Source organism: Desulfocastanea catecholica (genome assembly GCF_054657295.1).
This window is the reverse complement of the sequence record NZ_BAAHYZ010000012.1, coordinates 1-56,806: the sequence shown is the minus strand read 5'-3', so window position 1 is coordinate 56,806 and position 56,806 is coordinate 1. Positions and strand designations below refer to the sequence as shown.

The following is a 56,806-nucleotide window of genomic DNA, read 5'->3' as shown; positions in this document are numbered from 1 at the left end:
TCCTGAGCAGAATCGAGGATGCACTGCATCTCGAGATAGGACTGGTCTCGGGTAAAGCGCACAAAAAGGTCGGCGGGGTTGATGCGGTCGTCGGTATCCTCAACCACATGAAAAACAATCTCGATGCGGATATTCTCGAAGAGATGGAACAGACGGACGCCGAGATGGCGGAAGAGATCCGCAAGAAAATGTTCACCTTCGAGAACCTTGTCGCCCTTGACGGCAGATCGCTGCAGATGATTCTGCGCGAAATCAACAACGACTCGTTGACCCTGGCGCTGAAGATCGCTTCCGAACAGATGCGAGAAAAAATATTTGCCAACATGTCCACCCGCGCGGCCGACATGATTCGTGATGATCTTGAGGCCATGGGCCCGGTTCGACTTTCCGAGGTGGAACTTATGCAGCAGTCGATCGTCAAGATCGCCATGAAACTCGAAGAAGAAGGCAAACTGGTGCTCGGTTCCGGAGGTGGAGATGAGCTTGTCTAAGTATTATGAAAATTCCACTTCTTTTCAACCTGAAGACCTGGTTAAACGCGAGGTGCAGACACCCTCCGGATGGCAGTCACAGCAGCTTCCAGTGGTTGCCGACAGCAAAGATCTCGCAGCACGGCATCCGCCGATAATACCACAAGTGATTCCGGCGGAGAGTACCGGCCCAGCAGATATTTCCAGCACACCGGCGCAGACGACAGTTCAGCAAGATAATCAACCGGAAGTCGCGCCCCAACTACCCCCGAGGCAGGAACTTGATGTAACCAACTACCTCGAACGCGCTGTGGCGGAGGAAAAAATCGACCAGGCATATCAAAGAGGCATCAAGGCTGAAAAGGACAAAATCGATCAGGACTTTCAGGCCGCGACAAGGGCTCTGCTCAGCACCTGTCAGCAGCTTGACACGATACGCGAGACGATTATCAGCAACAGCAGCGAAGAATTACAGCAATTTGCCCTGGCCATAGCCGAGAGAATTCTGCGTATTTCCGTTCGTGAGCAGGACAGCACGATCATCGCCACCATTGAAGAAGCATTACAACGGGCGGTAAAATCCGATGAATTCACCCTCTATATTCACCCGGATGATTACGCGACCGTTGCGGGAAACTCCACGGAAATCGTCGCCGGGCTGACCGGGCTCAGCAAAATTGTCATAAAAAAAGACAAGAGCGTCGAGCGCGGCGGGGCAAAGATTGAATCGGACAACTGCACCATTGATGCAACCATTGCCAGCCAGTTCGAGGTGATCAGGGAAGAGATAAAAAAGAACCTGTAAATTCTTCAATAGCCAGCTGGTTGTGTAAGAAAAGGGGCACCAGAGACTCCACTTAAACGGAATCATCACCGACCAATGTCATTTCATCATAGCCAGCTCAATAGCCTCAATGTCATTAAAGTATGGGGGAAAATCACCCGGATTGTCGGCCTGGTCATTGAAGGCTACTGTCCCCATGCCAGCATCGGTGCGCTCTGTGAGCTGACAACTGTCGCCGGGGATTTAAAAATTTATGCGGAAATTGTCGGTTTCCGAGATGGCAAGGCACTGCTCATGCCTCTGGGAGATTTGCGTGGCCTCGGACCGGGAAGTCTTATCAGGGTCATCCGCAACAGTGCAACCATAAAAGTCGGCAACAGTCTTCTCGGGCGGGTCATAGATGCCATGGAAGTTCCCCAGGACGGCCACCCCCGACCCTACCTCAGCGAGGAAAAGGATCTGTATTCCCTTCCCCCGGGTCCGATGGAACGGCAAAACATCACCGAGACCCTCGACCTTGGCATACGCGCCATCAACGGCCTTATAACCTGCGGTATGGGGCAGAGAATGGGCATTATGGCCGGCTCGGGTATCGGCAAAAGCGTTCTACTCGGCATGATGTCGAAATATGCCAAAGCCGATATTAATGTCATTGCCCTGATCGGCGAACGCGGCCGGGAAGTGCGGGAATTTATCGAACGCGATCTCGGCGTAGAGGGCCTTGCCAGATCGGTGATTGTGGTGGTCACCTCCGACCAGCCGCCGCTGCTGCGCATGCGCGGCGCTTTCGTGGCCACCGCCATTGCCGAATTTTTCTGCAATCAGGGAAAAAATGTCCTGTTCATGATGGACTCCGTCACCCGTTTTGCCATGGCCATGCGGGAAATCGGTCTGGCGATCGGGGAACCGCCGACAACCAAAGGATACACCCCTTCGGTTTTTGCCACGCTGCCGAAACTTCTCGAACGGGCCGGCAGATTTCAAGGCAAGGGATCGATAACCGGCTTGTATACGGTGCTCGTCGATGGTGACGATATGACCGAGCCGGTTGCCGATTCGGTCCGATCAATCCTTGACGGTCACATCGTTCTTTCCAGGGCAATGGCGGCAAGAAATCATTTTCCGGCCATAGATATCCTCAACTCGGCAAGCCGGGTGATGCGCGACGTTACCTTTCCCAGGCACCTGGAGCTGGCCGGTAAAGCTCGAGGGGTGCTCGCCAGTTACCGTGAGGCGGAAGATCTGATAAATATCGGCGCGTATGCAAAAGGTTCCAACCCGAAAATCGATTACGCTGTCAGCAAAATTGACGCACTCAACGATTTCCTGCGGCAAAATTACGATGAGACGACCACCTTAAAGGAATCTATTGAACGTCTGGGGACGGTGCTTGGCGATCGCCGGGATGAAGAACCCCTGAAAAAAAACCGCCGGCAGACCGACAGGCGTTAAGACGCCATGAATTTTCGTCCATTTTGATGCGTTAGCCCATCCAATGAAACCGTTTAGTTTACAAACAGTGCTTGATTATCGTAAACGTCTGGAAGACATTGCCCAGTATCGTCTTATGGAGGCAAAAACAATCCAGGAAACTATTCAGAAAAAATTAAATGAAGAGCTTCATGCCCTTGCCCTGTTCATCGACGAAATTGAGAAATTGCAGGCTGAAGGTATAGACATAACGGAATTGATGCGGTTCGAAGAAAGAATCACCGCCCGGAAAAGTAACATTCAGGCGATCAGGAGAAATCTCACGGAAAAATCCGCACTGGTAAAAAAAGAACAACAAAACCTTATCGACCGGAGCAGGGAAAGGCAGATAATGGACCAGCTGAAGGATACCCAGAACAAGGCCTGGAAAGTGTATCTCAATAAAAAGGAAGCGGCCATGCTCGACGAGATAGCCACCAGCCGGCATGAGCCGGATTCATTCTAATCACACCGCCATCATGATACCCTATCGCAAACATCTCCTGCTCTTTCTCTCTCTGGCGCTTCTGCCACAGACTCTTCCTGCTGCGGACACGGATCCTGCAAAAAAATACACTTCAGTGGAAGAAAGACGAATCGATGCGTCAATTTTCCAGGAACGTGAAAATATCAGAAAAGAGCGGGAAGAGCTCTCTCTGCGCAAAAAGGACCTAAAGACCCTTGAGGAGGGGGTCGATAAGAAACTCATCGAAATAGACGCAAAACTCGAAGAGCTCAGAAAATTGCAAGACAGGATTGCGGCCCTTCTCGCCGGGAAATCGGCAAAAGAAAAGAAAAAGCTGCAGGAACTGGCGAGTATTTACCAAAAAATGGCGCCGGAAAAAGCTGCCCTGGCCATAAGCGGCTTAGATCAGCAACTGGCGGCGGACCTGCTGGCCAACATGAAAGTGAAGGCCGCGGCGAAAGTTCTCGATCAGATATCTCAACAGAAAGCAACGGAACTCAGTACTACTTTTTCAACCCTGCAACTTGAGTGAAACATTATGCCACACATGGTCTCTATCCAGCCGGTCATTCCCCAGACCCCGCCTCCAGGCGCGCAGGGACCACAAGAGCAGAGTCAAAAAGAGCAAAGCCAGTTCTCACCCCATCTCGAAAACGCCATCTCAAGTAAAACATCACCGCAGCAAGGTGCCGACGACAGGCATCTTGAAAAAACGTCACGCTCAAACGACCTGAACGACTCGACAGATAAAAAGAGTCCATCCCAGGAAGCAACAGGTGCTGAAGCCATTGAGAAGGAAAAAAATCCTGCGGCCACCGGCCTTGCATATTTTCTGGAAGGAACCTCACGAACCATACCGGCAACATCCATTTTTTTTCATTCTCAACAGGTTGCATCTAGAGCAAGTCGGCTTCAGAATGCATCGGCGGTGATCGACCACAGAGCGGATAATTCCAGGACGCCGCCCGGCCTCGCGGCAATTCAGGCAGGACTGTCTTCAATGACTACGGAAGAATCAGAGGTTTTGAGTTTCATCAAACCAGGTGTGGCAAATAAACAAGATGCCCTCCTTAAACAGTTGCAGCAGATTATCGACAGCGCCAACGAAACCGGTTCAGTATCCCTAACTAAGGTAGCGGATATTTCCTCGCCCCATGGACTGAGAAACACCATCCATGGTTTGTCCACAGCGCTGTTTGTGGTTACTGCAGAACCAGTTACGGCAAGCCCGACCAGGGAGACCGATGACCTGACACTCAGTAGCTTACTCTTTGCCGACGGCATCGAGAAGACTGCCGGCAAACCGACGCAGAACTGGACGGGAACCAGGCATGATATGCAGCAGCACTATTTTAATGCCAGAAATACCGCGCAAAATCCTGCTGAAAACAAGCAAAGTTTCCAAGATAACCAGCAGGGGGAAGAATTCTCCCGGCACACGCTGAGTTCCAGCCCGCAAAGTGTCACTTTGGCGGCCACGGAGCCGGCAAACACCTTTTCTCAAGTTGCTGCAACAGTGCCGCCGGGGACTGCACCGCCTGCAAGCGAAGCGCCAAAACCGATACTCTTCCCTCCAGGGGCGATAGTTCATGAAGAAGAGGTTATCCGGCAGCTGAGTGAACGGTTTCAGATATCCAGCCGGCACATGGATTCGCGGATAAACATAAAACTCCATCCGGCGGAACTTGGCGAACTGAAAATCGATTTGACCGTTAAGGAAGGATGCATCCGAGCACATGTTGTCGCCCAGAGCCAACACACTCTGGAGATTTTGGAGAAAAATATTCAAAAATTAAAAACCATGCTCGAACAACAGGGTTTTTCCATCGAGCAGATATCGCTCGCGGCTGAGTCCGAATCGGTCGGTGACTTCGATCTTTTCGACCGGCAGCTTTTCGGCAAGAATGACTCCCCCCGAACAACCGCAAAAGGTCACCGAGAGGTCCAGGCCACTTTTCCATTAGAAGACCAAGAAATTGCTGCCACGGCGTCAAACACCGGGGTCAATGTAAAAATTTAGGAGTTCCAATGAGCAGTTATATCGAATCTATCAGCCAGGCTACCGCCGCCGCCACGGGAACGAGCACCGCAAAAAGTACCAAGGATGCGGTCATGGGGAAAGAGGATTTTTTAATGCTGCTTGTGGCCCAGCTGCAAAATCAGGATCCGCTCAGCCCTGACGACCCGACTGAATTTACCGGGCAGCTCGCTCAGTTCAGCTCTTTGGAACAGCTCTTCACCTTAAATGAGAGCATGGACAACCTTGCCGCATCGAATGCCAATTCCGACCTGTTTTCAACCCTGAACACCATCGGCAAGGAGGTCGCTTACTACGGCAGCAGTGTTACTTTTACCGGTGAGCCGGTGGAAATTGGCTACGAGCTGGATGGGCAGGCCTCGCAAGTTACTTTATCCTTGCAGCAGAACGGGGTAACCCTGGCAACATTGAAGGGAGAAGAACTTGGTGCCGGAAGTCATTATTTTACCTGGGATGGTCGGTTATCGGGCGACAAAAGGGCACCCCAGGGAGAGTATAAAATTATCATCGAAGCACAGGCCGCAGCCGGGGAGAGCGTCGGGGTCGCACCTCTCGTCAAATCAGAGGTGACCGGTGTTGATCTGCAGGGAGACTACGGCGGCATTCTTAAAACAAAAGCAGGTGAAATCGCCTTTCACTCTATCCTCGGTGTTTACGAACCCGGCAGCTCATCCGCAGGAGCAGCCGAGGAAGACGCACTGTAGACTACCAACGAAAAGACACATATCATGGTCGACGGCCTAACGGACAGTCAGCGCTGTTGAACAAAAAATCAAGATTTCACAAACAATTACACAAGTCGTGGTATTAAACGGACTTTGAGACAAAGGAGACAGAAATGGGTATTTCGAGTGCATTATACAGCGGAGTCAGCGGTCTGAACACCAACGGCCAGGCGATGACGGTTATTGGGAATAATCTTGCCAACACCAATACACTTGGTTTTAAAAGTTCCCGAACAATCTTTGCCGATCTCCTCTCCAGCTCGATAAATGGTTCGGGCGGTACATCTCAGGTTGGACGCGGTGTCGGCATGTCCAAAGTTGACCAGATTTTCAGCCAGGGCACCTTCGAAGCGACTGAGTCAAATCTCGATGTGGCCATTGAAGGCGACGGATTTTTTATCCTCAAGGAACCCGGCGATGCAACCGCCTATTACTCACGGGCAGGCTCTTTCCGGTTTGACCAGGACGGCTTTCTCATCAACCCGGAAGGTCTGCGCGTGCAAGGCCAGGAATTTGACGCAAATGGCGTATTGGCGGCAGGCGATGCGACGGATATTCGGGTGGAAAGCAGCGGTCTGATACAGGGCACCGTTACCTCGGCCCTGCAGCTGACGACCAATCTCGACTCCACGGACCCGGTGATTGATTTAACTGCGGCAACCGGCACACCTTTTGATTATAACGATCCCAACACCTATACGTACTCCTCGTCCGTGCAGGTTTTTGATACCCTGGGCAATCCACAACTGCTCAGTACGTATTTTACCAAAACCAACCCTAATACCTGGGAAGCGAACTGGAGCGCCGAAACAGACGACGGCACCGGCACGATTATGAGCGGAAGCCTGGGAACGCTTAATTTTACAGCTGACGGAATATTGGCAAATGCCGCCCTCCCGGTGCCGACAACGACAACCGGCACTATCCCGCTGTTGGACTGGGGGAACGGTACAACGCCGACCGACATTATCGTTACCTTCGATACCACCCAATTCAACAGTGAATCAGTCGTCATCTCGCAAAACCAGAATGGTTCCAGGGCCGGAAATCTCACCGGCATTGCCATAGACCCTGAAGGGATTGTCGTAGCCTCCTATTCAAATGGCGAACAGACCAAGGTTTCACAGCTGGTTTTAGGAAAATTCGTCAACGCCGGCGGACTGACCCTTGCCGGAAGCAATCTCTATACCGCCTCAACAACCTCCGGTGCCGCCCGTACCGGACTGCCCGGCCCTGAACTTGGCAATATTTTCACCAACTCTCTTGAACAGTCAAACGTCGATATGGGAGCGGAATTTGTCAGAATGATCACCGTCCAACGAGGCTTCCAAGCCAATTCAAAGATTATTACCACGGTTGACGAGCTGCTGGGCGAGCTTATCAACCTGAAAAGGTAGCCGCCATATTTTTGACACCCCCACCACCAGACCAGGACGGGCGATATGTTCGTCCTGGTTTTCCTTTTGGCTACGGTCCAGGCAACACCCGCCCAGACACTGTTTCAGTTCACCAGCAGCAATAATCTATAAATGTGGAATATTTTTTGCTAGCTTGAGTTTTAAAAATCCAGCGCCTATGCTACAGGGAACGGTGTCAAGGAAAAGGATGTAACCACCCTGATATCTCCTGCTGGAAAATACAGGGCTCCCTCCCTTTGCAATTTTTAACAACCTGAACCTGTCATGGAGGATTTGTTTGGATCTTTCAACCGTAATCGGCATAGGCGCAGCATTTGGCCTGATGCTTATGGCTATTCTGCAAGGCAGCCCTCTGACAATTTTTATCAATGTCCCTTCAATTATGATCGTTTTTGGCGGTACTCTCGGCAACACCCTGGTGCATTATCCCTTCAGTGATGTCCTTGGTGCCATGAGTGTCGCCAAGAAAACTTTCCTGCATAAGGAAATGTCCATAAACAATCTCATTGTCCAACTTATGGAATTTGCCAACAAGGCGAGAAAGGAAGGTATTCTCGCCCTGCAGGGGGCAATGGAGACGGTCGAGGACGATTTTCTCAAGAAAGCCATGCAGATGGCCGTGGACGGCCAGGAACCTGATACCCTGCGCAGCATGCTGAACACGGAAATAGAATATATCCAGATGCGGCACGGGAAAGGGGCCGATATTTTCACCTCTATTGCCGCCTACGCACCGGCAATGGGCATGGTCGGCACCCTGATCGGCCTCGTGCAGATGCTGCAGACCATGGATGACCCCTCCTCTATCGGGCCGGCAATGGCCGTGGCATTGCTGACAACCTTTTACGGCGCGGTCATTGCCAATGTTGTCTGCGCACCAATGGCCGGAAAACTGAAAAACCGCTCGGCCTCGGAGGTGTTGATCAAGACGCTTATAATTGAAGGGATGCAGTCCATCCTCTCCGGTGAGAACCCGAGAATCATGGAACAGAAACTACACGCCTTTATTGCGCCAAAACTTCGCGAGTCTTCTTTTAACAGATAACGGCACGGCTATGGCAGAAGACAAAAAACAGGCTCCGCAAAAAAAAGAACGGAAAGTTGATCGTCCTGCCGGGGCACCGGCCTGGATGGTCACCTACTCTGATCTGGTCACCTTACTTTTAACCTTTTTTGTCTTGCTCCTTTCAATGGCCAATATGGACCCGACCCGATTCACTGCGGCGTCGAGTTCCCTGAAAGATGCCTTCGGCATGCACAGGGATCCTGCCCGTGTTGATTTTGCCATTCCCGTTCTCCCTTCTCAGCCGATAAGTCAATTTTCCCCGATTCAGATTCAGACATCCGAAAAAGTGTACGAAAAAGTAAAATCACAAATCGATTCCCTGCGGCTGAACAACGACATAGGGGTAATAAATAAAGATGATGACTCGATTATTCTTCGCATCAACGACTCGGTACTTTTTGGCTCCGGTCAATCGAGACTCGCCACAAAATCCCTGCCGATTTTAAGAAATATCGCCGACATAATCCGCCCCCTGCCGATGAATGTGCGGATTGAAGGACATACCGACGATACTCCTTTACAAAAGTCGCAATTTGGTAACTGGGACCTCTCGGTGGACCGCGCTGTTTCCGTTCTGCGATTTTTCACCCACAGTGGCCTGCTTCCCCTCGACCGAATGGCGGCGGTCGGCTACGGCAAGGCCCGCCCAATCGTCGTCAACAGAGACGAGGCAAGCAGAGCAAAAAACAGACGGGTAGATTTCGTGCTGAAACTGCAAAGCAATAGATCACAGACAAACAACTCGACACCAAACGGTACAATGCCCCTTTAGCACCAAGGTAAAAAAATATGGCTGAAAAAAAAGATGCACCAGGTGGAAGTGATGGCAACAATAAGAAACTTTTCTTCATCATAGGTGCAGCGGTTCTTGTCCTGCTTCTGCTCGGTGGAGGTTTTGCAGCATGGTACCTGCTGCAGGAGAAACCTGCCGCCGAGAACGCAAAAAATCCCGCCCAACAGGTTCCGGTGCCAGCGCTCAATCAGCAGGCACAGATCGGCCCGATGGTCAATATTGACGAGTTTGTCGTCAACATCATCAGCGGGGATGTGGCGCATTATGTCAAGGCCTCCTTTACCGTCGAACTGACAAACATAGAGGTTCAAGCCGAAGTCGAGCAGAGGATGCCGCAGATGCGCGATGCAATTCTCCTGTTGATAAGCAGCAAGACCTATGAAGAATTACAGGACCTGCAGGGAAAAAAACAACTGAAGGCCGAGCTCACCGGCAAAATGAATTCCTTTCTGCAGACCGGCAAGGTAACTTCAATTTATTTTACGAACTTCGTGGTTCAGTAGCATACGCCAATATCATGGATCCTATACTAAAAAAATCAGAAATTTCCGATCTTCTGAGAGCGATCAGGGAAGGAAAAGTCCCCCTCGACCTCGATGGGAATGAACAAAATGTTTTTCTGGCATGCAGTCCCATTAATCTGTTTCAACTCGCCCGTCCGGACAGGGAACAATTCAGGATTCCAAATTTTGATATTATTCTCGATGTCTTCATCCGTTCCTATGCGACATCCCTGACCAACCAGCTGCAACGTAACCTTTCCATCACCCGGACAGCCCTTGACACCTTTGAATTTCAAAAGTTTATGGCCGACAAAAACCAGTCGGGCGGCATTGGTATTCTTGATATGACACCCTTAAAACATGGCGCGTTGATCATCATCGACCCAAAACTCTCCTTTGCGATGATTGAAATCATGCTCGGAGCCGCAAGTGATCTGGCATCGCCGCACCTCGACCGCAGGCTCACCACAATCGAGCTTACGATCTTAAAGACAGTCCTTACCGACGCCTGCCGTGATCTCAACAAAGCCTTTTCCCAGCTGCTCGAGCTGGAGAGCTCACTGATTAAACTGGAAAATAATGCCCGTCTCGTGTCAATCGTTGAGCCGGGGGCAGAAGTCATTGTCGGGACACTGCTGGTAAAAGTCGGTGAATATTCCGGAGAAATCCATCTGGTGTTCCCCTACGCAACCCTTGAGCCGCTCCGGGATCTTCTGCGAGAGCTGCTGAACATCTCGACAACCACCAGGGGAACCTGGCAGGATGTCCTGGAAGACGAAGTACAGGCAATTCCTACCGGCATTACCGCCCAGTCAGGTGTCATAACCCTGTCGATACAGCAGATACTGGACATGCAGATCGGCGACATTGTTGATCTGGACTATGACCCCAGCTCTCCACTGAAGGTTCTGGTAGAGGATAAGGCGAAGTTTTCCGCCATCCCCGGGACACATAACGGCAAAAAAGCCATCAGCCTCACCGGTATTATTAATTAAGGAAGAAACATGGATACGACCACCGTAAAAAACAGCCGCCCCGACTCGGACGAAATCAAGGAACTTCTACAGGAAACCATTAAACCAGCGTCGACATCTGCCAAGCCTTCTGCAGAAACCAAAAGCGGCAGAGGGCTCAATTTCCTCTATGATATTCCCCTGCAGATTTCCGTTGAGGTCGGCAGAAGCAAAATACTCCTGCGTGATCTGCTGAAAATGGGCGAAGGCTACGTCATAGAACTGGATAAGCTTGCCGGCGAGCCACTTGACCTCTATGTCAATTCGAAGTTGATCGCCAAAGGTGAGGCGGTGATGGTCGGCGACAAATTCGGCATTCGCCTGACCGATGTGGTGAGCACCGCCGACCGGATCGAGAACCTCGGATAAGAGCGAGACTATGCCGCCGTTTCTAAAATCTTCCTTCTTTTTTATCCTGCCTGTTCTGCTCTGCCACTATGCTGCGCCGCTTGACACTTTTGCGGCTGCGGCACCTGCTCCGACGACAAGTGATACGGCAAATTACTTTCGGGTTATCTGGGGTTTGCTGGTCGTACTCGGTATCATCCTGATACTGTATGGTCTGCTGAAAAAACGTTTTTCACTCCTGACAACAGGGGAAAATCAGGAAATCAAGATTATCGAAATCAAACCCCTGATGGGCAAAAAGATGCTCTGTCTCATTAACGTCAAGGGACAGGAGCATCTGCTCGGCATCAGCGGCGACCATATTACCCATATCGCCGCCCTCACGCCGCAGCCGGCAGCGTCCTTTGCCGAGGTGCTGCAATCGACCGGACGCACTTCATCATGATGCCCAGGGTACACTCCGCTTTGCCGAAGGTGTTGCTTCTTTCCTTACTGCTCGGCCTCTATTTTATCCCGGCCCAGGAAGCAGGGGCCATCGGCCTGCCAACCATCACCTTCGGTGTGGAAGATGCCAATACACCGGGCCAGGTCTCGAATGCCCTGCAGGTGCTCTTTGTCCTGACCATTCTCTCCGTTGCCCCGGCGATCCTGCTCATGACCACCTGCTTCACCAGGATAGTCATCGTCCTCGGCTTTGTCCGGCAGGCGATGGGCACCCAGAATATGCCGCCGACCCAGGTTATTCTCGGCCTCTCGCTGTTTCTCTCGTTCTTTGTCATGTCGCCGACCATCAACAGAATCAACGAAGAGGCCCTGCAACCGTATCTGAATGAGCAGCTCGACCAACCGGCAGCCCTGGAAAAGGCTGTTGCCCCGATGCGGGATTTCATGTTCAGCCAGGTGCGCGAAGCGGAACTGGCCTTACTCACGGAAATCACCATGGACGCGGAACCTCTCGACCCGGAAGACGTGCCGACAATGACCCTTATTCCGGCTTTTATGCTTTCCGAATTGAAGAGAGCTTTTCAGATGGGATTCATGATCTATATCCCTTTTCTGGTCATCGATATGATCGTTGCATCCGTGCTTATGTCGATGGGCATGATGATGCTGCCGCCGGTGATTATATCCATGCCCTTCAAACTGCTGCTTTTCGTTCTCGTTGACGGGTGGAGTCTTGTTGTCGGCTCGCTGATCAAGAGTTTTGGTCCATAAGAAAACAAGAAAATGACATGCCGATACTCTATCAAACAGAGGTAAGTGGAAAATGACTCCGGAAATGGCCGTTGATATCTGTCGCAGGGCGATTCAAACCATTCTGATGTGCTCTGCACCGATGCTGATTATTGCCCTGGTCGTCGGCCTGTTCGTTTCTGTTTTTCAGGCCGCGACGCAAATCAATGAGCAAACGCTGACCTTTGTGCCGAAGATCGTCGCGGTATTTCTCACCTTGCTGGTTTTCGGTTCCTGGATCATTAAGATTGTCCTTGTTTTCACCGTCGGCCTTTTTGATATCATCGCCACGCTTTGATGGCCGAGTATGGATATCCAACTTCTCCCCGTTGAGCAGTTCCAGACCTTTCTGGTCGTGACCAGCAGAGTTGCCGGGTTCATTGGCGCCGTGCCGGTAATCGCCTCCGCCCAGACCCCCGGGCGCGTCAAGACGGCCATGACTGTGGCCATCTCGCTGGCGCTTTTTCCGGTCATGGCCGACGCCGTGCCGAAGGAGGTCGGCTTTGCCCCGCTGCCCTTCCTGCTGCTGCTGATTTCCGAACTCCTGTTAGGGTTGCTGCTCGGCCTCGTCGCCCGGCTCATTTTCACGGCGGTGGAGTTCGGCGCCACGGTCATCGGCTACCAGATGGGTTTTGCCGCAGCCAACGTCTTTGACCCGCAGAGTGAGCGGCAGGTTGCCCTTATCTCCCAATTTCAAAATGTTTTTGCCATTCTGATCTTCCTGGCCATTGACGGTCACCATCTCTTTTTGCGCACGGCGGTGCTGTCCTATGAGCTTCTACCACCCGGACAAATCGATTTTTCCGGCCAGGCGGTGCCCTTTCTCATGGAGCTCGCCTCGCATATGTTTGCCATCGGCGTGCAGTTCAGTGCCCCGGTTCTCGCGGTACTGCTCCTCTCGGGCCTGATCCTTGGCGTACTCGCCCGGGTATTTCCACAGCTGAATGTCTTTCTACTCTCCTTCCCCATCAACATCGGTGCCGCTTTTATTGTCATTGCTTTGACACTCAGCATGGTATCGGTTCTAATTAGACGGGAATTTGACATCCTTGGCGAACGTTTTATCCTCCTGCTGCAATATCTCAATCCATAGCACCGGGATATATTTTCCATTTCCCCGGGAGGCTGTCCGAAATGAGCAGGCAGGTTTCCTTTCATCTTTTCAGCAGGCGATAATCGATGGCAGAGGAAAGTTCCACAGGCGGCGAAAAAACCGAAGCACCGTCGGCAAAACGACGGGAAGATTTTCGTAAAAAGGGGCAGGTCGCCCAAAGCAAAGAGGTCCAGACCGCCTCTCTCTTTACAATCATCCTCCTCTTCTGGATTTTCTATCTCCCTACCTTCTGGAATGGCCTGACGGAACTGATATTTTTTATCTTTCAAACAAGCGGCGGCTATGAAATAACCCCCGCCTCTACCATCACCCTGGCGACTTTTCTTTTACAAAAACTCGGTTTGCTCATTGCGCCGCTCTTTCTGCTTGTTTTATTTATCGGCTTTTTCTCCAGTGTCTTCCAGTTCGGCTGGCTCCTGACCGCCAAACCTCTTTTGCCTGATTTTTCAAAACTCAATCCGATCACGGGTATGTCCCGGTTTTTCTCGAAAAAATCCTTTATAGAAGTGGTCAAATCGCTGTTGAAGGTGCTCCTGGTCGGTTGGTTCGCCTTTTCCACCGTCCTCGATAATTTTGCGGAAGCCCTGATACTCGTCGATACGCCAGTGAGCTCCACCGTGAGTTATCTCGGCAGAATTTCCGCGATTATCCTGGCGAAGGTATGCGCCGTGCTCATTCTCATCGCCTTTCTCGATTTTCTTTTCGTCAAATGGGAAATGGAGGAAAAAATGAAGATGACCAAACAGGAAGTAAAGGAGGAGTTCAAGGAGAGTGAAGGCGATCCCCATATCAAGGCCCAGATCCGTTCCATCCAGCAGCAGATGGCCCGAAAACGGATGATGGCGGAAGTGCCCCATGCCGATGTCATCGTCACCAACCCCACGCACATCTCCGTGGCCATTCGCTATGATGCCAAACAAATGGCGGCTCCGGTGATCATCGCCAAAGGCGCCGACCTGGTCGCCATGAAAATCCGAGAAATAGCCAGAACCCATGACATTCCCATTATCGAGAATCCGCCAGTGGCTCGATTATTGCATAAATTGGACTTAGGCGAACACATACCAGAGGATCTCTTTAAAGTTGTCGCGGAAATTCTCGCCCACGTTTATTCACTGAAAGGCAAGACGAACTGATGGAATTGACCAACATCCAAAGCACCCTGGCCGACCTGCGCTTCAAACAGCTTTTTGGCCGCAGTGACGTTGTCGCCGCCCTGGGTCTGGTGTCGATCCTGATGATCATGATCATTCCCCTGCCGTCGATCGTCCTCGATCTGTTTCTTTCGATGAATATTACCATTGCCCTGCTTATCCTGATCATCAGTCTCTACACGGTAAAGGCCACCGATTTTTCTATTTTCCCGTCGATTCTGTTGACCACCACTCTGTTCCGGCTGGCGCTGAACGTCGCCTCTACCCGGCTTATTCTCATCCACGGCGATGAAGGCCCGGGCGCTGCCGGTTCGGTCATCCAGTCCTTTGGCCAGTTCGTCGTCGGCGGCAACTATGTGGTCGGTATCGTCATCTTTGCCATCCTGGTACTCATCAACTTCATGGTCATCACCAAAGGTGCCGGTCGTGTCGCCGAGGTCGCCGCCCGGTTCACCCTCGACGCCATGCCGGGTAAACAGATGGCCATCGACGCGGACCTTAACGCCGGCCTGATCACCGAAGATGAGGCGAGAAGCCGCCGGGAGAATATTTCCAAGGAATCCAGTTTTCACGGGGCGATGGACGGTGCGTCGAAATTCGTCAAAGGCGATGCCATCGCCGGTATCATCATCACCTTTATCAATATCGGTGCCGGCTTTGTCATCGGCGTGGCCCAGAAAGGCATGCCGATGGCCGAAGCCGCCGCCAACTACACTATTTTGACGGTCGGTGACGGCCTTGTCGGCCAGATTCCGGCGCTGATCATCTCCACCGCCGCCGGTCTTCTGGTGACCCGCACCACCGGCGACAAGGATTTCGGCAGCGACATGCAGAGTCAGTTTTCTCTGAATACCGTGGCCCTGTGGGTGGTTTCCGGCATACTCTTGGTCTTCGCCCTGATCCCCGGGCTGCCCTTCTGGCCCTTCCTCATCCTGTCCATCGCCCTGGCAGCGCTTGCCTTCCACCTCGACCAGTCAAGAAAAATCGCGGCCGAAGTCATCGCCGAACACCCGGCGGAGATACCGGTGAAGCGTGAGGAAAACTATGAAGAGATGCTCAATGTCGACCTGCTGCAGCTGGAGGTCGGCTATGGTCTCATTCCCTTTGTCGATTCGGCCCAGGACGGGGAACTGCTCAACCGCATTCAATCGATTCGCAAACAGTTTGCCATGAATAACGGCTTCATTGTTCCGCCGGTGCATATTAAAGACAACCTGCAGCTGTCGCCCAACCAATACACCTTCTCCCTGAAAGGAGTAAAGGTAGCCGGATCGGATATCCTGCCCGGGCATTTCATGGCCATGGATCCCGGCATGGTCACGGAGAGGATGCAGGGCATCGCCACCACCGAACCCGCCTTTGGTCTGCCCGCCCTGTGGATCACCTCCGATAAAAAAGACCGGGCCCAGATTGCCGGCTACACGGTTGTTGACTGCACCACCGTCATGGCGACGCATATCAGTGAGATCATCAAGCAATACTCCCATGAGCTCATCGGTCGCCAGGAGGTTCAGGGTTTGCTTGACAATCTGGCTAATAGTTATCCGAAACTTATCGAGGAGCTGATACCCGGCGTGCTGTCTCTTGGAACCATCATGCGGGTGTTACAGAATCTGTTAAAAGAGGGCGTGTCGATCCGCGACCTGCGCACCATTCTGGAAACCATGGCCGACTGGGCGGCAACAACGCAGGATACGGACATCCTCACCGAATACGTTCGCCATGCCCTGGCCAGAACGATCAGCAGCGAACTGGCCGTTGACGGCGTCATTCCGGTGATCACCCTGGCAAAACCCGCCGAGGATGCCATCAGAAATGGCATACAGCACAAGGAAACCGGCAGCTACCTGTCGATAGATCCGGTCATTGCCCAGAGAATTCTTGATGGTATCGGCAAAGCGATCCAGCTGTTTGACGGCGGCAGCCGCCCGGCCCTGCTGTCAGCGCCGCAGATTCGCCCCTACGTGCGGAATTTGACCGAGAGATACTTCCCGACACTGACCATTCTCTCCCATAATGAAATTACGCCCAATCTGAAGATCAGATCCCTTGGCACGGTGAAACTCGATGCAAGTTAGAGTCTTTGAAGCGCTAGACATGGCCTCGGGCTTGAAAATAATCAAGCAGGAACTTGGTCCGGATGCCCTTATTCTGTCAACGAGGACGGTCAGAAACGGCAAGCTCGGCATCCTCGGTAAACCGATGCTGGAAATTACCGCGGCGGTCGATACGGATTTCCCCGAACGGGAGAAAAATGACCGCAGGTCCATCTCTCAACCGATGGCCCCGGCCCCCCCCGTCGGTAAACACCGCACGGGATTTCGTCAGGTCGTCGGCGATTCGGTGGCACGCTATCTCCACGCGGAAGATCCATCCCCTGCCGCCGCACAAGCGGCCGAGCACAACGCCAGGAAAACAACTGGCGCAAAAACCGACGATCACCGCCTGCAAAATGACGTCAACGAGCTGAAAGATCTGGTAAAAAATCTCGCCGGCCAGATCGGTCTGCTGACCGAACAAGAGGCGGGGGGCAAAGTACAAAAGAGCACCAGGCAAACCGGCCTCCAGGTCAAGGATATAGACTTTGCCAATCGACTCACCGGCAATGCCATCCATGGCGATCATATCCTCTCGCTGCTGACCGGCAGAGGCATAAACGTCGAAACATCGCGGACTATTACCGGTTTTCTCAGGCAGAGTCTCACCGAACAGGAACTGTGCGATCCGGCCAATGTGACCAATACCATCATCTCCACGATCACCGATCTCATCGAAGTGCAGCCGCCGGTCTTCGCCGCAGGGCAAGTGCAGCAGCGCATTGCCCTGGTCGGGCCAACCGGCGTCGGCAAAACGACCACCCTGGCCAAAATTGCCGCCTCGTACCTGGCCAGGCATTCCAACGCCATCGCCCTGATAACCATTGACACCTACCGGATTGCCGCCGTAGAGCAGCTCAAGGTCTACGGCGAAATAATGCGCCTGCCGGTCGATGTGGTCATCAGTCCGGAGCAGCTCGAACAGGCGATAGCCAGGCACAGTGACAAGGAGCTGATCCTTATCGATACGGCGGGCAGGAGCCCGCGGGACAGCTACTGCATCGATGAGCTGGCGCAATTCCTCAGACCCGACCGGCACATCGACAAGCATCTGGTGCTCTCGGCCGGAACGCGGGAAAATGAGCTTGTCGATACCATCGAACGTTTCAATAGCCTGGGCATCAGCAACACCATATTTACCAAAACAGATGAGTGCACCAACCTCGGCATACTCCTCAATATACAGATCCAGAACGCCAACTCGCTTTCGTACATTACCAACGGCCAGAGAGTTCCCGAAGACCTACTGGAAATTTCACCGAAAATTGTTGCAGAGTTGATCATGTCTCAAAATGAAGGATCCATGCATGACTAATACACCACGCTCGGCCGGAGATCAGGCAAAGACATTGCGCGATTTAAACGCTCTCCGCCCTGATACACAGTCGGCCGGCACCGAACCGGCAACCGCCGTTTATTCGATAACCAGCGGCAAAGGCGGTGTCGGCAAAACCGCGGTATGTGCCAATCTGGCCTATAATCTCGCCTCGATGGGCAAACGGGTGCTGATCCTCGATGCCGATCTTGGCCTGGCCAATATCGATGTCGTCTTCGGTCTTTCGCCTTCCTATAACATGAACCACTTTTTTACCGGGGAACGCGAACTGCAGGACATTATGGTCGATGGCCCTCTGGGTATCAAAATTCTGCCGGCCGGTTCCGGCATCCAGAATTTCACCCGCCTCAATTCCAATCAGAAGATGCGCCTGCTCGACGGCCTCGATGCCATGCACAACCATTTCGACTTTGTACTGATCGATACCGAAGCGGGAATCTCGGAGAATGTCACCTATTTCAACACCGCCGCCCAGGAAATACTGGTCGTGACGACGCCGGAACCGACGGCGATCACCGATGCCTATGCCTTGATGAAACTGCTGTCCACGCATTATCACGAGAAAAAATTCAATCTGGTGGTCAATCAGATCCGCACCGAAGACGACGCGCTCGATGTGTATCGTAAATTAACCATGGTGGCCAACAGGTATCTCGATATCTCCATTGACTACCTTGGTTCCATTCCGGAAGATCGACAGATGATCGATTCCATCAGAAAACAGAAGGTCATCAGCGAACTCAGCCCCGGATCGAAAATCACCGCCGCCTTTCGCCAGTTGGCCGGTCGCATCTGCTCCGAACCCTCGCAGACCTCGCCGAAAGGCAACCTGCAGTTTTTCTGGAAAAAGCTGCTCAACATCGGGGGCTAGGAGGAGATGCTTTACAATCAGCTTCCGCATACGGACGACAAATCAAAAATCATCCGCGATCATCTCTACCTGGTCGATATTCTCGTCGGCCGAATGGTCACCCAGGTGCCTTCATTCATGAATAAAGATGATATGAAGAGCGCCGGGATGCTCGGTCTGCTCGATGCGGCAAACAAATACGACGCCTCGAAAAACATCCTCTTCAAGACCTTTGCCGAGTATCGCATTCGCGGCGCCATTCTCGACGAGATGCGCAAGCTCGACTGGTTCTCCAGGTCGCTGCGCGATAAGCAAAACCGCATCGGCAGAACAATTATGGCTCTGGAGCTCAAACTTGGCCGAGATCCGGAGGAACATGAAGTGGCCACCGCCATGGACCTGTCCCTGGACGACTACCGCATAATGCTCGGCGAGGTCAGTCACCTCGGCTGCGTCAGTCTCAACGAGACCCTTGATAATTCCCAGGAGGGCAGTTCTTTTCTCGATTCCCTCATGGATGAACGAGCGGATATATCCCCCGGGGCAAGAATTGAAGGCCTGCAGCTCGCCGAAAAGGTCGCCGAGGTTCTCGCGCACGTGTCCGAGAAGGAACGGCTGGTCATCTCCCTGTACTATTATGAAGAATTGACCCAGAAAGAGATTGCCGAGGTAATGGAGCTGTCGGAAGGGCGCGTCTCCCAGCTGCACAGCCAGGCCCTGATCAAGCTGAAGACCAAACTCGAAGCACGGCTGTACTAAAGTTACTGGGGGAACTATGCAACAGGCTCACATGTCACTCTTTCTCCTTGGCATCCCGGCAGTGCTCTGCGTTGTGCTGCTGATCATGGTTCTCTTCATCCAAAAAACGAACAGGCTCCTCGCCCGGCAGTTGACCGAAATAACGGTCTCACTGGAACTGACCAGAAAACAACTTGGCGAACTCCAGGCCAGACAGGCAGAGAGCAAGGTGTTCCAAAACAATCTCCAGGCGGCGGAACTGACCACCAAATTGCAAAAACCCCGTCTCGACACACAACATAATGCAGCGGCCGGCACCCCTCCAGGGAAATACAGCAACATCCAGGCGCTGACCGACCAGGGCATGTCCGTAGAAGAAATTGCCGCCATCCTCGCCGTGTCAACCTATGAGGCCCAGCAACTGGTCACCCTGTCAAGGATTGCCCGGGGAAATTTCACCGGCAATATTACCGGCTGACAGTTAAGAAAACAGCCAGCCAACCGATAAGACCAGGAGACAACCTCTCAACTCGTCTTCTGAAGGAAACTATTATGGGATCAGGAAAATACAGCGCCCTTGCCGGAGCCATTTCAAGAGAACAGGCCATCGCCAATCTCAGCAACAATCTGGCCAACATCAGCACCAGCGGCTATAAAAAATCCAATATCAGCTTCGCATCCGTTCTGCAGGAAGAGACCCAGGTCAACGCGGCCAAGGGTCAGAACTACAGCCGGATCGGTAAAAACTACACCGATTTTTCCCCCGGCGCGATTCGCACTACGGAAAACCCTTTGGATTTGGCCATTCATGGCGAAGGATTCCTCAAGGTCCAGGGGCCGACAGGTGTTTTATATACCCGACGCGGCGATCTGGCCATTAATGCCGAAGGTCTCCTCACCACGAGTAACGGCCTGCCGATACTCGATAACGGCAACGGCCAGATCACCATCCCCGACACCGACACCAGCAAGGTAGCCATCGGCGACGAGGGAACTATTTATATCCTTGGCCCGCAAGGCACGAGAAGCGAAGTTGCCCAGCTGGCCGTAGTCGACATTGCCGACAGACAACAACTCACGCGGCAATCCGACACCACTTTTTCCCTGGAACAGGGGGCGCTGGAGACCCTCAGCGAAGACTCCCGTATCGTCCAGGGGGCGCTGGAGCTGTCGAACGTCGATATGGCTGAGGGCATGGCGAAAATGATCGATAACTACCGGACATTTGAAACCTATCACAAGGTGCTGAAAAGCTACTCGACCATCAGTGAGCAGCAGGAAGAATTGGGCACTCTGGGTTAACAAAATAATGAAAATAAGGAAACAACCATGATCCGATCACTTTGGACCGGCACAACAGGCATGCACAGTCAGCAGTTGAACATTGACGTCATTGCCAATAATCTGGCAAACGTCAGCACCACCGGCTTTAAGAAAAGCAAGGCCGATTTCCAGGATCTGCTCTACCAGACCATGAAGGTTCCCGGCAGTCAGACATCGGCGGACACCGAATCCCCCACCGGCATTCTCATCGGCTTAGGAGTAAAACCGGCCGCTGTCACCAAGGTTTTTTCCCAGGGCGATCTGATCCTTACCGAGAACGAACTGGACGTTGCCATCGAAGGCGATGGTTTTCTGCAGGTCGAGCTGCCGAACGGCAACACCAGCTACACCCGGGCCGGGGCAATGAAACGCGACAGCAACGGACGCCTGACCACCTCCGACGGCTATCCGATCCTTCCCGGAATTACCATCCCTGATGGTTCAATGCAGATCTCGATCGGTGAAACCGGCATAGTCAGTGCCATCATCGGGGACGATTCGGTCAGTACCGAACTCGGCACCATCGAACTGGCAACCTTTACCAACAACGCCGGGCTGTCGGCCATCGGCAAGAACCTCTTCGAAGAAACCACCGCCTCCGGCACCGCCCAGACCGGCACGCCCGGCGAGGACGGCTTCGGCACCCTGCTGCAGACCTACCTGGAGGGATCCAATGTCAACATCGTCGAAGAGCTGGCCAATATGATCACCACTCAACGGGCCTATGAAATTAATTCGAAGACCATCCAGACCTCGGATGAAATGATGCAAACCACCAACAACCTCGTCTAACCATGGAAAAGGTACTTGTACTACTCTGCCTGCTCGTCGGATTCGGACAAACGGCGGAAGCGCTGGAGATCACCTTTCAGCCGAGCAGCTCGGTTGATGCCTCGATCATCACTCTGGGCGACATTGCCCGCTTCGATGAGCAGACGGAAATGACCAGGGCGCTGGCCACCCTTACGGTCGGCCAGGCTTCAGCACCAGGTGAAAAAACGACGCTTTCTTCCCTCGGTATCAAGGACTCCCTCACCGCCATACATTCCCTGTCCGGGGAGATCGTCTGGTCCGGTTCGCCGACCGTCACCGTTCTCCGACGTGGCGAAAGCATTGGGCCGGAGAGAATAGAGACAATTATTGCTGAATATATCACAAGGAACAAAAACAATCTGCCCGAGGCGGAAATACGCTTTGTGCCGAGTTCTCTGCCGCTGCCGTTCATGCTGCCGACCGGCAATCTGTCGCATGAGGTCATCCCTTCAAACCCGGATATTCTTGGTAGTTCACGTTTTTCGATAATTTTCAGAATTGACGGCAACGTCGTCAAAAACATGTCGGTGCGCGGCAATATCGAAGCCCTGGCCCATGTGGTTATCTCTGCCGGACCTTTGAAAAAAGGCGAAATCCTCCGTCCACAGCATCTCAGCACGGCAATGATGGATATAAGTGCATTAGACAATGCCGGAATGGCAATGGAAGATTTTGTCGGCAAGAAACTGACCAGAAGTCTGCGGGCCGGTTCGCCCATCCTTTTTTCCATGGTTGAAGCCCTGCCGGTCGTACAGCGCGGGGAACGGGTAAAGATTGTCGTCAATTCCGGGGCGCTGCATGTGACGGCGACAGGCCTGGCGCACAGTGACGGCATCATGCATCAAATGATTCGCGTGCAGAATATCAACTCGAATAAAATTATCTACTGCCGGGTGGCTGCCCCCGGTCTGGTGGAGGTAATGCTCTGAAATGATACATCTAATGAGAAATATTTTGTGCACCCTGCTGCTCATCCAGCTCACCTCCTGTGCGTCCACGCAGCAGTCGATAATCTCTATTCAGGAGCCTCTTGAAGAGATCCATGACGCTGAACCGGTTATCCACGAAGCCGGCTCGCTCTGGCAGCAGGGTGAACATTCGATGTTTTCGGATCGTAAAGCCCGAGAAGTCGGAGATATAGTTACCGTCATTATATCCGAAAAAGCCAGTGCGTCCAAACAGGCATCGACCTCAACGGACCGGTCATCAAGCATATCGGCAGCGATACCCAATTTTTTCGGGTTGGAAAACAGTGATGTCTTTTCCGGTGAGACGCCATCAGTCGATCTTAACAACCTGGTCAATGCCGAATTTTCCAACGGCTTTGATGGGGCGGGTTCGACCACCAGAAAGGAAGATTTGAGTGCCTATCTCACCACCCAGGTTGTCGAGCGTTACCCGAACGGACAGCTGAAAATTCGCGGCGGCAAGGAAGTTATGGTCAACAATGAGGTGCAGATTATTTATCTGACAGGCATTGTCAGGCCGGTTGATGTCACGGCGGCGAATACCGTCAGTTCGGCTAAAATTCTCAACGCCAGAATCAGTTACACCGGCAAAGGCTCGATCAGCGACAAACAGAAACCGGGCTGGGCTATGCGCGTTCTCGATAATGTCTGGCCGTTTTAGTACCTTACAGATTGTTTCTTGCAAAAAAACAAGAAACAATCTGTAAGGTACTTATCCCCGTGCTTTGCGGGGATTAAAAAATGGGCTATCTGCTACGTCGCAAAAATCTCTATCACACCGGTATTTACATGAAATTCCGAATTACTCTTATCATCTTTCTCGGCTTTTTCTCATTGCTGACCGGCGTTACTACCGAGGCGGCAAGGGTCAAAGACCTTGCTCAGCTGCATGGCGTACGCTCCAATCAGCTTTTGGGCTATGGCCTGGTCTCCGGCTTGAATGGCACCGGCGACGACATGAAAAAATCGGTATTTACCCTGCAGGCCATCTATAACATGATGACCAGACAGGGGATTACCATCAACCCCGACAATATCAATGACATCAAGGTCAAAAACGTCGCGGCGGTTATGGTGACGGCTTCTCTGCCGCCGTTTGCCAAATCAGGGTCGACCCTCGATATTCAGGTCTCCTCGATGGGCGACTCCAAAAGTCTGGCCGGCGGGACCCTGCTCATGACCCCGCTGGTTGGTCCGGATGGGAATGTCTATGCTGTTGCCCAGGGACCTCTTACCCTTGGGGCTTTTTCCTTTGGCGGCAAGGCGGCCCAGGTACAAAAAAATCATCCTACCGTTGGGCGCATTGCCGGCGGGGCAATTATCGAAAGATCCGTTCCGGTTACCCTCGGCGGCGATGGTCATCTGCAGTATCAAATACGCGATGCCGATTTTACCACCGCCTCGAACATGGCCGAATCAATGAATAGAACGTTCGGTCCAGGCACCGCCTTCCCGGACAGCCCGGGAACAATCGACGTGACTATCCCCAGGGCGTACAAAGACAGGCTCATCGATTTCATTGCCGCGGTGGAAGTACTCGAGGTCAATGCCGATACCACCGCCAAGGTGGTCGTCAACGAACGGACCGGCACCATTGTCATGGGCAAGGATATCCGACTGTCGACGGTGGCTGTCTCGCACGGCAACCTCAGCCTGATCATCCGCGACGACTACAATGTATCGCAGCCCAATCCGTTTGGCGAAGGGGACACCATGGTTACCCCCCAGACAGATATTTCGGTGGTTGAAGACGATGGCCAGCTGGTCCTGCTCGACATGCAGAAAGGCGTGTCCATCGGCGAGATTGCCAGTGCGCTCAACGCCATCGGCGCCACACCGCGGGATCTGATAGCTATTTTCCAGGCCATCAAGGCTTCCGGCTCGCTGTATGGTGAGCTGATTATTCTCTAAGCAAAGGTACAATTTCTATGGACTTGAAGATCGATCCACGCATCCTGACCAGCCCGTCCACCCAGCCAAATATCAACAGAAAGACCAAAGATCTCGAATCGCTGCGGGAATCGAGCCGGGAATTCGAGACGCTCTTTGTCATGGAAATGTTTAAAGCGATGCGTAAGGCCGTTCCGGAAGGCGGCCTCTTTGAAAAAAGCCAATCCACGGAGATATTCACGGAAATGCTCGATATGGAGACCGCCAAAGCCACCACCCAGGGTAAAGGATTAGGCATCGCCGAGGCGATGTATAATCAGATGGCCAAACTGGTCGATATGAAGAAATGATGGTTTATTAACACCAATAACAAGTAGTCGCATCATCTCCTTCGTATCGATCCGCTCTTTTCTGCAATTCAATTTTTCTACCCAGCGTGTTTTTTCTATCCTCATGAGGTGCTTTATCCAGTACCCTGAGACAGATTGTTTTCTTGCAAAAAAACCAAAAAATAATCTGTGTTCCACTAAAGTTTCTTCACCCTGCAGCCGATAAAAAACACAGGAAGAAAAGTAATCGTCAAAAGGATATATGAGAAAATTCGTTGATTGGGCAGGTGATGCACAGAGCCCACAATCAAACATTTAGGTGAAGTTATGAGCGTAGAATTTTTCGGAGTCGGTGGACCGGGACAGATAGGCAATCTTAAACAAACGCCAAAGGTTCAGGCCGACAAAAAAGCGGAAGGGGCGGCACAGGACAAGGTGCAGTTTTCGTCCGTCCTGCAGGATGTCAACAAGGCAAAAGCGACGACACAAAGTGGTGATGCCGAACGGACCGAACGTATCCAGCAGCTCAAGGCCCAGATCAAGGACGATTCTTATGAGCCCGATCTCAAAAAAGTTTCCGCCTCGCTGCTGCAATTTCTAGTCGAAGGGAAATAACATGGAAGCCAGAACCACGCACGAATATCTTGTTCGTCTGCGCGACATCATTTTTGAAGAAAGAGAGTGCGCCAAGGCACTCGATATGCAGGGAATGATCGTGGCCATGAATGCCAAGGAAGAGCTTGTGAAGGTGCTGGCCCATGTCAAGGTTATCGACGAGCAGGACAAACCTATCGCCGGGCAGATCCGCGAAGAAAATCGCCGCAACGCCTTCCTCTTTAAATCAACCCTCGGCTGGATCAGGCAGACCATGGAATTCTTCGGCCAAAAAAGCGTCACCTCCACCTATTCCGCATCGGCCTGCACGGTTGCCTCACAGGTAAACGGTCGGCTGCTGTCAGGGAAGATTTGATATGGCCGGTCTCTTTAACGCACTGAACGCGGCCAGGACATCTCTTGAGGTCAACCAGAAATCGATAGAGATCGTCGGCAATAATATATCCAACTTGAATACCGACGGGTATTCCCGGCAGAAAGCCATATTTGCGACCTACCCGGCGATGAATTTCGGCGATTTTTTCATCGGTCAGGGGGTGAAGATTTCCGATGTCAGCCGTGACCACGATGTCTTCATCGATCAGCAGATCAAACAAAAAGCTGTCGACTTCGGTCTGCAAGATGCCTTGACCCGGCCGCTGTCCGAACTGGAACGGATTTTCAACATCACCGAAGACAATATCTCCACCGACATCGATAACTTTTTTGACTCCCTGCAGGAACTCTCCACCGACCCCAGCGACCTGGTGCAGCGCAACAACGTCATCCTCCAGGGCGAAGTACTGGCAACCAGCTTCAACAACACCGTCAACGAGCTGAATTCCATCAAGGAAAACATCAACGATACCATCCTCTCGAAACTTGATGCGGTGAATTCGCAGATCCAGGAGATAGCCGACCTCAACGACCGGATTTACAGTATCGAGATCCATGGCCAGACGGCAAACAGCGCCCGGGATCAGCGGGACATGGTGGCAAAAAGCCTGGCCCAGACCCTCGGCGCGCAATCCTACGAGAATGCCAACGGCATGCTCTCGGTCGCCCTGCCCGGCGGCATGCCGCTGGTGCAAGGCAATATGGCCATGACCATCAGCGCCGATGTCTCCGGAGTGGACCTGAGCCTGAAACTGACCGCCGGCGGCGTTACCAGGGATCTGGAACTGCGTAATATGGGCGGTGAGTTCCAGGGCCTGCTGGATATACGCGACAATTTTCTCCCGGAACTCAACGCCGATCTGGATAAACTCGCCTATGAGCTGAGCACGCAGATCAATCTGCAGCACCAGGCCGGCGGCGCGCTCGACTCCAGTACCGGCAATCTCTTTTTCAGCATACCGCCGAACTATGTCGCCTCCCCGCCCGGACCAGCGCCAACGGCTGCGGAATATGCCGGGGCAGCACGGCAGATGAGTGTGGTCATAACCGATCCCTCGAAAATCGCCGCAGGTGGTGCCCCCGCTGCCGGCCCCCCACCCGGCGCAGTCGCTCCCGGTGATAACAGCAATGCGCTGACCCTGTCAAACATCGGCGACAATTATCTCATCGGCGGCGTTGATAATTTCAACTCACTTTACGGCAAGGTGGCCGCCAAGGTGGGTGCAGAAAGCAATCAGAACCAGCTGTCCCTGAAAGGCGCGCAGGATGCTCTAGTGCAACTGGAGAACTTCCGTGACGGCCTGGTCGGCGTTTCGCTTGAAGAAGAAATGATCAGCCTGATCCAGTTTCAGCGCGGCTTTGAGTCATCGGCCAAGTTCCTCTCGACCGTCGATGAGATGATGTCAACGATCTTGAACATCAAAAGATAACAGTGTCTAAAGCAGGTGCCCCATGAAAGTAACAGACAACTCAACCTACCGGTTAATGCAGACCAATCTCGACAGAATCACCAACGATCTGCTTGTTCTGCGCACCCAGGGCGCCACCGGCCTGAAGTTGAACAAACCTTCCGATGACCCAGGGGCAATCCAACCGGTACTCACCACCAGAACCCAGCTGCAGCAGACCGAGCGATTTCTTGAAACCATGGGACAGGTCAGTGATCAAATGGCGGCAACCGATGGCCATTTGTCCCAGGTCGAGAATATACTCGTTCGTGTCAAGGAAATTGCTCTACATTCCGTCAACAGCGCCTTAGGTCAAAGTGATCTGGCCGCTCTGGCCGATGAAGTAGCCGAATTAAAAAATGAACTGCTTGACACGGCCAACGCCGTCGTCAACGGCAAATATATCTTTGCCGGGTATCAGCAAACAACCAAACCGTTCAGCGTTAACCCCGACTACAACCCTGAGAGCTATGATCCCGGAAATGTAGCGACCTGGCCATATCATTATCACGGTGACAACAATCCTACACGGCTGGAGATTACACCCGGCGAAGGCATCGAAACAACACTGACCGGCAATGAAGTCTTTTTCGGAATCACCAACGAAATCGCCGCCACCGGGTACGCCAATCCGTACCAGGGGGAAACCATGACGTCCGGGCCTCTTGTGCCTGGGCCTTTTGCTGACGACATTACGCTTACCGATGGGCTTACCCCTCCGGTATTGAACCATACCATCCCCGGGGCCGATTTCGTAGCCCTCCCCGGTGAAACTAATTATGCCGGAAATGTGGCGGCCAGGCTTTTCAGTGCGGCAGGGACAGGCCTTACCGCTACGGCCAATGCAGCCGTTGCTGATCTCGGCCCACTGTCACTGACCGGTTTCGACAGTATCGAAGGGGACATATACCATCTTACTATCACTTCCGGCGGCACACCTGTAGCGGTGCAGCTCGATGGCTCTACAGGCTACAGTCTTGACGGATTGGCCTCCGCTCTGGCCAACAGCGTACCGACGCCGACACATCTCACGACGACAAGCGGTACCCTGGCAAACGGTGTCACCTACGATATCTCCAGTGGTTCTCTGGTGCTCACCGGCCCGGCCGACGGGTCGGAAATCATCCTGGCGGAATCAATTACCGACAATGGCATTGCAGGCACATCCGGCGGTATCAGCGGCGGTGACCAGACCGTTTACGGGACCTTTACTATCGCGCCGAACTCGCCGACGGATGTCATGATTACTGGTGCAAGCCTGGGCGATGTCGGCCTCACCGCCAACACCCTCAATGGCGCTTCAGGACGGATTGATCTTTTTACCATACTCACCCGTACGGAAGAGGCCATTCGCGCCGGGAATGTCGGCAATATCACTGGCACCGGAGGCTCAATCCAGGCCCAGATCAAAAATTTGGAAATTGCCGCCGACCAGAACCGGAGCCAGCGCGGCACCCTGGGCGCCCGGGCGCAGCGCATTGATTCAGCAATGGCACATCAGGAAGATGCCCAGATTGACCTTAAACAGATTCTTTCACGTTATCAAGATGCGGATATGGTAGAGGTTTTTAATGATATATCCCAGAAAGAAACGGCTTTCCAGGCAGCCCTCAACATAACGGCCAGGGTTTCACAGATTTCAATTCTTGATTATTTTTAGGAACCGTTACCAAACAGACAGACCATTTTATTCCATTTCGTTACCGATCCTTATGCCGTTCCGAATACTACCCTGGCCATGTTACTTTTTGACAAGGGCTTACCCACCGATTACAATCGTCTATTCGGTTTATTATGAAAAAATCCCATTCCCTGCTTGCACCATATGGCGAAAGACGCCCTTATTACGGAGCCAAACATGCTGGTCCTTACCAGAAAAATCGGTGAAGGCATTGTCATCGGTGACGATGTTACAATTACCATTGTAGAAATGAAGGGAGGCAATGTCCGAATAGGTATTGACGCTCCTCGGGATAAAAAGATCTATCGTCAGGAAATTTTTGATCGTATCGCTCTGGAAAATCGTGATGCGGCAAACTGGGATATGACCGATCTTGATAAAATTAGCGACAACCTAACCGTGGGAAAAAAGAAAAAATGAAAAAGATCAATACTCGATTCGGTGAAGTAGAATACGATCCGGAAAACCTGCTCCATTTCCCTGCCGGATTGATCGGCTTGCCGAATCTGCACCATTTCATTGTCATGCCCAACAAAAAAAAAGGCCCGCTGTTCTGGATTCAGAGTGTTGACGACCCGGACATAGCCTTTGTCCTGACTGATCCGACCAATTTCTTTCTTGATTATCAATTAACGCCGGAGGACTTTGAACGACAGAGCCTGCAGCTTGATAAAAGTGATGACTGTTTCATCCTCAGTGTCGTCACTGTCCCGTCCGATCAGAAAATTACCTTGAATCTCGCCGCCCCGATACTTTTTGCGCCGAAAACAAACAGGGCGATTCAGGTTATCGTCGAAAACAGCAACTATTCCTCAAAGACCCCCCTGCCCCAATAGTCCTGGCAATAAGGTGCCAAAGATTGACATGCGGCGTATCAGAAGTTGCCTACCCATACGCCACATGGGTAGGCAACCACCCTGCGCCGCAGTAAATCCTCTCGTTTTCCTGTTCTTTCCTTCCACTCGATTTTTTTCCTAAAGAATAGCTCTCAGCACGACGACAAGTAACTAACCTGCGAGGTACACCAGAAAGAGACATTACGTTTGTAACATGATTGACAACGACGCCGAAACACCCCTTCACGGAGGATTTAAACAATGGCACTAACAATCAATACAAACGTCGCATCACTGAACGCCCAAAGAAATCTTGGTAAATCGCAAAACGATCTTTCCCGCTCGATGGAGCGGCTGTCGTCCGGTCTCAGGATCAACTCGGCCAAGGACGACGCCGCCGGCCTGGCCATTTCCGATCGCATGACCTCGCAGATACGCGGGCTTAACCAGGCGGCGAGAAATGCCAACGACGGGATCTCCATGGCCCAGACGGCCGAAGGCGCCCTTCAAGAAACCACCAATATCCTGCAAAGGATGCGTGAGCTGGCCATCCAGTCGGCCAACGATACCAACAGCGCCTCGGATCGTGCCTCCCTCCAGGCTGAAGTCAACCAGCTGCAGCAAGAGATGAGCAGGATTGCAACCAGTACTTCTTTTAACGGCCAGAATGTCCTCGACGGCACACTGAACAATGCCCAGTTCCAGGTAGGCGCCAATGCCAACGAAACAATTTCCTTTTCTATCCCTTCTGCCAGATCCATCGAACTTGGCAACCACTTATTGACCTCAAGCAATGACACGGCAAACGGAATTGAAGGTGCAACTACGGCTGCAACAGCCGTTGCCAGTGCAACCGCCGGTAATAATGTTGGCGCTCAAATCCTGAGCATATTCGGCCCGGAAAGCACATTAGCTTCAGAGGTCACAGTAGAGGAAAACGACAGCGCCAAACAGATTGTTGATAAAATCAATATCGTTTCTACAGCCACCGGCGTAACTGCCGAAGCCATTACTACCGCCACTCTTTCCGGGATTGGTACAGCAGGAATTGTATCTTTTGACCTTGCGGGTACCAATGCATCTGCAGGTGATGAAATCCCGGTCAGCGCCCTGGTAGAGGCCGATAACCTTTCTGCTCTCGCCACAGCTATAAATGATCAAACAGGCAATACCGGTATCACTGCCAGTCTCAGTGGCGACAAAAAGGAAATTACCTTAACCCAGGCGTCCGGCTTTGATATCAAAATCAGCTCCTATACCCATAGTGTTGGTGCTGCTGTAACCATGCAGGTCGCAGGCAATGAAACAGATCCGCCAGTTCCGGTAACCTTAACAAGTGGTGACTCCACCGCGAACAACTCTACCGTCGTTGGCGGCGAGATCAATTTCTACAGTAATGGTTCCTTTAATGTAACAAGCGATGCTGCCGACACTGCCGGATCGATTTTCAACACCGCGGCTGATACCGCAAACGGCAGCGAATTGCAATCCATCGATGATATGGACATCAGCACGGTCTTGGGCGCATCCAACGCCATCAGGTCCATTGATGGGGCTCTTGGCCAGATAAATCGCATACGTGGCGATCTTGGCGCCCTGCAGAATCGATTTGAGTCAACCATCTCCAATCTCAATAACGTGTCGGAAAATCTTTCCGCCGCCCGTTCACGGATATTGGATGCCGACATTGCGCAAGAGACTTCGGCTATGACCAAGGGTAATATCCTGCAGCAGGCTGGTGTCTCCATTCTTGCCCAGGCAAATACTACCCCCCAACTGGCCTTGCAGCTTCTCCAGGGATAAAATATTGATATTAATCAAACAAAAAAGCCGGCTGTTGACGCCGGCTTTTTTGTTTTCACAATAAACGCACTCTTTATAATTTTTTCTAAACTTGTTTTTACCACCTGTCGATAGGTTGTTCAGGGAAAAAGAATGTGACAAGACCGATTTTTTCTAAAGATTTTCCCAACAGATCCGAGAAGAAAATATAAGAATAATTTTTACCAAAAGGAGCAAACGAGAAGAGCTGAAAAGCAGTATATTTTAATGTAATGCGCAGTACCCGGGCAAGGATGCCCACCTGTACCCCATACACCATATTCAAGGAGGAATATCATGGGAATGTCTATAAACACAAACGTAATGTCTCTCAACGCCCAACGTAACCTGGGCACGTCTCAATCGGCGCTGGCTAAATCCATGCAGCGTCTGTCATCGGGCCTGAGAATCAATTCAGCCAAGGATGACGCAGCCGGACTGGCCATTTCCGACCGTATGACCTCGCAGATCCGCGGTCTGAATCAGGCAGCCCGAAATGCCAATGATGGTATCTCTCTGGCGCAAACGGCCGAAGGTGCCCTGCAGGAAAGCACCAATATCCTGCAACGTATGCGTGAACTGGCTGTTCAGTCTGCCAATGGTACTAACTCTGATGCTGATCGGGACTCACTTCAGGCTGAGGTTACTCAGCTGATCAAAGAATTGGATCGTATTGCAACAGACACCAAATTCAACGGAATAACCCTGCTTGGTGGCTTGCCTGCTGCGACTTTCCAGGTTGGTGCTGATGAAGGGCAGGTCATCACTTTCTCTATTGCCGCTGCAGATGCAGCTACTCTGGGTGTCGCTGCCACTAATACTGACATCAGCACTATCGGTGGTGCCCAGACCGCGATCACTGCTGTTGACGGCGCAATTGTTAAGATAGATGCTATCCGTGGTGACCTCGGCGCAGTTCAGAACCGTTTTGAATATACCATTGCCAACCTGCAGAACGTCTCCGAAAACCTGTCCGCTGCCCGTAGCCGGATTCTCGATGCCGACATCGCTCAGGAAACCTCGGCGATGACCAAGAATAACATCCTCCAGCAGGCCGGTGTATCCATTCTTGCCCAGGCTAATCAGATTCCTCAGCTGGCCCTGTCCCTGCTTGTATAATTTACCTTCTCCATTCTAACATAAGGGCCGACTTCGGTCGGCCCCAATTTGTCTGAGTATTTTCCATTTAACCCCGAGAAAAGGGATAAGTACCTCAACGAAATTCTTTCATAAAAAACAACCAAGAGATTTCTAAGGTACTAAAGGAGACAGCCATGAGTGTCGATACAATCAGTAGTCCTGGAGGAATGACGCAACATCCGTTGAAGGCTGCTGAGATCATACATTCCGCACGTAAAAGAAAAGATTCGATGAGCGCAGAACCACAGAGTGCGGATGAAAATTCCACAATGCAACCGGAAGAGTTGCTCGATCAGATCAAATCACTCTCCCAGGACGGACTCTACAGTGTTCGCTTTGAAATAAATGATGAGATGTCTGGAATAGTGGTAAAAATATTTGACAACGAAACCCAGGAAGTTATTCGACAGCTGCCGTCGGAAGAATTGCTGAACTTTAAGGCATCCTTTGCCGAACTTATCGGCAACGTGGTCAATATCAAGGTATAATTTTTCAGGTTTCTCGCTTCAGAACCAGGGGAAGGATATGTCTATTACATTCAGCGGTCTGGCTACCGGGCTGGACACCGACTCGATTATCAAAGATCTCATGGCACTTGAGCGTGCCCCTCTTGAAAGAGTTGTGGCAAAAAAAACTGCCGCGACCAAACGGTTGGAGGCCTTTGCGCAATTCAAGTCAAGGCTTGATGGTCTGAAAACCGCTGTCAGTGCGATGACGCTCACCAGCCAGGTTCAATCAACCAAGGTATCCCTTAGTTCCGAAGAGGCTTTTACTGCCAGCACCAGCAGCGGTGGTGTTGGCAGTTATAATGTATCGGTAACCCAGCTCAGCCAGGTGCAAAAAAATATTACCTCCGGTTTTTCCTCGAACAATGCGGCCATACTTGGGACAGGAACAATCACCGTCAATGGTACGGACATACCTGTCACGGCCGATAACAATTCACTTCTCGGTCTTGCGAAAAGCATCAACGCCTTGTCTGATTGCACCGGCGTGCAGGTATCAATTATCAATGATGGCTCAGCTACACATCCCTACCATCTGGTATTTACCGGACAGGATGCCAAAACCAGTTTTGATATCACCAGCACTCTGGGGGGTGCAATCCCTGGAGACCTCGGTTTTACCACCACCCAGGTCCAGGCAGCCCAACAGGCTGTGGCAATAATTGATGGTATCACCGTGGTCAGTGACACCAATACCATAACCGATGCCATAAGTGGCGTAACCCTCAATCTCAACAGTGTCAATGCGACCATTTCCGACGATCCTCCTGTGTATGAAACAACGAGAATGGATATTCAGGCAGACACCGGTGCCCTGAAAGAAAAGGTTACCGCTTTTGTCACTGCCTATAATGAGATAATGGAATGGATTCTCTCCGGCTATAAAGAATTCGGCAGCTCAACTCGACCATCTGATAGTGCGGAAGATGCAGACAACCAAGAAGAACTGCTGGGCACGATACTAAGGGGCGACCCGACCATCAACAGTATGAAACGGCAACTGCAAGGGGTGCTCACCAATGCCATACATAACAGTGGCAGTTTCCATATCCTCTCGGAGATTGGTATTACCTCTAATCTCAATGGCACTCTGGCCCAGGACAATACAAAGCTCGACGCTGCCCTGAAAAACAACTTTGATGATATGGTCCACCTCCTGTCCGGGGATGATGCAACCGAGGGCGTAATGAAAGGTTTCAATGCCTTGCTCCTTAACATCACGAGTGGCACGAATGGCATGTACGCCGTTAAAAAAACTGCCTATGACAGTTCAGTAAAACGGTTCGATTCCCAGATTGCACAGATGGAACTGAGAATGACCAAAAGAGAACAGATTTTAAGAAGTCAATTCAACGCTATGGAGCAGTTGGTCAGCAGCCTGAATGCCCAGGGGAATTTTCTGACCCAGCACATAGACGCCTTAAACAGGGATAAATAAGTATGAACCCTTATAGCAATCCTTATATGAACCAGTATCAGCAGAATCAGGTGATGACTGCGTCTCAGGAGCAGATCCTGATTATGCTCTATGATGGGGCGATCAGATTCTGCCGGCAGGCCATTGCTGCCGATGAAGCCGGTAATATGGCGGAAAAACTTGGCAGGATCGCCAAGGTGTATGCAATCATCACCGAATTCTCCAACTCACTCAACCATGAAATAGGTGGTGCAATAGCCGCAGATCTTGATGGACTCTATCACTTTATGCTCCGGGAATTAACCAAAGCCAGAAAAGAGCCAAGTGGAGAGTATTTACGCAGTGTAGAAAAACTGCTCGTCGATCTGCGTCTGACCTGGGGGGAGGCTGTGGAGATAAATAAAAAGGAGCTCGGACTGCTCGTCCAGCAGCACCAGGCCGATGAACGGGAGCCTCAAATGCCGACCAGAAGACTGTCGGCGGCTGGTTAATGCGCAGTCAATCCCCTTATACGTGGTGACAGACCATGGCCCATAGTAGAGAAAACGAGACTTCGGCAGCAAAATGTCATCTATTGCTGCGGCAATCGATCGAAATGTATCAGAAAATCGAGACGCTCTATCAATCCATCCAGGAGGAGCTGGCGAATACCTCGGTGGCCAGGGTGCAGGCAAACATGGAAACCTTGAATACCCTGCTGCTCGATGTGCAAAAAATTGACACGCTTATCGGCGAAAGGGTGCACGGTGCACCATCTTTTCCAGAGGCAACGGAAAAGTTATTTGCGGCAAGAGCCGATGTGTTGCACAGGGTCCATCAGGCCAATAAACGTCTGACAGACAGAGCAGAAAATGCCAAGGCCTTGCTGCGGCATGAAATTACCACCATGGCGATAAATCGCCAGGCGATGAAAGGGTATAAACCGGTCGAGACGGAAAGGACAAGCATTGTGCGAAGCTTTTTCTAAGAGCCTGTCCGAGAATAGGCATACAGCAGGATGGGAAAAAGATTCGCAGAGATTTCAAAGAATTTCAAATTCATATGATGTATTCTTGCCGCTGGTTCCGTTTAATGCTAAAATATCCATACTCTTCAGACAAAAGATGTATGTTGGACATACGTCATGAAATTTGCTTTTGATTTTTCATCCACAGGAACCACATGACCACGAACACCGACATTCTGCAGACCATACCTCAAGGCAAGCCGGTCCGAATTTTCCTGCCGCTGCTGAACCGACCGGACAGCGTCCGCACCCAGGGGTTGTACCAGAAAATAGAGCTGCCGAAATTTTCTCTTTTGTTCAAGCTGGGCATGCTGCCTGTTGATGAAGTAGACAGCGCGAAACCATGTATTATCAGCATTGACATGGGTGGGCCGACCATCTCGCTTGAGGCGATGATTGTCAAGGTCGCCAATCGGCAGACCCTGGAGATGGTTGCCCGAAAATCGATCAGCCATGAGCAGATGCGCGAATTTTTCCGGGTCGATGCGGTGACCAGCGTCATATCCAAATCTTTTCATACCGAGCTTTTCAGCACCAATGAACCGTGGTCGACCGAGGGACAGACGTTGGATATCAGCGGCAGCGGTATCCTGGCCATCTTTGACGAACAACCCAAACCGGATCGACCGGTACGGCTGGAGATAACCATCCCGTCACTTGAGCCGGAGATGATCAAGGTTCTTGCTCACCAGGTCCGGGGCCAGCAGTTGCAGGACGGCCGCTTTGAGGTGGCCTATCATTTTGATGATATCACCATCGAGGACCGCGATAAAATCATCGGCTGTTGTCTGATCATTCAACGCAGGATGCTGCGCCTGAAAATCCAGGTGGACGAAAATTGATGTCGATAGCGGCACGTATCACTACGGTTTCAACCGCTTGAACAGAGGCCTATGGATACCATTACCCCGCTTACCTCCATATGGTCGCTCGGCTCGTCGACAGCGCAGAACCGAGGCCACGGCCAGGAACAGCAGACGCCCGGTCAGGGACAATTCCTCAAAGCCCTGGTCCTTGAAAGCAAGGGCAACAATCGTTTTGTGCTCGATATCGGCGGCACCCGGCAACCGGTGACCTCCGAGGCGGCGCTGTCCCCCGGCCAGACCCTGCGGCTGCAGGTGATAGGGACCGAGCCGCAGATCGAACTGAAAATCGTCGCCAACCCGATGAACCAGCTGCAGGGCCGTTCCCTGACTCTTCTCGGCAAAACTATCGATCTGGCCGGCCTGTTTCAGGCATTGCAGCAGCAGAGCCCCCCGCCGCTGGAAATGATTTCTCCGGCCAGTCGTTCTCTTCTGGAGAATTTTTACTCCCTGCAGCAAAACGGCATAGCCGGCAAAGACGGTGGCGGTATTCTCAAGCAGCTCGTCGATAATCTTGGCCTGAACCTGGAACAGTTGCTGGCACGCGGCGATAAAAACAGCGCTGTCCTGACCCTGAAGGCCGCCCTGCTGGATATCGCCCACAACTTCACCACTGCCGGCAACATTGCCGACACAACCAACAAAATCCTCACCACTCTTGAGCTTTTTCAACTGGCCCAGCTGCAGGTCGGGAGTGACACGCAACTCATCTTTCCACTGCCTCTGCCCTTTATCGAACAGGGCTATCTGATCATTGAGCAAAGTGACAAGGATTCCGACAACAATGGAGCGAACCCGGAAAGTCGTTTTTCCCTGCATCTGACCATCTCTGACCTTGGTCATCTGCAAATCGATTTTCTGCGCAATCCGCAAGGACTGTTCATCCGTTTTCGCGCCGGCGATCAGGAAAAAGCCAATTTCATCGAAGCCAATAGCGGCGCTCTGAAAAAGGCCATCAGTGATGTTCCGCTGATCAGCCTTGCCTTCTCCGCTGATGCCCCCGACCCAATCCATGATCTGGTCCGGCATCTTGTACCGCCAGGCAATTCGATGCTCGACACCAGGGTCTGATATGACTGAACGAAAGCCGGCCGACAGGGCCATTGCCATTCTCTACAATGAAAACGAATCAGTCGCACCAAAGGTTGTTGCCAGCGGCCAAGGGATCATTGCCGAAAAGATCATCGCCACCGCCAGAGAGGCCGGCGTACAAATCCAGGAGGATGCCAATCTGGTGGAGCTTTTGTCAAAGGTGCCGTTAGGTCAGGAAATTCCCACCGAGCTGTACCAGACCGTTGCCGAAGTTCTTGCCTTTGTCTATCAGATAAATGAAAAATTTAAGAATAAGATGGGGTAGTGCACAGCGGATTGTATTCCAGAATATAACGTATAACGCGAACAAAGGAGTCGATTTTATCGATTGTTCTGATTCCCGTACAAGGCATGGGAATCAGTCGCCAGCCAAGCTCAGATCAAAAAACAAAAAAAGAGGGTTGTTGACACGTTGTGTCAACAACCCTCTTTTTTTCATATGCTGGCGGAGCGGACGGGACTCGAACCCGCGACCTCCGGCGTGACAGGCCGGCATTCTAACCAGCTGAACTACCGCTCCACACTGCTTTTTACTTTTTGTATGTTTAGATGCGTGTTTATGGTGGGCGACACAGGGCTTGAACCTGTGACCCTCGGCTTGTAAGGCCGATGCTCTCCCAGCTGAGCTAGTCGCCCCCGCGCAAAGAGTCCTGCTAACTATAAAGGGAATCGATGGTGAGTCGATTCCCTGTTAAATGGTTTGGCGGAGCGGACGGGACTCGAACCCGCGACCTCCGGCGTGACAGGCCGGCATTCTAACCAGCTGAACTACCGCTCCAAAACCGATGCTGACGTGGTGTTGTGTCTCTGTTTGGCTGTGGTGGGCGACACAGGGCTTGAACCTGTGACCCTCGGCTTGTAAGGCCGATGCTCTCCCAGCTGAGCTAGTCGCCCCCGTCTCAACCAATCGTGAAGGAGTATTTACCAACTTCACCCTACTACGTCAAGAAAAAACATCAGTAACGGGTAATATCGTCCCTCATATAACTTTTATCTTATATTTCAAAAAGATAGTCTCATCGAAAGAGACTTTTCCCTTCCGGCATGACCAGCGCATGCTGGAGTACCTCATCCATATGTTCCACCACGTCAATTGTCAGCGATTTCCTTATCTTAACCGGAACATCGTTGAGATCGCGTTCGTTGGGTTTGGGAATGAGCACATGGGTAATATTGCCTCGTTTGGCGGCTAGAAGTTTCTCGGTCAGGCCACCAATCGGCAGTATCCGGCCTCTCAGGGTTATCTCACCGGTCATCGCCATATAATGCTTTACCGGCGCCTTGATAAGCGCGGAAACCAGGGTGGTGGCAATGGTGATCCCCGCCGATGGCCCATCCTTGGGGATAGCACCTTCGGGAACATGGATATGGATATCGAGTTTCTGGTAAAAATCTTTGTCCAGGCCAAGCACTTTTGCCCGGGAGCGCACATAGCTTAAGGCTGCCTGTGCCGACTCCTGCATGACGTCGCCGAGTTTGCCGGTAATGATCAGCTTGCCGGCGCCGGGCATCAGGGTGGCCTCGATCTGCAACAGCTCGCCGCCGACCTCGGTCCAGGCCAGGCCGGTCGTTAGACCTATCTCATCGTTTTCCTCGGCCAGGCCATATCGATACTTCGGCGTGCCCAGGTACTTCAATACCGACTGGACACTGAGGTGGTATCTTTTTCGTTTGTCGTTTTTCTTCAACCGTTCCCTGGCAATCTTGCGACACAGAGAAGCAATAATCCTTTCAAGATTTCGTACCCCTGCCTCCCGGGTATAGCGACGAATAATTTCCAGAATAGCCCCGTCGGTCAGCTGGATGTACCCGGGTTTAAAGCCGTTTTGCTCAAGCTGCTTGGGAATCAGAAAGCCGACAGCGATTTTCAGTTTATCTTCTTCGGTATAGCCGCTGATCTGGATGATCTCCATTCTGTCCTGGAGAGGCACCGGGATGCCGTGCAGATTATTGGCCGTGGTGATGAAAAAGACCTCGGACAGGTCGTAATCGATATCGAGATAATGATCGTTGAAGGCGACATTTTGTTCAGGATCGAGCACCTCGAGCAGGGCGGAAGACGGATCGCCCCGGAAATCCATGGACATTTTATCCACTTCATCGAGACAAAATACCGGATTGGCCACACCCACTTTTTGCATGGACTGGATAATCTTGCCGGGCATGGCGCCTATATAGGTCCGTCGATGACCGCGAATTTCCGCCTCATCGCGCACACCGCCCAGGGACAGGCGGGCAAATTTCCGGCCCATGGCCCGGGCTATCGATTTACAGATCGAGGTTTTGCCGACTCCGGGAGGGCCGACCAGACAGAGGATCGGTCCCTTGATTTTTTTCACCTGGGACTGCACGGCCAGGTATTCAAGAATCCGTTCCTTGGTTTTGGCCAGGCCGTAATGATCTTCATCGAGAATCTTTTCCGCCTTGGTAATATCGATCTTGGAGGAATCTTTTTTGTCCCACGGCAGGCTGACGATACAATCGATGTAATTGCGCACCACGGTAGTTTCCGCCGACATGGGCGGCATGCTGCGCAGTTTCTTGAACTCCTTGAGGGCCTTGTCTTTGGCCAGAGCGGGCATTTTCTTCTTCTTGATCGTCTCTTCGAGTTCCCCCATCTCGTCGAGCCCATCCTCGTTCTGCCCTATTTCATTCTGGATCTCCCGAACCTTCTCGCCAAGGTAGTAATCGCGCTGGGTTTTGCCCATGCGCATCTTTACCTTGGCATTGATTTTTTTCTCCAGCTCGGCCATTTCAATCTCACGATCGAGAATTTCCAGGACCCTGGCCATGCGGGCGGTGAGAGGTTCGAGTTCGAGAATCTCCTGTTTTTCTTCACTCTTCAGCGGCAGATGGGCACAGATGACATTCAATAATTTGAGGGGATTGTCGATGGCCTGAACCGAATTGAGGATTTCTTTGGCAATTTTTTTATTATTTATGGAATATTGCTCAAAATATTTACGCAGCTCTCTCTCAAAGGCGGTTAACTCGGCGGTCGGTTCAGTAACATCGAGCCGTTCTTCCACTTCCGCGAGTAGGAAATTGGGATTTGGCACATAAGAAATAATCTTCGCCCTGGTTTTTCCCTCGACGAGAGCTTTTATGGTCCCATCGGGAAGTCGCAGCAACTGCATGACCGACGCGAGCGTGCCGCAGGTATAAAGATCCTTGCCGGCCGGATCGTCAACCGTCGATTTCTGTTGCGTCACCAGCAGGATATCGGTCTTCTTTTCCATGGCATCTTCAAGTGCCTGAATGGATTTCTTTCTGCCGACGACCAGGGGGGCAACCATATGTGGGAAGATGACAATATCTCGAAGTGGCATCAGAGGGTAAAGTTTCGTCACAAAATCTCCTTTCGAATGTGCTTAGTATGTTGCTCGATCAAGCTGTTTTCAGATTTTCGTCGGCGCTGTTATGGTACAGGATAACCGGATAATCCCCCTGGGTGATTACCTGCTCACTGATGACGCATTCCTGCACCCCTTTGATCGAGGGCAGGTCATACATCACATCGAGCATGGCTTCTTCCATAACCGAACGAAGCCCGCGGGCACCCGATTTTCGTTTCAGTGCCTTGGCGGCTATGGCTTTGAGTGCACCTTCCGTAAACCTCAGAGTGATGCCGTCGAACTCAAAAAGCTTCTGATACTGTTTGGTCAGAGCATTTCTCGGTTCCTTCAGGATGCGGATGAGGTCTTCCTCTACCAGTTCTTCCATGGTGGCAATAACCGGCAGACGGCCAACCATCTCCGGAATAAGTCCGAATTTCAGCAGATCTTCCGGTTGGACCATGCGCAGCAGTTCGCCTATTTTCTTCTTCTCGTCGCCGGTCACCTTGGCGCCAAAGCCGATGGATTTTGCCCCCTGACGTCTGCTGACCACTGCATCCAGGCCGACAAAGGCCCCGCCGCAGATAAAGAGAATATTCGTCGTATCGATCTGCACCAGTTCCTGCTGCGGATGCTTTCTGCCGCCCTTGGGCGGGATCGACGCCATGGTTCCTTCGATAATTTTCAAAAGCGCCTGCTGCACCCCTTCGCCGCTGACATCTCGGGTCAGCGACGGGCTGTCCGATTTCCGGGCAATCTTATCGATCTCATCTATATAGATGATACCCCGCTGGGCCTTTTCCACGTCATAATCTGCCGCCTGCAGGAGGTTGACCAAAATATTTTCAACATCTTCCCCGACATAACCGGCCTCAGTGAGGGTTGTCGCATCGGCCATGCAGAAGGGAACATTCAAAATCCGCGCCAGGGTCTGGGCGACCAGGGTCTTGCCGGAACCGGTGGGACCGACCAGGATAATATTCGATTTCTGCAGTTCTACGACATCTTCCCCCACCGGCGCGTCGATACGCTTATAGTGGTTGTGTACGGCAACGGAAAGTACTTTTTTGGCATAATCCTGCCCGATGACATATTCGTCGAGATGGGCTTTAATCTCTTTCGGTTTCAAGGAAACCTGCTTTTGTTCTTCCGCTTCGGCCAGCTCGGCACTGTCCTTGTCGTGGACAATTTCATTGCACAGCTCAATACATTCGTCACAGATAAACACATCCGGTCCGGCGATGAGCTTGCCTACTTCATCCTGATCCTTGCCGCAAAACGAACAGACACACTCAGGCCCTTTGTTATTCAGATCATCCATGCTTTCAACCCTCAGCTCGTTCTTCCCGATTAGTAAGTACCTTGTCGATGATACCATATTCCTGGGCTTCACTTGCGCTCATAAAATAGTCACGCTCGGTGTCGGCGGTGATTTTTTCAAGAGGACGTTTGGTGTGATGGGCCAGGAGGCGGTTCAGTTCATCCTTCATGCGCAGTATTTCCCTGGCCTGAATGTCGATATCCGTCGCCTGCCCCTGGAAGCCGCCCATCGGCTGATGGATCATAATTCTGGCGTTCGGCAGGGAATATCTCTTCCCGTCGGTACCTGCCGCCAGGAGAAAGGAACCCATGGAGGCCGCCTGTCCCATACAGAGTGTGGCAATATCACATTTGACATACTGCATGGTGTCATAGATCGACATGCCGGCCGTTACCGACCCACCAGGGGAATTAATATAAAAGGTGATGTCTTTTTCAGGATCCTCCGCCTCAAGAAAGAGCAGCTGGGCCACAATAACATTGGCCACATCATCATTCACCCCGGAACCGAGGAAGATAATACGTTCTTTTAATAGACGTGAGTAAATATCATACGCTCGTTCCCCTCGGGGACTTTGCTCCACTACCATCGGCACCAGATTCATGTGTCACACTCCTTAAAACGGTTCGACTGCAAGAGGGCCGTGAGCCCTATGCAGTCGTCATTGTATGCAAGCTGTCAAAACATATCCGGCAGGGCTCCCCACCGGATATGCTCAATATAATTCCTTTCCCGCCGTGCGCAACCCGCCCTTTCAGCTTGTTGCGGTAACGTTTTCTTCGGCATCCTGCTCTGCTTTGACGGCTTCGACAAACACCGCCTTTTCCCGAAGAAAAGCGAGGATTTTCTCGTTGAGCAATTCATTCATCAACGGCAGGAGATCATCTCGATTCTGAAAGAATTCTTTCACCTTGGCGACCGGCATATTGTACATGTCACCAATGCGCTTCAGCCCTCTTTCCATATCTTCTTCTTCAACCTTGATATTTTCAATCTCGGCAATTTTCTTTAAAATAAAATCCCCACGGACCCTCTTGCCGGCCATTTCCGCATTTTGTTCAGCAAGTTTTTCTCTTGACAGTCCAGCCGCTTCAAGACTCATGCCGCCCTGCTCAAACTGCTTCTCGGTCTGCTTTATCATCTGTTCGATTTCAAAAGCTACCAACCGTTTTGGCACCTCAAAATCGTGGGCTTCGAGCAATTTCTGCATGATTTTATCGGTGATCGCACCCTCGGCCCGTTCTTCACGCTGCTTGGTAAGGCGCTCCTTGATCGACGCCTTCAGGTCATCCAGCGTCTTGAATTCCTCGCCGGCATCTTTGGCAAATTCGTCGTCAAGATCGGCAAGCACCCGCTCTTTGATATCCTTGACGGTAATGCGGAATTCTATTTTTTTGCCTTTGATGATCGGATTAGGATGGTTTTCCGGGAAATCGACCTCCTGTAGCCCTTTTTCATCCTTATTCATGCCGATTAATTTTTCTTCAAATTCCACGCCCATGTTACCGGAACCTACTTCAACCGAGTAGTTTTCGTTTTTAACCTGAGGCATGGGCTCACCTTCGTGGAATCCCTGAAAATCGACGATGACCACATCGCCTTTCTGGATTGGTCTATCGCTTACCGAGCGAAGAGCGGCCATATTTTTCTGCATCTCGGCCAGCTCGAGGGCGATCTCCTCGTCGGTGACAAGGACCTCCTCTTTTTCCACTTCCAGACCCGTATAGCCGGACAATTCAAACTCCGGCCGCACGTCGACTTCGGCGATATAGGTGAACGAGCCGTCTTCGTTGTATTTTACATCTTTAATATCCGGATGGACAATGGGATCGATCCCCTGTTTCTCAATGGCATCAAAATAGGTATCCTGCACCAGCTTCTCACCGGTCTCTGCTTCAACCTGCGCCTTGTAGTATTTCACAATAACTGAACGCGGTACCTTGCCACGACGAAAGCCCTTCATTTTCGTTTCTTTTTTCAGCTTGTCGTATGCCTCGTTCAGCCTGGGCTGCACGATGTCTTCAGGGAGCGTTATCGTTATTTTTCTTGTGAGAGCATTGATCTCTTCAACATTTACATCCATTGAGTTCCATCCTTTCATTGTAAAATTATCATAAACACCCGAACCCACGATTGTTCCCGCCGAACAGAGCCTCTTGACGGGGTTGTTTCGGAGGAATGCCGGCACATCGACATCGAGTTTCAGTGGATTATTACTGCAACAGGTGAGGTGTACAGCATCATTGATCAATCAATTTGGTGCGAGAGGGGGGAGTCGAACCCCCACACCGTAAGGCGCCAGATCCTAAGTCTGGTGCGTCTACCAGTTCCGCCACCCTCGCAGCCTATTTTTTTCCGAATCCAACTACACATAAAGGAATTCATCGAAACCTGCAGGAACCACCTGCCGCCTCGATTCATTTACACCCACCAAATCGGTAATAGTTAATTCACTTCAACATTGCCGTCAAGACTGTACTTGATATTGTTGTAGTTAGAACAAAAAAAGTTGTTATAAATACCATTTTGCCCATAGCGTTACCAGTTATTTTTATGATTTTGGCTATTTTTGCGATAAATTCCATGGAAAATAGACCGTTGATTCGATCATCTTGCTTAAAAGCCGGAGAGTTGCTATTGTTGCGATATCAACACACTCCACACACTTAACTAATAAATCTATGGCGAGGTATCTATGCATTACCCCAAATTATATGCAGGTTGTCTGTTGTCACTGACGGTAGCTTTTGGGACCAACGCCCTGGCTGTACCCGATTCAGGCCAGGCCGGCAAGATAGATTGGAAACTGCAGCAAAACTGGCCGACAGCCGTAAAGACTTTGGATATGGTGCACTCGCTGGATGGGAAATTGGTCTATATCCTCAGTGACAAACAGACCGTCGAGATTTTTAACAACCAGGGACAGCTTCAGGGGTCCATTCCGGTCGAAGAAGGAGTGAGCGCCATCGACATCGCCCCGCAGGGCGAAATGCTCTACCTTATCAATAACCAAACGCAAACCTTCAGCGCGGTCAGCGTCTCTTTCGTCGTTGATGTCGATATTACCGGATCGCCCTTTAGAGGACCGGCCGACGCCCCGGTCACCATCGCTCTCTTTACCGATTTCGAATGCCCTTATTGCAGTAAAATCGTGCCGCTTATCGAACAGGTACTCGAAAAAAACCCGCAAACAGTAAAATTAGTTTTCAAAAACATGCCGCTCAATTTTCACCAGATGGCCCTGCCTGCTGCCAAAGCTGCACTCGCCGCCCATGAACAAGGAAAATTCTGGGAATTTCATGACCGGCTTTTTGCCGAGAAAAAACTCAGCCAGGAGGGTATTGACAAGATAGCGCAGGACCTCAACCTGGATATCGAGCGCTTTAAAAAGGACATGCTGTCACCGAAAATCCAGGCACAGGTCAACAAAGATCTGCAGGATGCCCAGAAAGCAGGGGTTACCGGCACGCCAACCCCCTTTATTAACGGTCGTCAGGTGAAACAGCGCAGTCTCCAAGGCTTCCAGGCGATAATTGACGATGAGTTGCAAAAGCGGGGTAAAAAATAGCCGCTGTATGCAAACCAACTTCATCCATCAGGAACTTAGTTTTACTGATAACAGGCACGCGCAGGCACTGTATGGCGATCTTAATAAACACCTGCAGGCCCTTGAAAAAAGCACCGGTGTCACCATCAGCGCCCGGGGAACAAGCCTGCGCATCAGCGGTCCAGCCCATGATGTCGAGCTGATTGCCACGCTGCTCAATCAGCTCTACGAACTCATCGGCCGAGGATACCCGGTGTACAGCACAGACTTTGCCTTTGGCCTCCGGGTGCTGCAATCAACCCCCAAAGCCAGACTGGACCGGATTTTTCTCGACAAGGTCTATGTGACCACGCAAAACCGGGTCGTCTCCCCGAAAACCAATAACCAGAAAAACTATATCGACGCTATCCGCGGCAATGATATCGTTTTTGGTATCGGCCCAGCCGGCACCGGCAAGACCTACCTCGCCGTGGCCATGGCTGTTTCCGCCCTTACCAGCGGGCAGGTGCGCTCGATCATCCTCGCCCGGCCGGCGGTGGAAGCCGGTGAAAAACTCGGTTTTCTCCCCGGGGATCTGGCGCAGAAGGTAAATCCATACCTGCGCCCCCTGCACGATGCCCTGAACGATCTGCTCGGCCCCGACAAGGCTATGGATCTGATCGAGCAGGATATTATTGAAATCGCCCCGTTAGCCTTCATGCGCGGACGTACCCTGAGTAACGCCTTTATTATCCTCGATGAGGCGCAGAACACTACCAGGGAGCAGATGAAAATGTTTTTGACCAGGATCGGCTTTGATTCCAGAGCGGTGATAACCGGGGACACGACCCAGGTTGATCTGCCGGTGAAAACCCATTCCGGCCTGGTGCAGGCGAGAAAAATATTGTCCAACATCGAAGGCATCAAGTTCTGCTCGTTTTCCAAGGCCGATGTCGTCCGTCACCATCTCGTGCAGGAAATCATCAACGCCTATGAAAAGCAGTAAGGGGTCACCATGGCAACAGATCTGACCATACAACCCCAGGCTGCCGGATTTCCACTTAACCGCCAAAAAATAAAACGACTGACCAACTGGCTGCTCGGCCAATGCGGCGTTCAGGACTACACCGTCAGCCTGCTCCTGACCGACGATGAGGAGATTAGCCGACTGAACGACCAATACAGAAAAAAAAATCAACCGACCAACGTGCTCTCTTTTCCCTTCGCCGAGGGAGCCGATGCATCCCTCGCCGCCCTGCCCTTCAAGGAACTTGGTGACATTGTCATCTCGGTGGAAACCGCCCTGCGTGAATCCATCGATTACAAACAGAGCCTGCATGAACGCCTCAGCTGGCTCATCATCCATGGCATGCTCCATCTGCTCGGCTATGATCATGAGCGGTCCGAGATGGACGAAAAGGAAATGTTTGACAAGGAAAACGAGCTATTGCGCACGCTTCATACCCACAGGAGAAGAGGAATGACCACACTTGCTATTAATGTCGACCACGTGGCAACCATCAGGCAGGCCAGAGGGATTACCGAACCGGATCCGGTCTTTGCCGCGGCCATCTGCGAGCTTGCCGGGGCTTCGGGGATCGTCGTCCACCTGCGCGAGGACCGCCGCCACATGCAGGACCGCGATATCTATCTGTTACGGCAGACCATCAAAACCAAGCTCAATCTGGAAATGGGCGCCAACAAGGATATTATCAAGATTGCCCTCGATATCAAACCCGACCTGATTACCTTGGTTCCGGAAAAACGCCAGGAACTGACCACCGAAGGCGGCCTTGACATCCTGGCCGAGAAGAAAAAAATCGCTAAAGTGATCGAAAAAATGACAGCGGCGTCCATCCCGGTTTCGCTCTTTACCGATCCCGATGCGAAACAGCTGGCCGCCGCCCGGGATGTCGGGGCTACTTTTGTCGAACTGCATACCGGAAGATACTGTGATGTGATTGGTGAAGAAAACCGCGAGCACGAATTCCAGCTTCTGGTCGAGGCCGCCGAGGCCGCAGCACAAATGGGCTTGCGGGTCTGTGCCGGACATGGCCTTAACTATCAGAACACCGCACCCATTGCCGCCCTCGAGACCATTGAGGAATTGTCCATCGGCCACGCCATCATTGCCAGAGCAGTTTTCACCGGACTTGAACAGGCGGTGAAGGAGATGCTGGCTATTATCAGGCAGGCCGACTGTACAATGTAATGGCGTCACCATCATGCTGTTCAAGATTGACAAGGCTTATGCCGGTATGGTAAAAGTAATCCACTTGCCTGGATGGTGGAATTGGTAGACACCCGAGACTTAAAATCTCGTGGGCCTTGCGCCCGTGCGAGTTCGATTCTCGCTCTAGGCACCAACAAAATCAATGGGTTACAAGGAATTTCAAGTTTTCTTGTAACCCATTTTTTAGTTTAACTTTAACATTATTTAACACATTTCACACCCGAGTAAACCATCCTCTAAAATACTTGTGGTTAGGATTTGCCTTATAATAAATGTACTGCTCCCCATTGCAGCAATTCAGGAGGATCTCTTCGTTCAGTTTCGGAGTTCCCGGTTGTATGGTCAGATATCGCCTGATGGTATCAATAGTCTTCGGCCCGAGCAGTCCATCCACTTCCAGAGTATACCGATACCCTGACGCGATATTATGCGCCGTCTGGAGGAATTTGATCGCCAGGTGGACGCCGAACGTGCAGCTCGATTTCGTATCAGCCAAATGTATCTTTAGCGTCTTAATTAGACGCATATTCTCAGCCTGTAAGTTTTATTTTGTCCATTAGAAATGGATACAGTTTTGAAAAGTATCCTACCTGAAACCGGTTTTATCCTCGACTGCCTGTTAAAACCAGAAGGCCTCTAGATCTCTAACCAGGACATTGCATCAAAATCTTCATGCATACACTGTTCTTCGGCAATCCTTGCGGCTTCTCTGACTTGTTCTTTTAATGTCGCCACTGTATTTTCCATGTTTTTCTTGTTGAGGATGGCTTTGCTATAATGCAAGGGAAATAGTGATTATCAAGACAAATGTTCCAGATTATAATCTTGGTCTGTACACTCCCTGTGGATCGCAGGCAAAGCAGGCAGGATTTGATCGATAGGAGAGAGAGGTGCCTTGGCAAAATCGACTTTCTGGGACATTTTTAAAAGAGAAGAGTCAAACAAAGACCCTTCTCTTTTACCACTTCGCTCCTCAACAGGCAGTCAATTCTTGGCAACAATTGCAGCTCTTGCCGCAGCCAATCTGGCCAAGGGCACACGGAAAGGAGAACAGGAAACGTAATTCAGGCCAAGGTTGTGACAGAGCGCGATAGATTTTGCCTCGCCGCCATGTTCCCCACAGATACCCAGCTTAATATCCGGGTTGGTCGCTCGTCCCTTCTCCGCAGCAATCCGCATCAATTCGCCTACACCATCGGGATCGATGGTTTCAAATGGATTGTCAGGCAGGATACCATGAACCATATATTCAATCAGGAATCCGGACTCGGCATCATCTCTTGAAATACCAAAGGTGGTCTGGGTCAGATCATTGGTTCCAAATGAGAAGAACTCGGCGTACTCGGCCAGCTTATCTGCGGTCAGTGCCGCCCGTGGTATCTCAATCATGGTACCAAATTTATAGGTTATCTCAACCCCCATTTCTTCCATTACCTTCCTGGCCTCCGTTTCAAGCGACTCACGCTGGATTTTCAGCTCGTTGACATGGCTCGTGAGGGGGATCATGATTTCCGGCCGCACATCACCACCCTCTTTGGTCACCAGACAGGCCGCCTCAAAAATCGCCCTCACCTGCATTTTTGGTAATTCCGGGAAATGAATGCCAAGTCTCACCCCGCGTAATCCAAGCATAGGGTTGTCTTCCCGCAGGACTTCAACTCGGCTCAGTACTTTTTCTTTGCTCCGCACCTGCTTGAGCAGATCATCAATGGTATCAAGGTTTGGAGCATGTTGCAGCTGGATCTTCAGGTCTGACAACTCTCTGACCAGGGAGACTTGATCAGGGAGAAATTCATGCAGCGGTGGGTCGATGAGCCTGATCACCACCGGCAGACCATCCATCACCCTGAACAGACCCGCAAAATCTTCACGCTGGTACGGCAGCAGAGATTTAATAGCCTCACTTCGCTGGACGTCCATTTCAGCTAGGATCATCTTCTGCACGAAGGGGAGTCTTTCACTCTCCATAAACATATGTTCGGTTCTGCAGAGACCAATTCCCTCGGCGCCATATTCCCTGGCACGGGATGCATCCACGGGATAGTCAGAATTGGCCCAGACCCCAAGGGTTCGGAACTCATCGGCCCAGGCAAGAAGCTTAAGCAGCCATTCATCTTTAATATCAGGATCTATGGTCGCGATCTCACCAAGAAATATTTTCCCGGTTGTGCCATCAACAGACATACATTCACCTTCTTTTATCACCATGTCTCCAACAGTGATCTGTCTCCTGGTCAGGTCGATATCCATATCTTCCACCCCGACCACGGCAGGAGTACCGAACTGGCGGGCAACCAGGGCAGCATGGCTGGTCCGACCTCCCCTGCTGGTTACAATTCCCTGGGCGGCGAGCATTCCGTGTACATCTTCCGGCCTCGTCTCCGGGCGAACCATGATGACTTTTTTGCCATCTTCCTTGCCCCATACTTCAGCAAGATCCGCGTCGAGCGCAACCACTCCAACCGCAGCACCTGGAGAAACATTGAGTCCTGCGGCCAGCAGCTTGTTATCCTGGATTGCCGCCTTTATTGACTGGGGGTCAAATTGAGGATGAAAGAAAAAATCCAGCAGTTCGGGGGTAACCCTCATGAGCGCTTCTTCTTTGGAGATAAGCCCTTCCTCTGCCATGTCCACAGCTATTCTCACCGCAGCCTGAGAGGTCCTTTTGCCGTCTCTGGTCTGCAGCATCCACAGTTTGCCCTTTTCGATAGTAAACTCAACATCCTGCATTTCCCGATAATGGTTTTCAAGCAACATCGCCACCCGCTCAAACTCCGCGTGTACCTCAGGCATCTCTTTTTTGAGTTCGGACAGGTCCTTGGTCTTCCGAATACCGGCAACCACATCCTCCCCTTGGGCATTGGTCAGGTAATCCCCCTCAATTCTCCGTTCCCCGGTCGTGCCACTTCTGGTAAGGGCAACACCTGTCCCACTATCGTCTCCGAGATTTCCATAGACCATGGTGACAATAGTGACTGCGGTACCTAAGTCGTGGGCGATCCCTGCAGCATTTCGGTAATCGATGGCACGCTTACCATTCCAGCTCATAAACACCGCCTCAGTTGCCATCTGCAACTGGGCATAGGGTTCCGTTGGAAAGTGATGGTGGGTATGAAACCTGAAGACGTTCTTGAACTCCTCGGTAACCGCCATCCAGTGCTCGCCGGTAAGTTCCGTGTCTGTCTTAACCCTTGCTTGTTTACGGGTTCTGGTGATAACCTCTTCAAATTTTTCGTCCGGAATATGCATCACCACGCTGCCAAACATCTGAATCAGTCTGCGATACAGATCGTAGGCCACCCTGGAGTCTCCCGTACTCTCAATCAGTCCTGCAACTGTTTCATCATTCATGCCGATATTCAGGACCGTATCCATCATCCCAGGCATGGAAAACTTTGCCCCCGAACGGCAGGAAAGCAAAAGAGGATTTTTCGGATCGCCAAAGGTCTTTCCCGTTGCCGCCTCAATTTCGTTCAGCGAAGCAGTCAGCTGTTCCCATAATCCATCCGGCAGCTGCTCCCCAAGAGATAAGTATTCGTTACAGGCCTCCGTGGTAATGATAAAACCATCTGGCACCGGCACCCCGATACGCACCATCTCGGCAAGATTAGCCCCTTTGCCACCCAGCAGGCCCCGAACATCATCCCAGGAACCACCGACATACTCTTCAATTTGATCCAGCTCGGTAAACCGATATACCCATTTTTTACTCATCTAAGCATCTCCTTGAATCAAAGTATTCAATATGACTAATTGCTTTCGACAATAATAATCATGTACACATTACACAAAGTTGCAGCAAAGTGGAATACTCCAGTTCACTTTTATTGACTCAACACGTCATAGTATAGCGTTTTGTCGGGATATTTTTAATTCTCGAAAGGTCGAAAACACCTGTTTGTGACGATTGGTTGTTTGAAACACCTTCCTGATTTCATTTACAGTAGTTATGCTTCGCCAGTAGTTATATAGCTGTTCTGCCGTTTTCCTTTGTTAATCGTGGAGTATAGGATCTTTGTTTGCTTCCCAGAACTTTAAGCGGCATGCGAAAATATTGGCTTCAGAAATGTTGTTTTGTTATTATGGTCTGCGCTTATGGTTTTTGAGATATTTTATAAATGAACGATTGGGATTGACCAGTTTCCAGAAAGGGGATTTAATACCGTTGCATTGTGTCTTCCAGATGAAATCCGGATTTGAAAGAGCTGATTTCAAGATACCTGACAATGTGTGCTGAGGTTTTTGTCCCACCGGCGTCTGGAGGCCAATAAAAAGGCGGCAATTGAAGAGGTAGGCGAGGAAAGGTACAGGATGTGAATCGCCTATCTTGCAGGGGTTTCTTTTGCATTCCAGGACGGTTCATTGCGGATTTTTCCAGATTTTTCAGACCGTGGCCACCAAACATGGCCGTAAAGGCCCATCCTCCATGTCACCGACCTGATAATATCTTTATACTAAAGATGCCTGACTTAGGAGCGGTTTGTTTTCTCTCATAATTGAAGGGTGCTCTTTTTCTAACCGCTGCATGTGAACGGAAAAAACGGCAAGACTGATCCATCGAGGAAAGAGTGGAGTCTTTCAGTGTTTTATAATGACCCAATGTAGCGGGAAGCAAGATCAAAACAAATCCAACCCTATCAGATTATTACACATTTCTAACTAAACGAACAGGAAAAAAATGACACATTATCTTCAAGCTTTTAAACCGCATGAAAATGATCCACTCACACAGCTAGTGGCAGGAGACGAGAGCCTTCTTGCAAATAGTGGCAATAATACCACTATAAAGTCAAAAGAGAAGGTGGTTTCTTTCACTGATGTCTGCAAAATCATTTTTGGTGGTGGATTGTTGTTTCAGACCTTGACACCACATGAGATGAATATGCATTCGTTAGGTGAGCGGTTAACGCATTTTGCAACACGCCCTTTTCCTGCTCCGTCCTTAATAGAGTTTATGGCTGTTACGAAAGAACTGCTTGCAGGGCATGAGCTCAAATCTAGTGAATATACCAATCGGTTTTATCAAAATCGCGGTCTAGCGCCCGCAGCTTTTCGTGTGCTTCAGCGGTATGGTGATGACGTTATTCTCTCAAATGAGCGCACGCATTTTGTGGGCGACGTTATGCTTCTCGGAACATTTTTTGAGATGGCAAAAACCTTTAATCGATTTAGGGTCAGACCTGCTTTTAACGTAGATTTTGTCGGCGAGTTGTCTCTGGCGCGACGCACTATAGAAGCAGAGGCGAACGTAACTTCTGTTTTTCACGAGAATTATCGACCCGTTGTGTTGACCATGCCATATTTTGATGGGAACCATTGGTCTCAGCCGGCTCCTGTATTGTTGCAACCTGGAGATGTCGTGTGGAACACAAACGCCGAAGCCATTTATCTTTTGAACGAGTTTACAATCTCTAATCCTAAAGCAGAATATAAAAGTGCTGTGCCAAATCGTACTTTTATTAAGACAACTAGGAATAGCTGCAGCGCAACCACGCTGATAGGCTATGGTAGAAACATGAACAATATTTTGCGTTGCGGTTTGCGAGCTGTTCTTTTTGGATCCAAGTAGCGTTTTCACTATGATTGGAAATTACTCGATAACCTTAACCAGTGCACAACGAATAAGGTTAAATTGTGTGAGGAACGAACCACAATCTGAACCGTTTGTTGGACAAGCCCGGTTGTAATGAGACTTCCCTTTTATTGCCGTAATTGTCAAACTTTACACTTGGAGGCACATATGAACAAGAAAATGCTGTTTCCCCTCGTTGTCGCCGTTCTCGTTGGATTCTTCGGCTCCCCCCAGCATGCCGAAGCCCGTTCCTGGAAAATTGACAAGGAACATACAAACTTCTATTTCAGTGTCGATCACATCTATGCCAAGGTTCGCGGTCATTTTACCGATTTTACCGGTACGGTCTTTTTCGATCCCGATAATCTCAAAGACAGTAAAATTTCTTTTGAGATCAAGGTGAAGTCCGTTGACACCGGCATCGGCAAACGCGACAAGCATTTGCTGTCCGACGATTTTCTCGATGCATCCAAGTATCCATTGATAACGTTTATCAGCACCAGCATTACCAAAGCAGAGGGGAACACCTACAACATCAACGGCACGTTGACCATAAAAGGCGTTTCCTCTAACCTGATTCTTCCTCTCACCTATAGCGGCAAGAAGGATCACCCCTTGTCTCCAGGAATGGAAGTGCTAGGCTTCAACGGCCACTTGATTCTTGACCGACTGGCCTATACCGTCGGGGACGGGAAATATTACACCATGGGCGCGGTTGGCAAGGACGTTGATATTCTTGTGACGATCGAGGCGCTGCGGAAGAAATAGGACTGCCTTTTGTCATAAGCGTTCGGCTGCTTGCGGATTCCTGAGGTCCTGCCAACGTGACCTCGGTATCGACTTGGGCACCAGACCCGAAGGGGAATCTGCTCATTGAGGTGCCGGCACCCCGTTGACCACAAACCGCCCAGTGCTGAAAAAAGCCTTGGGCATCTTTTTTGTCTCTGTTGCAACACGCGTTTAGGGTGCCGTGGCAAGTGAGAAGCCGGGATGCACTTTTCACTCCGCTGCACCACGTGAAAACCAGTGGGCTCAATTGTTAATATTGCCAGTAGCTTATCACAGCCTCATAGGCCGATCCTCGATCCGCAAAAAACTTTGGTGGTGAGAAATGCGGACTAGCTCCTTTTTTAGTACTTTATGACTTTTATGACTGCTTTGACGGTAAGGGTGGTGAAGATGACGGCCGGGTTGTCTCCCGCTTGCTGTTGCCGCTAAAAATCAATTATCTGACGGTTTCACTGCAGTCAGCGCTGATGCCGCCTGCAGCCTCGAGCCGTGCGCTGATTTCTTCACGGGTTTTCGACAGGAATGCAGTCAGACCTGACTGCCCGTTGTTTAGGCAGAGAAAGGTATCGAGCAGCTCTATGGCCTGTTGGTAACAGTGTAGTGCGGCCAATGATTCAGCCAGGTTGTTGGCGGCTTCAGCGTGTGCCGGGTTGCGCTTGAGCAGACAGCTGTAGAAGGTCGCGGCGGTGGGGTAGTGGTGCTGTGCAAACATCGTATTGGCCAGGCCGAAAATAGCCAGATCGCTGTGAGGATGCCGGTAAAGCACCGTTTTGTAGCATTGCTCAGCGAGCTGTAGATTGCCTGTTGCCTCCACTCTGGCCACTGCTTCGAGATATCTGCTGATATCATGGTCAGTAGGAAGTTCATCCGATTTCAGGGCAATGACCCCCCAGCTTCCGGCCTTTTCCCAGGTTGTCAGAAAATCATCTCTATCCATCAGTAGCCGCTCGGTGGTGCCGGAACGAAGAACGACCTGACCATCACTAAGCACGCCGATAACAACCGCATAATGGTAGGTCGGAAGTATCTTCAGGCCAAGATTCTGCAGCACCAGAACAGTCCGGCCAGCTTTCAGTTCGGCGGTAATGGCATCCATCTCCGGTCTGATCTCATAGGGGATTCTGTCATGGCGCCGGATGGAGCCGATAATCCCAAGCTGCAGAGTGCCCTGGCGTTTTGGAATATAGAGATCAGGAGAAAGCAAGTCCGGCAGGGTCACCACATCTGAACTGCCCAGCAGTGCGGCCAGGGCTGCCGGGCCGCACTGATATTCTTCCTGAGGGAAAAAAGGGGTATCTGTCAGCTCAATGTCGGCGGCTGGAGCTTTTCCCGTGCCGGCCTGCCGATGGAAGCTGCATCCGGAAAAAATGCAGGCAACGCAGATTGCAGCTATCAGCAGGTACCTGGCAGAACACATTCAGATCTTCGTGAATATGTTGGTTACACCAACCAGCTCAAGGATCAGGAGTACCAGAAAGACGATTCCTATTACCGCAAGGGCACTTCCACCTGCCGGTAAATCCTGCATATGTCCCTGCAGCTGCTGCAGCTCTTCGGCTGTAAGCGTTGCCAACCGGTTCTCTGCCGCTGCCGGGTCTACTCCCAGACGGACCAGTTCTGCACGCACGTCATCGCGGGCAATCATGACCCGAAGCTGGCTGCGGGTAGCATCTGCAGAGGAAGATTCAATGAGCGCCTGGGTCGAAATGAGAGCCGCTCGTGAGGCAGGGACCAGGCCTGAGACAAGGAAAAACTGTAAAACTGTGAAGAGTATGATACATTTTCGGATGTGCAGCGTCATTGGTGATCTCCGCTATGGGGTTCTTATGGTAGAGTGATCGTTTCGAAGGTCGTCGATGGTTTCGATGATTCTCGGGTCCGATTGCCTCAACAGAATGGCAATTGCGAAACCGCTAACACGTACCGTGTTACAAACGTATTTGTACACTTGGCGGAAAGATGTGACAACCTCTTTTCATCTTTTTGCCATCTATGTTGTTACACCCTAATAGACTATACTTATTCTTGCAAACGCATGTCGTCAACAGGTCCCAGCATGTGACCTACTTGGCCTGAAGCTGGCAATACGTGATGGGAGCGAATGGGGTAGATGCTTCTTCCAACCCTGACCAGTTCTTTCCGGATCAACTCGTGCAAATGGTTTCCACAGTTTAGTTAGCGTGGCCCATGCGATAACATGGCAAAATTGATCATAGTTTGCCAATCGATTTGCCATTCTGTTTTATGGTCCAGGTGGGAAGAAAAAGTCACAGCAATAAAGGGAGTAGGGTC

General features: G+C 51.3%; 58 protein-coding genes, 6 tRNA genes and 1 pseudogene (1 of these 65 cut by a window edge). 51 read left to right on the top strand and 14 right to left on the bottom strand.

The annotated features are described in order from the left end of the window. From fliG to ACYQ8U_RS12175, 37 genes and pseudogenes are all read left to right on the top strand, one after another. On the top strand, positions 1-491 hold the end of the coding sequence (fliG, locus tag ACYQ8U_RS12355) for a flagellar motor switch protein FliG (RefSeq protein ID WP_459945848.1). It extends 514 nt beyond the left edge of the window; 491 of the gene's 1,005 nt are visible here — the last part of the coding sequence; its start codon lies beyond the left edge, outside the window; the stop codon is at positions 489-491. Continuing rightward, on the top strand, positions 478-1,275 hold the full coding sequence (locus ACYQ8U_RS12350) for a FliH/SctL family protein (RefSeq protein WP_459945847.1): 798 nt from the start codon (positions 478-480) through the stop codon (positions 1,273-1,275). The genes fliG and ACYQ8U_RS12350 overlap by 14 nt, the downstream gene beginning before the upstream one ends. A gap of 75 nt (positions 1,276-1,350) precedes the next feature. Continuing rightward, a complete protein-coding gene (locus tag ACYQ8U_RS12345) occupies positions 1,351-2,706 on the top strand; it encodes a FliI/YscN family ATPase (protein WP_459945846.1) in 1,356 nt (451 codons plus the stop codon). Between the two features lie 43 nt (positions 2,707-2,749). Further along, on the top strand, positions 2,750-3,190 hold the full coding sequence (gene fliJ / locus ACYQ8U_RS12340) for a flagellar export protein FliJ (protein ID WP_459945845.1): 441 nt from the start codon (positions 2,750-2,752) through the stop codon (positions 3,188-3,190). Positions 3,191-3,203: 13 nt separating this feature from the next. Then, complete coding sequence (locus ACYQ8U_RS12335; RefSeq protein WP_459945844.1) at positions 3,204-3,722, top strand: MotE family protein; 519 nt, start codon at positions 3,204-3,206, stop codon at positions 3,720-3,722. Between the two features lie 6 nt (positions 3,723-3,728). Beyond that, complete coding sequence (locus ACYQ8U_RS12330) at positions 3,729-5,210, top strand: flagellar hook-length control protein FliK (RefSeq protein ID WP_459945843.1); 1,482 nt, start codon at positions 3,729-3,731, stop codon at positions 5,208-5,210. An 8-nt stretch (positions 5,211-5,218) separates the two neighbouring features. Then, positions 5,219-5,932, top strand: a complete 714-nt coding sequence (locus tag ACYQ8U_RS12325) for a flagellar hook assembly protein FlgD (RefSeq protein ID WP_459945842.1) — start codon at positions 5,219-5,221, stop codon at positions 5,930-5,932. Positions 5,933-6,066: 134 nt separating this feature from the next. Further along, complete coding sequence (locus ACYQ8U_RS12320; protein WP_459945841.1) at positions 6,067-7,350, top strand: flagellar hook protein FlgE; 1,284 nt, start codon at positions 6,067-6,069, stop codon at positions 7,348-7,350. 298 nt (positions 7,351-7,648) lie between these two features. Further along, entirely contained in the window at positions 7,649-8,416 is a 768-nt protein-coding gene (locus ACYQ8U_RS12315; RefSeq protein ID WP_459945840.1) for a motility protein A, read from the top strand. Between the two features lie 10 nt (positions 8,417-8,426). Beyond that, on the top strand, positions 8,427-9,209 hold the full coding sequence (locus ACYQ8U_RS12310) for a flagellar motor protein MotB (RefSeq protein WP_459945839.1): 783 nt from the start codon (positions 8,427-8,429) through the stop codon (positions 9,207-9,209). A gap of 17 nt (positions 9,210-9,226) precedes the next feature. Next, entirely contained in the window at positions 9,227-9,733 is a 507-nt protein-coding gene (locus ACYQ8U_RS12305; RefSeq protein ID WP_459945838.1) for a flagellar basal body-associated FliL family protein, read from the top strand. A 14-nt stretch (positions 9,734-9,747) separates the two neighbouring features. Continuing rightward, positions 9,748-10,728, top strand: a complete 981-nt coding sequence (locus ACYQ8U_RS12300) for a flagellar motor switch protein FliM (protein ID WP_459945837.1) — start codon at positions 9,748-9,750, stop codon at positions 10,726-10,728. A 9-nt stretch (positions 10,729-10,737) separates the two neighbouring features. Continuing rightward, on the top strand, positions 10,738-11,115 hold the full coding sequence (gene fliN / locus ACYQ8U_RS12295) for a flagellar motor switch protein FliN (RefSeq protein WP_459945836.1): 378 nt from the start codon (positions 10,738-10,740) through the stop codon (positions 11,113-11,115). A gap of 10 nt (positions 11,116-11,125) precedes the next feature. Further along, the gene (locus ACYQ8U_RS12290; RefSeq protein ID WP_459945835.1) at positions 11,126-11,539 is read left to right on the top strand and encodes a FliO/MopB family protein; all 414 of its coding nucleotides are present in this window, start codon (positions 11,126-11,128) and stop codon (positions 11,537-11,539) included. Further along, on the top strand, positions 11,536-12,309 hold the full coding sequence (fliP, locus tag ACYQ8U_RS12285; RefSeq protein ID WP_459945834.1) for a flagellar type III secretion system pore protein FliP: 774 nt from the start codon (positions 11,536-11,538) through the stop codon (positions 12,307-12,309). The genes ACYQ8U_RS12290 and fliP overlap by 4 nt, the downstream gene beginning before the upstream one ends. 52 nt (positions 12,310-12,361) lie before the next feature. Beyond that, positions 12,362-12,625, top strand: a complete 264-nt coding sequence (gene fliQ / locus ACYQ8U_RS12280) for a flagellar biosynthesis protein FliQ (protein ID WP_459945833.1) — start codon at positions 12,362-12,364, stop codon at positions 12,623-12,625. Positions 12,626-12,634: 9 nt separating this feature from the next. Further along, positions 12,635-13,420, top strand: a complete 786-nt coding sequence (gene fliR / locus ACYQ8U_RS12275) for a flagellar biosynthetic protein FliR (RefSeq protein ID WP_459945832.1) — start codon at positions 12,635-12,637, stop codon at positions 13,418-13,420. Positions 13,421-13,506: 86 nt separating this feature from the next. Beyond that, the gene (gene flhB / locus ACYQ8U_RS12270) at positions 13,507-14,577 is read left to right on the top strand and encodes a flagellar biosynthesis protein FlhB (RefSeq protein ID WP_459945831.1); all 1,071 of its coding nucleotides are present in this window, start codon (positions 13,507-13,509) and stop codon (positions 14,575-14,577) included. Continuing rightward, entirely contained in the window at positions 14,577-16,673 is a 2,097-nt protein-coding gene (gene flhA / locus ACYQ8U_RS12265) for a flagellar biosynthesis protein FlhA (protein ID WP_459945830.1), read from the top strand. The genes flhB and flhA overlap by 1 nt, the downstream gene beginning before the upstream one ends. After that, positions 16,663-18,006, top strand: coding sequence for a flagellar biosynthesis GTPase FlhF (flhF, locus tag ACYQ8U_RS12260; RefSeq protein WP_459945829.1), 1,344 nt, complete (start codon positions 16,663-16,665; stop codon positions 18,004-18,006). Before flhA ends, flhF begins: the two co-directional genes overlap by 11 nt. Continuing rightward, entirely contained in the window at positions 17,999-18,898 is a 900-nt protein-coding gene (locus ACYQ8U_RS12255) for a MinD/ParA family protein (protein ID WP_459945828.1), read from the top strand. The genes flhF and ACYQ8U_RS12255 overlap by 8 nt, the downstream gene beginning before the upstream one ends. 6 nt (positions 18,899-18,904) lie before the next feature. Then, on the top strand, positions 18,905-19,636 hold the full coding sequence (locus tag ACYQ8U_RS12250; RefSeq protein ID WP_459945827.1) for a FliA/WhiG family RNA polymerase sigma factor: 732 nt from the start codon (positions 18,905-18,907) through the stop codon (positions 19,634-19,636). A gap of 16 nt (positions 19,637-19,652) precedes the next feature. Next, on the top strand, positions 19,653-20,093 hold the full coding sequence (locus ACYQ8U_RS12245) for a hypothetical protein (RefSeq protein ID WP_459945826.1): 441 nt from the start codon (positions 19,653-19,655) through the stop codon (positions 20,091-20,093). A 74-nt stretch (positions 20,094-20,167) separates the two neighbouring features. Then, positions 20,168-20,917, top strand: a complete 750-nt coding sequence (gene flgF / locus ACYQ8U_RS12240) for a flagellar basal-body rod protein FlgF (protein ID WP_459945825.1) — start codon at positions 20,168-20,170, stop codon at positions 20,915-20,917. A 27-nt stretch (positions 20,918-20,944) separates the two neighbouring features. Further along, on the top strand, positions 20,945-21,730 hold the full coding sequence (gene flgG, locus ACYQ8U_RS12235; protein ID WP_459945824.1) for a flagellar basal-body rod protein FlgG: 786 nt from the start codon (positions 20,945-20,947) through the stop codon (positions 21,728-21,730). Between the two features lie 2 nt (positions 21,731-21,732). After that, the gene (flgA, locus tag ACYQ8U_RS12230) at positions 21,733-22,680 is read left to right on the top strand and encodes a flagellar basal body P-ring formation chaperone FlgA (RefSeq protein WP_459945823.1); all 948 of its coding nucleotides are present in this window, start codon (positions 21,733-21,735) and stop codon (positions 22,678-22,680) included. A gap of 13 nt (positions 22,681-22,693) precedes the next feature. Further along, on the top strand, positions 22,694-23,380 hold the full coding sequence (locus ACYQ8U_RS12225; RefSeq protein ID WP_459945822.1) for a flagellar basal body L-ring protein FlgH: 687 nt from the start codon (positions 22,694-22,696) through the stop codon (positions 23,378-23,380). A 128-nt stretch (positions 23,381-23,508) separates the two neighbouring features. Continuing rightward, positions 23,509-24,630: a flagellar basal body P-ring protein FlgI gene (locus tag ACYQ8U_RS12220; protein WP_459945930.1), complete on the top strand. Its 1,122-nt coding sequence runs from the start codon at positions 23,509-23,511 to the stop codon at positions 24,628-24,630. Positions 24,631-24,647: 17 nt separating this feature from the next. After that, positions 24,648-24,959, top strand: coding sequence for a rod-binding protein (locus ACYQ8U_RS12215; RefSeq protein ID WP_459945821.1), 312 nt, complete (start codon positions 24,648-24,650; stop codon positions 24,957-24,959). A 306-nt stretch (positions 24,960-25,265) separates the two neighbouring features. Beyond that, positions 25,266-25,553: a flagellar biosynthesis anti-sigma factor FlgM gene (gene flgM, locus ACYQ8U_RS12210; RefSeq protein WP_459945820.1), complete on the top strand. Its 288-nt coding sequence runs from the start codon at positions 25,266-25,268 to the stop codon at positions 25,551-25,553. Between the two features lies 1 nt (position 25,554). Further along, complete coding sequence (locus tag ACYQ8U_RS12205) at positions 25,555-25,908, top strand: flagellar protein FlgN (RefSeq protein ID WP_459945819.1); 354 nt, start codon at positions 25,555-25,557, stop codon at positions 25,906-25,908. 1 nt (position 25,909) lies between these two features. Beyond that, positions 25,910-27,358, top strand: coding sequence for a flagellar hook-associated protein FlgK (flgK, locus tag ACYQ8U_RS12200; RefSeq protein WP_459945818.1), 1,449 nt, complete (start codon positions 25,910-25,912; stop codon positions 27,356-27,358). Between the two features lie 22 nt (positions 27,359-27,380). Continuing rightward, complete coding sequence (gene flgL, locus ACYQ8U_RS12195; RefSeq protein WP_459945817.1) at positions 27,381-29,036, top strand: flagellar hook-associated protein FlgL; 1,656 nt, start codon at positions 27,381-27,383, stop codon at positions 29,034-29,036. 198 nt (positions 29,037-29,234) lie between these two features. Then, entirely contained in the window at positions 29,235-29,477 is a 243-nt protein-coding gene (gene csrA / locus ACYQ8U_RS12190) for a carbon storage regulator CsrA (protein ID WP_459945816.1), read from the top strand. Further along, positions 29,474-29,893 (top strand): flagellar assembly protein FliW, encoded by a 420-nt coding sequence (locus tag ACYQ8U_RS12185; protein ID WP_459945815.1) that lies wholly within the window; start codon positions 29,474-29,476, stop codon positions 29,891-29,893. Before csrA ends, ACYQ8U_RS12185 begins: the two co-directional genes overlap by 4 nt. A gap of 261 nt (positions 29,894-30,154) precedes the next feature. Beyond that, a pseudogene (locus tag ACYQ8U_RS12180) lies at positions 30,155-31,105 on the top strand (flagellin N-terminal helical domain-containing protein); the annotation flags it as partial. A 72-nt stretch (positions 31,106-31,177) separates the two neighbouring features. Then, the gene (locus ACYQ8U_RS12175) at positions 31,178-31,696 is read left to right on the top strand and encodes a flagellin (RefSeq protein ID WP_459945929.1); all 519 of its coding nucleotides are present in this window, start codon (positions 31,178-31,180) and stop codon (positions 31,694-31,696) included. A 97-nt stretch (positions 31,697-31,793) separates the two neighbouring features. Here the strand turns inward: ACYQ8U_RS12175 and ACYQ8U_RS12170 are convergent, their stop codons facing one another. Then, positions 31,794-31,976, bottom strand: coding sequence for a hypothetical protein (locus ACYQ8U_RS12170; RefSeq protein WP_459945814.1), 183 nt, complete (start codon positions 31,974-31,976; stop codon positions 31,794-31,796). A gap of 35 nt (positions 31,977-32,011) precedes the next feature. Between ACYQ8U_RS12170 and ACYQ8U_RS12165 the strand changes: the two genes are divergently transcribed. The 8 genes from ACYQ8U_RS12165 to ACYQ8U_RS12130 all read left to right on the top strand — a co-directional run bounded on the left by ACYQ8U_RS12165 (position 32,012) and on the right by ACYQ8U_RS12130 (position 38,003). Beyond that, entirely contained in the window at positions 32,012-32,833 is an 822-nt protein-coding gene (locus ACYQ8U_RS12165; RefSeq protein WP_459945813.1) for a flagellin domain-containing protein, read from the top strand. 155 nt (positions 32,834-32,988) lie between these two features. Beyond that, positions 32,989-33,342 (top strand): flagellar protein FlaG, encoded by a 354-nt coding sequence (locus ACYQ8U_RS12160; protein ID WP_459945812.1) that lies wholly within the window; start codon positions 32,989-32,991, stop codon positions 33,340-33,342. A 37-nt stretch (positions 33,343-33,379) separates the two neighbouring features. Beyond that, positions 33,380-34,798 (top strand): flagellar filament capping protein FliD, encoded by a 1,419-nt coding sequence (gene fliD / locus ACYQ8U_RS12155; RefSeq protein ID WP_459945811.1) that lies wholly within the window; start codon positions 33,380-33,382, stop codon positions 34,796-34,798. Between the two features lie 2 nt (positions 34,799-34,800). Further along, entirely contained in the window at positions 34,801-35,268 is a 468-nt protein-coding gene (fliS, locus tag ACYQ8U_RS12150) for a flagellar export chaperone FliS (RefSeq protein WP_459945810.1), read from the top strand. 35 nt (positions 35,269-35,303) lie between these two features. Next, positions 35,304-35,744, top strand: coding sequence for a hypothetical protein (locus ACYQ8U_RS12145; RefSeq protein ID WP_459945809.1), 441 nt, complete (start codon positions 35,304-35,306; stop codon positions 35,742-35,744). A 194-nt stretch (positions 35,745-35,938) separates the two neighbouring features. Next, positions 35,939-36,625, top strand: coding sequence for a PilZ domain-containing protein (locus ACYQ8U_RS12140; protein WP_459945808.1), 687 nt, complete (start codon positions 35,939-35,941; stop codon positions 36,623-36,625). Positions 36,626-36,676: 51 nt separating this feature from the next. Continuing rightward, entirely contained in the window at positions 36,677-37,717 is a 1,041-nt protein-coding gene (locus ACYQ8U_RS12135; protein ID WP_459945807.1) for a hypothetical protein, read from the top strand. A gap of 1 nt (position 37,718) precedes the next feature. Further along, on the top strand, positions 37,719-38,003 hold the full coding sequence (locus tag ACYQ8U_RS12130; RefSeq protein ID WP_459945806.1) for an EscU/YscU/HrcU family type III secretion system export apparatus switch protein: 285 nt from the start codon (positions 37,719-37,721) through the stop codon (positions 38,001-38,003). 178 nt (positions 38,004-38,181) lie between these two features. Here the strand turns inward: ACYQ8U_RS12130 and ACYQ8U_RS12125 are convergent. The 9 genes from ACYQ8U_RS12125 to ACYQ8U_RS12085 all read right to left on the bottom strand — a co-directional run bounded on the left by ACYQ8U_RS12125 (position 38,182) and on the right by ACYQ8U_RS12085 (position 44,736). Further along, a tRNA-Asp gene (locus ACYQ8U_RS12125) sits at positions 38,182-38,258 on the bottom strand. Positions 38,259-38,298: 40 nt separating this feature from the next. Then, positions 38,299-38,374, bottom strand: a tRNA-Val gene (locus ACYQ8U_RS12120). Positions 38,375-38,439: 65 nt separating this feature from the next. Beyond that, positions 38,440-38,516: transfer RNA gene (locus ACYQ8U_RS12115), tRNA-Asp, on the bottom strand. Between the two features lie 40 nt (positions 38,517-38,556). Further along, positions 38,557-38,632, bottom strand: a tRNA-Val gene (locus ACYQ8U_RS12110). Positions 38,633-38,754: 122 nt separating this feature from the next. Beyond that, entirely contained in the window at positions 38,755-41,067 is a 2,313-nt protein-coding gene (gene lon / locus ACYQ8U_RS12105) for an endopeptidase La (protein WP_459945928.1), read from the bottom strand. A 58-nt stretch (positions 41,068-41,125) separates the two neighbouring features. Beyond that, positions 41,126-42,394 carry an ATP-dependent Clp protease ATP-binding subunit ClpX gene (clpX, locus tag ACYQ8U_RS12100; protein ID WP_459945805.1) on the bottom strand — a complete coding sequence of 423 codons (1,269 nt, stop codon included), beginning with the start codon at positions 42,392-42,394 and terminating at the stop codon, positions 41,126-41,128. Between the two features lie 4 nt (positions 42,395-42,398). Beyond that, the gene (clpP, locus tag ACYQ8U_RS12095) at positions 42,399-42,998 is read right to left on the bottom strand and encodes an ATP-dependent Clp endopeptidase proteolytic subunit ClpP (RefSeq protein ID WP_459945804.1); all 600 of its coding nucleotides are present in this window, start codon (positions 42,996-42,998) and stop codon (positions 42,399-42,401) included. A gap of 150 nt (positions 42,999-43,148) precedes the next feature. Continuing rightward, a complete protein-coding gene (tig, locus tag ACYQ8U_RS12090) occupies positions 43,149-44,477 on the bottom strand; it encodes a trigger factor (protein WP_459945803.1) in 1,329 nt (442 codons plus the stop codon). 174 nt (positions 44,478-44,651) lie between these two features. Beyond that, positions 44,652-44,736 (bottom strand) — tRNA-Leu (locus ACYQ8U_RS12085). Between the two features lie 386 nt (positions 44,737-45,122). Here ACYQ8U_RS12085 and ACYQ8U_RS12080 point away from each other — a divergent pair. From ACYQ8U_RS12080 to ACYQ8U_RS12065, 4 genes are all read left to right on the top strand, one after another. Continuing rightward, complete coding sequence (locus ACYQ8U_RS12080; protein WP_459945802.1) at positions 45,123-45,962, top strand: DsbA family protein; 840 nt, start codon at positions 45,123-45,125, stop codon at positions 45,960-45,962. Beyond that, positions 45,934-46,926 (top strand): PhoH family protein, encoded by a 993-nt coding sequence (locus tag ACYQ8U_RS12075; RefSeq protein WP_459945801.1) that lies wholly within the window; start codon positions 45,934-45,936, stop codon positions 46,924-46,926. Before ACYQ8U_RS12080 ends, ACYQ8U_RS12075 begins: the two co-directional genes overlap by 29 nt. Before the next feature lie 9 nt (positions 46,927-46,935). Next, entirely contained in the window at positions 46,936-48,132 is a 1,197-nt protein-coding gene (locus ACYQ8U_RS12070) for a pyridoxine 5'-phosphate synthase (protein ID WP_459945800.1), read from the top strand. A gap of 66 nt (positions 48,133-48,198) precedes the next feature. After that, positions 48,199-48,286, top strand: a tRNA-Leu gene (locus ACYQ8U_RS12065). Positions 48,287-48,367: 81 nt separating this feature from the next. On the opposite strand, the gene ACYQ8U_RS12060 is transcribed toward ACYQ8U_RS12065, so the two are convergent. Both ACYQ8U_RS12060 and ppdK read right to left on the bottom strand, forming a co-directional pair. Then, the gene (locus tag ACYQ8U_RS12060; RefSeq protein WP_459945799.1) at positions 48,368-48,649 is read right to left on the bottom strand and encodes a putative peptidoglycan-binding domain-containing protein; all 282 of its coding nucleotides are present in this window, start codon (positions 48,647-48,649) and stop codon (positions 48,368-48,370) included. A 488-nt stretch (positions 48,650-49,137) separates the two neighbouring features. Further along, the gene (gene ppdK, locus ACYQ8U_RS12055; RefSeq protein ID WP_459945798.1) at positions 49,138-51,867 is read right to left on the bottom strand and encodes a pyruvate, phosphate dikinase; all 2,730 of its coding nucleotides are present in this window, start codon (positions 51,865-51,867) and stop codon (positions 49,138-49,140) included. 964 nt (positions 51,868-52,831) lie between these two features. On the opposite strand from ppdK, the gene ACYQ8U_RS12050 reads away from it, so the two are divergent. Both ACYQ8U_RS12050 and ACYQ8U_RS12045 read left to right on the top strand, forming a co-directional pair. Then, positions 52,832-53,722, top strand: coding sequence for a hypothetical protein (locus ACYQ8U_RS12050; RefSeq protein WP_459945797.1), 891 nt, complete (start codon positions 52,832-52,834; stop codon positions 53,720-53,722). Between the two features lie 171 nt (positions 53,723-53,893). Further along, positions 53,894-54,493, top strand: a complete 600-nt coding sequence (locus ACYQ8U_RS12045) for a YceI family protein (RefSeq protein WP_459945796.1) — start codon at positions 53,894-53,896, stop codon at positions 54,491-54,493. A 457-nt stretch (positions 54,494-54,950) separates the two neighbouring features. Here ACYQ8U_RS12045 and ACYQ8U_RS12040 read toward each other — a convergent pair whose 3' ends face one another. Both ACYQ8U_RS12040 and ACYQ8U_RS12035 read right to left on the bottom strand, forming a co-directional pair. Beyond that, a complete protein-coding gene (locus tag ACYQ8U_RS12040) occupies positions 54,951-55,931 on the bottom strand; it encodes a PA2778 family cysteine peptidase (protein ID WP_459945795.1) in 981 nt (326 codons plus the stop codon). Then, positions 55,932-56,315 (bottom strand): PA2779 family protein, encoded by a 384-nt coding sequence (locus tag ACYQ8U_RS12035; RefSeq protein ID WP_459945794.1) that lies wholly within the window; start codon positions 56,313-56,315, stop codon positions 55,932-55,934. Positions 56,316-56,806: the final 491 nt, after the last annotated feature.

What these genes read in the sequence shown, in the direction of transcription:
- ACYQ8U_RS12290 (WP_459945835.1), top strand. Translation starts at nt 11,126, where the DNA reads ATGCCGCCGTTTCTAAAATCTTCCTTCTTTTTTATCCTGCCTGTTCTG.
- ACYQ8U_RS12320 (WP_459945841.1), top strand. Translation starts at nt 6,067, where the DNA reads ATGGGTATTTCGAGTGCATTATACAGCGGAGTCAGCGGTCTGAACACC.
- ACYQ8U_RS12185 (WP_459945815.1), top strand. Translation starts at nt 29,474, where the DNA reads ATGAAAAAGATCAATACTCGATTCGGTGAAGTAGAATACGATCCGGAA.
- lon (WP_459945928.1), bottom strand. Translation starts at nt 41,067, where the DNA reads ATGCCACTTCGAGATATTGTCATCTTCCCACATATGGTTGCCCCCCTG.
- flhA (WP_459945830.1), top strand. Translation starts at nt 14,577, where the DNA reads ATGGAATTGACCAACATCCAAAGCACCCTGGCCGACCTGCGCTTCAAA.
- flgM (WP_459945820.1), top strand. Translation starts at nt 25,266, where the DNA reads ATGAGCGTAGAATTTTTCGGAGTCGGTGGACCGGGACAGATAGGCAAT.
- ACYQ8U_RS12305 (WP_459945838.1), top strand. Translation starts at nt 9,227, where the DNA reads ATGGCTGAAAAAAAAGATGCACCAGGTGGAAGTGATGGCAACAATAAG.
- ACYQ8U_RS12035 (WP_459945794.1), bottom strand. Translation starts at nt 56,315, where the DNA reads ATGACGCTGCACATCCGAAAATGTATCATACTCTTCACAGTTTTACAG.
- ACYQ8U_RS12165 (WP_459945813.1), top strand. Translation starts at nt 32,012, where the DNA reads ATGGGAATGTCTATAAACACAAACGTAATGTCTCTCAACGCCCAACGT.
- ACYQ8U_RS12250 (WP_459945827.1), top strand. Translation starts at nt 18,905, where the DNA reads ATGCTTTACAATCAGCTTCCGCATACGGACGACAAATCAAAAATCATC.
- ACYQ8U_RS12310 (WP_459945839.1), top strand. Translation starts at nt 8,427, where the DNA reads ATGGCAGAAGACAAAAAACAGGCTCCGCAAAAAAAAGAACGGAAAGTT.
- tig (WP_459945803.1), bottom strand. Translation starts at nt 44,477, where the DNA reads ATGGATGTAAATGTTGAAGAGATCAATGCTCTCACAAGAAAAATAACG.
- ACYQ8U_RS12255 (WP_459945828.1), top strand. Translation starts at nt 17,999, where the DNA reads ATGACTAATACACCACGCTCGGCCGGAGATCAGGCAAAGACATTGCGC.
- flhF (WP_459945829.1), top strand. Translation starts at nt 16,663, where the DNA reads ATGCAAGTTAGAGTCTTTGAAGCGCTAGACATGGCCTCGGGCTTGAAA.
- ACYQ8U_RS12245 (WP_459945826.1), top strand. Translation starts at nt 19,653, where the DNA reads ATGCAACAGGCTCACATGTCACTCTTTCTCCTTGGCATCCCGGCAGTG.
- ACYQ8U_RS12160 (WP_459945812.1), top strand. Translation starts at nt 32,989, where the DNA reads ATGAGTGTCGATACAATCAGTAGTCCTGGAGGAATGACGCAACATCCG.
- ACYQ8U_RS12205 (WP_459945819.1), top strand. Translation starts at nt 25,555, where the DNA reads ATGGAAGCCAGAACCACGCACGAATATCTTGTTCGTCTGCGCGACATC.
- ppdK (WP_459945798.1), bottom strand. Translation starts at nt 51,867, where the DNA reads ATGAGTAAAAAATGGGTATATCGGTTTACCGAGCTGGATCAAATTGAA.
- ACYQ8U_RS12145 (WP_459945809.1), top strand. Translation starts at nt 35,304, where the DNA reads ATGGCCCATAGTAGAGAAAACGAGACTTCGGCAGCAAAATGTCATCTA.
- ACYQ8U_RS12225 (WP_459945822.1), top strand. Translation starts at nt 22,694, where the DNA reads ATGAGAAATATTTTGTGCACCCTGCTGCTCATCCAGCTCACCTCCTGT.
- fliR (WP_459945832.1), top strand. Translation starts at nt 12,635, where the DNA reads ATGGATATCCAACTTCTCCCCGTTGAGCAGTTCCAGACCTTTCTGGTC.
- ACYQ8U_RS12330 (WP_459945843.1), top strand. Translation starts at nt 3,729, where the DNA reads ATGCCACACATGGTCTCTATCCAGCCGGTCATTCCCCAGACCCCGCCT.
- ACYQ8U_RS12135 (WP_459945807.1), top strand. Translation starts at nt 36,677, where the DNA reads ATGGATACCATTACCCCGCTTACCTCCATATGGTCGCTCGGCTCGTCG.
- ACYQ8U_RS12215 (WP_459945821.1), top strand. Translation starts at nt 24,648, where the DNA reads ATGGACTTGAAGATCGATCCACGCATCCTGACCAGCCCGTCCACCCAG.
- csrA (WP_459945816.1), top strand. Translation starts at nt 29,235, where the DNA reads ATGCTGGTCCTTACCAGAAAAATCGGTGAAGGCATTGTCATCGGTGAC.
- clpP (WP_459945804.1), bottom strand. Translation starts at nt 42,998, where the DNA reads ATGAATCTGGTGCCGATGGTAGTGGAGCAAAGTCCCCGAGGGGAACGA.
- flgG (WP_459945824.1), top strand. Translation starts at nt 20,945, where the DNA reads ATGATCCGATCACTTTGGACCGGCACAACAGGCATGCACAGTCAGCAG.
- ACYQ8U_RS12045 (WP_459945796.1), top strand. Translation starts at nt 53,894, where the DNA reads ATGAACAAGAAAATGCTGTTTCCCCTCGTTGTCGCCGTTCTCGTTGGA.
- flgL (WP_459945817.1), top strand. Translation starts at nt 27,381, where the DNA reads ATGAAAGTAACAGACAACTCAACCTACCGGTTAATGCAGACCAATCTC.
- ACYQ8U_RS12345 (WP_459945846.1), top strand. Translation starts at nt 1,351, where the DNA reads ATGTCATTTCATCATAGCCAGCTCAATAGCCTCAATGTCATTAAAGTA.
- fliS (WP_459945810.1), top strand. Translation starts at nt 34,801, where the DNA reads ATGAACCCTTATAGCAATCCTTATATGAACCAGTATCAGCAGAATCAG.
- flgA (WP_459945823.1), top strand. Translation starts at nt 21,733, where the DNA reads ATGGAAAAGGTACTTGTACTACTCTGCCTGCTCGTCGGATTCGGACAA.
- flhB (WP_459945831.1), top strand. Translation starts at nt 13,507, where the DNA reads ATGGCAGAGGAAAGTTCCACAGGCGGCGAAAAAACCGAAGCACCGTCG.
- flgF (WP_459945825.1), top strand. Translation starts at nt 20,168, where the DNA reads ATGGGATCAGGAAAATACAGCGCCCTTGCCGGAGCCATTTCAAGAGAA.
- ACYQ8U_RS12350 (WP_459945847.1), top strand. Translation starts at nt 478, where the DNA reads ATGAGCTTGTCTAAGTATTATGAAAATTCCACTTCTTTTCAACCTGAA.
- clpX (WP_459945805.1), bottom strand. Translation starts at nt 42,394, where the DNA reads ATGGATGATCTGAATAACAAAGGGCCTGAGTGTGTCTGTTCGTTTTGC.
- ACYQ8U_RS12075 (WP_459945801.1), top strand. Translation starts at nt 45,934, where the DNA reads ATGAGTTGCAAAAGCGGGGTAAAAAATAGCCGCTGTATGCAAACCAAC.
- ACYQ8U_RS12325 (WP_459945842.1), top strand. Translation starts at nt 5,219, where the DNA reads ATGAGCAGTTATATCGAATCTATCAGCCAGGCTACCGCCGCCGCCACG.
- ACYQ8U_RS12220 (WP_459945930.1), top strand. Translation starts at nt 23,509, where the DNA reads ATGAAATTCCGAATTACTCTTATCATCTTTCTCGGCTTTTTCTCATTG.
- fliJ (WP_459945845.1), top strand. Translation starts at nt 2,750, where the DNA reads ATGAAACCGTTTAGTTTACAAACAGTGCTTGATTATCGTAAACGTCTG.
- ACYQ8U_RS12070 (WP_459945800.1), top strand. Translation starts at nt 46,936, where the DNA reads ATGGCAACAGATCTGACCATACAACCCCAGGCTGCCGGATTTCCACTT.
- fliN (WP_459945836.1), top strand. Translation starts at nt 10,738, where the DNA reads ATGGATACGACCACCGTAAAAAACAGCCGCCCCGACTCGGACGAAATC.
- flgK (WP_459945818.1), top strand. Translation starts at nt 25,910, where the DNA reads ATGGCCGGTCTCTTTAACGCACTGAACGCGGCCAGGACATCTCTTGAG.
- ACYQ8U_RS12175 (WP_459945929.1), top strand. Translation starts at nt 31,178, where the DNA reads ATGCAGGTCGCAGGCAATGAAACAGATCCGCCAGTTCCGGTAACCTTA.
- fliD (WP_459945811.1), top strand. Translation starts at nt 33,380, where the DNA reads ATGTCTATTACATTCAGCGGTCTGGCTACCGGGCTGGACACCGACTCG.
- ACYQ8U_RS12140 (WP_459945808.1), top strand. Translation starts at nt 35,939, where the DNA reads ATGACCACGAACACCGACATTCTGCAGACCATACCTCAAGGCAAGCCG.
- ACYQ8U_RS12335 (WP_459945844.1), top strand. Translation starts at nt 3,204, where the DNA reads ATGATACCCTATCGCAAACATCTCCTGCTCTTTCTCTCTCTGGCGCTT.
- ACYQ8U_RS12300 (WP_459945837.1), top strand. Translation starts at nt 9,748, where the DNA reads ATGGATCCTATACTAAAAAAATCAGAAATTTCCGATCTTCTGAGAGCG.
- ACYQ8U_RS12130 (WP_459945806.1), top strand. Translation starts at nt 37,719, where the DNA reads ATGACTGAACGAAAGCCGGCCGACAGGGCCATTGCCATTCTCTACAAT.
- ACYQ8U_RS12040 (WP_459945795.1), bottom strand. Translation starts at nt 55,931, where the DNA reads ATGTGTTCTGCCAGGTACCTGCTGATAGCTGCAATCTGCGTTGCCTGC.
- fliQ (WP_459945833.1), top strand. Translation starts at nt 12,362, where the DNA reads ATGACTCCGGAAATGGCCGTTGATATCTGTCGCAGGGCGATTCAAACC.
- ACYQ8U_RS12050 (WP_459945797.1), top strand. Translation starts at nt 52,832, where the DNA reads ATGACACATTATCTTCAAGCTTTTAAACCGCATGAAAATGATCCACTC.
- fliP (WP_459945834.1), top strand. Translation starts at nt 11,536, where the DNA reads ATGATGCCCAGGGTACACTCCGCTTTGCCGAAGGTGTTGCTTCTTTCC.